40 protein-coding genes are annotated in these 46,917 nt (G+C 64.3%); 14 read left to right on the forward strand and 26 right to left on the reverse strand.

The annotated features are described in order from the left end of the window. Positions 1–130 precede the first annotated feature (130 nt). The gene (gene bla / locus SO180_RS30850; RefSeq protein WP_449382601.1) at positions 131–988 is read left to right on the forward strand and encodes a class A beta-lactamase; all 858 of its coding nucleotides are present in this window, start codon (positions 131–133) and stop codon (positions 986–988) included. A 48-nt stretch (positions 989–1,036) separates the two neighbouring features. Then, positions 1,037–2,644: a Na+/H+ antiporter gene (locus tag SO180_RS30855; RefSeq protein WP_449382602.1), complete on the forward strand. Its 1,608-nt coding sequence runs from the start codon at positions 1,037–1,039 to the stop codon at positions 2,642–2,644. 235 nt (positions 2,645–2,879) lie between these two features. Here SO180_RS30855 and SO180_RS30860 read toward each other — a convergent pair whose 3' ends face one another. From SO180_RS30860 to SO180_RS30880, 5 genes are all read right to left on the reverse strand, one after another. Further along, the gene (locus SO180_RS30860; RefSeq protein ID WP_449382636.1) at positions 2,880–3,629 is read right to left on the reverse strand and encodes an N-acetylmuramoyl-L-alanine amidase; all 750 of its coding nucleotides are present in this window, start codon (positions 3,627–3,629) and stop codon (positions 2,880–2,882) included. A 75-nt stretch (positions 3,630–3,704) separates the two neighbouring features. Further along, on the reverse strand, positions 3,705–4,601 hold the full coding sequence (locus SO180_RS30865) for a TauD/TfdA dioxygenase family protein (RefSeq protein WP_449382603.1): 897 nt from the start codon (positions 4,599–4,601) through the stop codon (positions 3,705–3,707). A 150-nt stretch (positions 4,602–4,751) separates the two neighbouring features. Continuing rightward, positions 4,752–6,035 carry a flavodoxin-dependent (E)-4-hydroxy-3-methylbut-2-enyl-diphosphate synthase gene (gene ispG, locus SO180_RS30870; RefSeq protein ID WP_027524016.1) on the reverse strand — a complete coding sequence of 428 codons (1,284 nt, stop codon included), beginning with the start codon at positions 6,033–6,035 and terminating at the stop codon, positions 4,752–4,754. Positions 6,036–6,047: 12 nt separating this feature from the next. Then, positions 6,048–7,001, reverse strand: a complete 954-nt coding sequence (locus SO180_RS30875; RefSeq protein WP_449382604.1) for a DMT family transporter — start codon at positions 6,999–7,001, stop codon at positions 6,048–6,050. Positions 7,002–7,033: 32 nt separating this feature from the next. Further along, the gene (locus SO180_RS30880; protein ID WP_449382605.1) at positions 7,034–7,525 is read right to left on the reverse strand and encodes a Fur family transcriptional regulator; all 492 of its coding nucleotides are present in this window, start codon (positions 7,523–7,525) and stop codon (positions 7,034–7,036) included. Between the two features lie 157 nt (positions 7,526–7,682). Between SO180_RS30880 and SO180_RS30885 the strand changes: the two genes are divergently transcribed. The 3 genes from SO180_RS30885 to SO180_RS30895 are packed head-to-tail and all read left to right on the forward strand — an operon-like array spanning position 7,683 to position 10,889. Further along, a complete protein-coding gene (locus SO180_RS30885; RefSeq protein WP_449382606.1) occupies positions 7,683–8,165 on the forward strand; it encodes a MarR family winged helix-turn-helix transcriptional regulator in 483 nt (160 codons plus the stop codon). Beyond that, complete coding sequence (locus SO180_RS30890) at positions 8,158–9,327, forward strand: HlyD family secretion protein (protein ID WP_449382607.1); 1,170 nt, start codon at positions 8,158–8,160, stop codon at positions 9,325–9,327. Before SO180_RS30885 ends, SO180_RS30890 begins: the two co-directional genes overlap by 8 nt. Before the next feature lie 5 nt (positions 9,328–9,332). Beyond that, a complete protein-coding gene (locus SO180_RS30895; protein WP_449382608.1) occupies positions 9,333–10,889 on the forward strand; it encodes an MDR family MFS transporter in 1,557 nt (518 codons plus the stop codon). Between the two features lie 135 nt (positions 10,890–11,024). On the opposite strand, the gene SO180_RS30900 is transcribed toward SO180_RS30895, so the two are convergent. From SO180_RS30900 to pcaF, 5 genes are all read right to left on the reverse strand, one after another. Beyond that, positions 11,025–12,089 (reverse strand): phosphotransferase, encoded by a 1,065-nt coding sequence (locus SO180_RS30900; protein WP_449382609.1) that lies wholly within the window; start codon positions 12,087–12,089, stop codon positions 11,025–11,027. 85 nt (positions 12,090–12,174) lie between these two features. Then, a complete protein-coding gene (gene pcaG / locus SO180_RS30905; RefSeq protein ID WP_449382610.1) occupies positions 12,175–12,777 on the reverse strand; it encodes a protocatechuate 3,4-dioxygenase subunit alpha in 603 nt (200 codons plus the stop codon). Then, on the reverse strand, positions 12,778–13,479 hold the full coding sequence (gene pcaH / locus SO180_RS30910; protein ID WP_449382611.1) for a protocatechuate 3,4-dioxygenase subunit beta: 702 nt from the start codon (positions 13,477–13,479) through the stop codon (positions 12,778–12,780). Between the two features lie 126 nt (positions 13,480–13,605). Then, positions 13,606–14,499 (reverse strand): dioxygenase family protein, encoded by an 894-nt coding sequence (locus tag SO180_RS30915; protein ID WP_449382612.1) that lies wholly within the window; start codon positions 14,497–14,499, stop codon positions 13,606–13,608. A gap of 150 nt (positions 14,500–14,649) precedes the next feature. Further along, positions 14,650–15,858, reverse strand: coding sequence for a 3-oxoadipyl-CoA thiolase (pcaF, locus tag SO180_RS30920; RefSeq protein ID WP_449382613.1), 1,209 nt, complete (start codon positions 15,856–15,858; stop codon positions 14,650–14,652). Between the two features lie 216 nt (positions 15,859–16,074). Here pcaF and mutS point away from each other — a divergent pair, with 216 nt between their 5' ends. After that, positions 16,075–18,813 carry a DNA mismatch repair protein MutS gene (mutS, locus tag SO180_RS30925; RefSeq protein WP_449382614.1) on the forward strand — a complete coding sequence of 913 codons (2,739 nt, stop codon included), beginning with the start codon at positions 16,075–16,077 and terminating at the stop codon, positions 18,811–18,813. A gap of 146 nt (positions 18,814–18,959) precedes the next feature. On the opposite strand, the gene SO180_RS30930 is transcribed toward mutS, so the two are convergent. The 6 genes from SO180_RS30930 to SO180_RS30955 all read right to left on the reverse strand — a co-directional run bounded on the left by SO180_RS30930 (position 18,960) and on the right by SO180_RS30955 (position 25,249). Next, on the reverse strand, positions 18,960–20,636 hold the full coding sequence (locus tag SO180_RS30930) for a methyl-accepting chemotaxis protein (RefSeq protein WP_449382615.1): 1,677 nt from the start codon (positions 20,634–20,636) through the stop codon (positions 18,960–18,962). Between the two features lie 271 nt (positions 20,637–20,907). Then, positions 20,908–21,702 (reverse strand): hypothetical protein, encoded by a 795-nt coding sequence (locus SO180_RS30935; protein WP_449382616.1) that lies wholly within the window; start codon positions 21,700–21,702, stop codon positions 20,908–20,910. A 172-nt stretch (positions 21,703–21,874) separates the two neighbouring features. Then, a complete protein-coding gene (locus SO180_RS30940) occupies positions 21,875–22,384 on the reverse strand; it encodes an OsmC family protein (protein WP_449382617.1) in 510 nt (169 codons plus the stop codon). A gap of 54 nt (positions 22,385–22,438) precedes the next feature. Next, positions 22,439–23,224, reverse strand: coding sequence for an ABC transporter ATP-binding protein (locus tag SO180_RS30945; protein WP_449382618.1), 786 nt, complete (start codon positions 23,222–23,224; stop codon positions 22,439–22,441). Continuing rightward, a complete protein-coding gene (locus SO180_RS30950; protein WP_449382619.1) occupies positions 23,224–24,069 on the reverse strand; it encodes an ABC transporter permease in 846 nt (281 codons plus the stop codon). The genes SO180_RS30945 and SO180_RS30950 overlap by 1 nt, the downstream gene beginning before the upstream one ends. A gap of 205 nt (positions 24,070–24,274) precedes the next feature. After that, a complete protein-coding gene (locus SO180_RS30955) occupies positions 24,275–25,249 on the reverse strand; it encodes an aliphatic sulfonate ABC transporter substrate-binding protein (RefSeq protein ID WP_449382620.1) in 975 nt (324 codons plus the stop codon). A 189-nt stretch (positions 25,250–25,438) separates the two neighbouring features. Here SO180_RS30955 and SO180_RS30960 point away from each other — a divergent pair, with 189 nt between their 5' ends. Further along, on the forward strand, positions 25,439–28,228 hold the full coding sequence (locus SO180_RS30960; RefSeq protein ID WP_449382621.1) for a [protein-PII] uridylyltransferase: 2,790 nt from the start codon (positions 25,439–25,441) through the stop codon (positions 28,226–28,228). Between the two features lie 91 nt (positions 28,229–28,319). Here the strand turns inward: SO180_RS30960 and SO180_RS30965 are convergent, their stop codons facing one another. Next, the gene (locus SO180_RS30965) at positions 28,320–28,847 is read right to left on the reverse strand and encodes a methylated-DNA--[protein]-cysteine S-methyltransferase (RefSeq protein ID WP_449382637.1); all 528 of its coding nucleotides are present in this window, start codon (positions 28,845–28,847) and stop codon (positions 28,320–28,322) included. Positions 28,848–29,030: 183 nt separating this feature from the next. On the opposite strand from SO180_RS30965, the gene SO180_RS30970 reads away from it, so the two are divergent. After that, positions 29,031–30,257 carry an ABC transporter substrate-binding protein gene (locus tag SO180_RS30970; protein WP_449382622.1) on the forward strand — a complete coding sequence of 409 codons (1,227 nt, stop codon included), beginning with the start codon at positions 29,031–29,033 and terminating at the stop codon, positions 30,255–30,257. 144 nt (positions 30,258–30,401) lie between these two features. Here the strand turns inward: SO180_RS30970 and SO180_RS30975 are convergent, their stop codons facing one another. Then, a complete protein-coding gene (locus SO180_RS30975; RefSeq protein WP_449382623.1) occupies positions 30,402–30,827 on the reverse strand; it encodes a DUF1330 domain-containing protein in 426 nt (141 codons plus the stop codon). Between the two features lie 166 nt (positions 30,828–30,993). Here SO180_RS30975 and SO180_RS30980 point away from each other — a divergent pair, with 166 nt between their 5' ends. Next, positions 30,994–33,192 carry a transglycosylase domain-containing protein gene (locus tag SO180_RS30980; protein ID WP_449382624.1) on the forward strand — a complete coding sequence of 733 codons (2,199 nt, stop codon included), beginning with the start codon at positions 30,994–30,996 and terminating at the stop codon, positions 33,190–33,192. A 349-nt stretch (positions 33,193–33,541) separates the two neighbouring features. On the opposite strand, the gene SO180_RS30985 is transcribed toward SO180_RS30980, so the two are convergent. From SO180_RS30985 to SO180_RS31000, 4 genes are all read right to left on the reverse strand, one after another. Continuing rightward, positions 33,542–34,381, reverse strand: a complete 840-nt coding sequence (locus SO180_RS30985; protein WP_449382625.1) for a M48 family metallopeptidase — start codon at positions 34,379–34,381, stop codon at positions 33,542–33,544. 206 nt (positions 34,382–34,587) lie between these two features. Beyond that, the gene (locus SO180_RS30990; RefSeq protein ID WP_449382626.1) at positions 34,588–35,916 is read right to left on the reverse strand and encodes a polyhydroxyalkanoate depolymerase; all 1,329 of its coding nucleotides are present in this window, start codon (positions 35,914–35,916) and stop codon (positions 34,588–34,590) included. 121 nt (positions 35,917–36,037) lie between these two features. Continuing rightward, complete coding sequence (locus tag SO180_RS30995; protein ID WP_449382627.1) at positions 36,038–36,856, reverse strand: ABC transporter permease; 819 nt, start codon at positions 36,854–36,856, stop codon at positions 36,038–36,040. Further along, positions 36,853–37,659, reverse strand: a complete 807-nt coding sequence (locus tag SO180_RS31000; RefSeq protein WP_449382628.1) for an ABC transporter ATP-binding protein — start codon at positions 37,657–37,659, stop codon at positions 36,853–36,855. Before SO180_RS31000 ends, SO180_RS30995 begins: the two co-directional genes overlap by 4 nt. 109 nt (positions 37,660–37,768) lie before the next feature. On the opposite strand from SO180_RS31000, the gene SO180_RS31005 reads away from it, so the two are divergent. Both SO180_RS31005 and SO180_RS31010 read left to right on the forward strand, forming a co-directional pair. Further along, the gene (locus SO180_RS31005) at positions 37,769–39,091 is read left to right on the forward strand and encodes an ActS/PrrB/RegB family redox-sensitive histidine kinase (protein WP_449382638.1); all 1,323 of its coding nucleotides are present in this window, start codon (positions 37,769–37,771) and stop codon (positions 39,089–39,091) included. 103 nt (positions 39,092–39,194) lie between these two features. Continuing rightward, positions 39,195–39,749, forward strand: coding sequence for an ActR/PrrA/RegA family redox response regulator transcription factor (locus tag SO180_RS31010; protein WP_254101122.1), 555 nt, complete (start codon positions 39,195–39,197; stop codon positions 39,747–39,749). 119 nt (positions 39,750–39,868) lie between these two features. On the opposite strand, the gene SO180_RS31015 is transcribed toward SO180_RS31010, so the two are convergent. After that, positions 39,869–40,360 carry an MmcB family DNA repair protein gene (locus tag SO180_RS31015; protein WP_449382629.1) on the reverse strand — a complete coding sequence of 164 codons (492 nt, stop codon included), beginning with the start codon at positions 40,358–40,360 and terminating at the stop codon, positions 39,869–39,871. Between the two features lie 185 nt (positions 40,361–40,545). Between SO180_RS31015 and SO180_RS31020 the strand changes: the two genes are divergently transcribed. Further along, positions 40,546–42,246 (forward strand): alpha-amylase family protein, encoded by a 1,701-nt coding sequence (locus SO180_RS31020; RefSeq protein WP_449382630.1) that lies wholly within the window; start codon positions 40,546–40,548, stop codon positions 42,244–42,246. Positions 42,247–42,300: 54 nt separating this feature from the next. Here SO180_RS31020 and SO180_RS31025 read toward each other — a convergent pair whose 3' ends face one another. Then, a complete protein-coding gene (locus tag SO180_RS31025; protein ID WP_449382631.1) occupies positions 42,301–43,905 on the reverse strand; it encodes an alpha-amylase family glycosyl hydrolase in 1,605 nt (534 codons plus the stop codon). Positions 43,906–44,078: 173 nt separating this feature from the next. On the opposite strand from SO180_RS31025, the gene SO180_RS31030 reads away from it, so the two are divergent. Continuing rightward, positions 44,079–44,753 carry an MBL fold metallo-hydrolase gene (locus SO180_RS31030; RefSeq protein ID WP_449382632.1) on the forward strand — a complete coding sequence of 225 codons (675 nt, stop codon included), beginning with the start codon at positions 44,079–44,081 and terminating at the stop codon, positions 44,751–44,753. 161 nt (positions 44,754–44,914) lie between these two features. Here SO180_RS31030 and SO180_RS31035 read toward each other — a convergent pair whose 3' ends face one another. Beyond that, on the reverse strand, positions 44,915–45,286 hold the full coding sequence (locus SO180_RS31035) for a winged helix-turn-helix transcriptional regulator (RefSeq protein WP_449382633.1): 372 nt from the start codon (positions 45,284–45,286) through the stop codon (positions 44,915–44,917). Between the two features lie 130 nt (positions 45,287–45,416). Between SO180_RS31035 and SO180_RS31040 the strand changes: the two genes are divergently transcribed. Then, positions 45,417–45,719, forward strand: a complete 303-nt coding sequence (locus SO180_RS31040; RefSeq protein WP_449382634.1) for a hypothetical protein — start codon at positions 45,417–45,419, stop codon at positions 45,717–45,719. An 84-nt stretch (positions 45,720–45,803) separates the two neighbouring features. On the opposite strand, the gene SO180_RS31045 is transcribed toward SO180_RS31040, so the two are convergent. Then, positions 45,804–46,917 (reverse strand): extracellular catalytic domain type 1 short-chain-length polyhydroxyalkanoate depolymerase (locus SO180_RS31045; protein WP_449382635.1); only part of this gene is annotated, 1,114 nt, incomplete at its 5' end.

Here is a 46,917-nt window from a genome sequence, read left to right on the forward strand (position 1 = left end):
GGGTAGCGGAGTTCGCGGCGCCACTGTGCGTCACAAATTTGTCCGAGCTATCGATGAAACCCGTCGCGGATGCATCGTGATTGCGCTCACGGGCATCTCCGCAATGCCCACACTCGCCTGAAAGATTCCCATGCTGCTCAATCGTCGTTTGCTGGTCGCCTCGCTGTGTGCGCTGGCCACACGTCCCGTCTTTGCCGAGGAGGCGCCGCCGGCGCTTCAAACCTATGAACGCGAGAGCGGCGGCAAGGTTGGCTTCTATGCCGAGAACCTCAGCTCCGGCAAAAAGCTCGCCTGGCGCGCCGACGAGCGGTTTGTCATGTGCTCGACGTTCAAGGCTTCGCTTGCAGCCTGCGTGCTGGCGCGGGTCGATCGCGGCGAGGACCAGCTTGCGGCCATGATCGGCTATCGGCAGGCCGACCTGCTCGACTATGCGCCGGTGGCGAAGGAGAACCTGTCGAAGGGCGCGATGTCGGTCGCCGACATGTGCAAGGCCAGCGTCGAGCTCAGCGACAACACCTGCGCCAACCTCCTGCTGGCGCGGATCGGGGGACCGGCGGCACTCACCGCGTTCTGGCGCTCGCTCGGCGACACCACCTCGCGGCTCGATCACAACGAGCCTGAGCTCAACCGTTCGCCGCCGGGCGACCCGCACGACACGACCACGCCCGCTGCCATGGCCGGCAATTTCCGCCGTCTCGTGCTGGGCGAAGCCCTGTCCGCAGCCTCGCGCGCAGAGCTCACCGACTGGATGGTGAACTGCAAGACCGGTGCAAAACGGCTGCGCGCCGGCTTGCCGGGAACCTGGAGGATTGGCGACAAGACCGGCAACAACGGCAAGGACGCTTCCGGCGACATCGTGGTGGCCTGGCCGAAGCCCGATACCCCCGTCGTGATTGCGGCGTACACCCAGGGCGGCACGCCGAACGCCGCGCAGATCGATACGGTGTTCGCCGCCATCGGGCGAATGGTCACTGAACGTCTGGGATGATCCGGCTGCATTGACCTCGCGCGTGCTTCCAGGCCAAGTGAAAGAATGGTGGAAGCGCGGTTTCAGATCTTTCTCATCCTGCTCGGCGTGCTCGCAGGCACCGCGCTGGTGGCGCGGCGCCTCAACATCGCACCCGCCATCCTGTTGATGCTGGCCGGTGTGGGTCTGGCTTTCGTGCCGGGCATGCCGCGGGTCGAGCTGCCGCCGGAACTCGTACTGCTGCTGGTGTTGCCGCCGCTGATCTATTCGGCGAGCGTCGCGATGAGCTGGCGCGAGTTCAAAATGAACTTGCGCCCGATCGTGCTGCTCGCGGTCGGCTGCGTGATCTTCACCGCGGCGATGGTGGCAACCGCCGCGCATTTCCTGATCGGCATGCCCTGGACCACCGGCTTTCTGTTAGGTGCCATCGTCGCGCCGCCCGACGTGGTGGCGCCGCTCGCGATCGCGCGCAAGCTGCACATGCCGCGCCGCATCCTGGTCGTGCTCGAAGGCGAAGGGCTTGCCAACGATGCCACCGCGCTGATCCTCTATCGCTTCGCGCTCGCCGCGATCATGACCGGTAGCTTCTCGTTGCCGCTTGCGACCGGCGAGTTTGTCCTCATCATTGCCGGCGAGGTCGCCTACGGCATCGGGGTCGGCTGGCTCTCCCTGCGCGCCCGCAAATGGGCCCGCGACCCGCAGGTCGAGATCACGCTGTCGCTGATCACGCCCTACCTCGCCTACTGGCTGCCCGAGCATGTCGGCGGAAGCGGCGTGATCGCCACCGTCGCCTGCGGGCTCTATGTGAGCTGGAACGGACCGTTGTGGATTTCCTCGGCGACGCGCCTGCAGGGCATCTTCTTCTGGGATCTCGTGATCTACCTGATCGAGGGCATCCTGTTCCTGCTCACCGGCTTCCAGATGCGCGCACTCTACGAGCAGTCGAAGGCGTTTCCGCTCGACGAGATCCTGATCGCGACCGGCGTGGTCGTGGCCATCGTGGTCATCGCGCGCTTTGCCTGGCTCTATCCCGCGACCTACCTGCCACGGATATTGAGCCCGAGCCTGCGCCGGCGCGATCCCTCGCCGCCCTGGCAATGGGTGTTCACGCTGGCCTTCACCGGCGTGCGCGGTGCGGTGTCGCTCGCCGCCGCGCTGGCGCTGCCCTTCGTGCTGCCGGGCGGCGAGGCCTTTCCCTATCGCGACCTGATCCTGTTCGTCGCCTTCGGCGTCATCTTCGTCACGCTGGTCGGCGTCGGCCTCGGCCTGCCCAAGGTGGTGCGATGGCTCGGCGTGGCCGAAGCCGGCCGCTCCGAACACGTCGCCGAGCATGAGGCCGAGATCGCCGCACGGCGCCAGGCGCTCGATGCAGCCCTGAGGTCGCTCGATACGCTCGCCGAAGAGAAGGAGCTGTCCGACGAGGTGGTGCACCTGCTGCGCGCCCGGCACGAAATCCGCGCCAGCCAGCTTCCCGAGTCGCTAGACCCGAGCCGCGATGACGTCTCGGCCGCCGGCACCACGCTGACGCGTAAGCTGATCACCGCAGAGCGCAGGTTCATCCACGAGCTCTTGCGCGAGGGCAAAATCACCGACGAAGCAAGGCGGCGGATCGAGCGCGATCTCGATCTCGAGGAAGCGAGTCTCGCGAACCGGGAGTTTCAGCGGGTGCCGCTGTAGCGACAATCTCCGTTGTCGTCCCGGACAAGGCCGCCACCCATATCTGAGGGATTAGCTGTGGCGGGACGCGCTTCAGCGTCAACGCTGTCATTCCCCGCGAAAGCGGGGAATCCAGTGCGCCGCAGCTCATCGATTCATAACGGACCTCTCGGAGTACTGGATCGCCCGATCAAGTCGGGCGATGACGGCTGAGAGTGTGGCAAGCAGTTCCCACCATCTCGTCATTGCGAGCAATCTACCGCCGCTCGCAAAATTGCTTCGTCGCCGCCACCACAGCCGCTGCAATCGTCTGCTGCCGCTCCGGCGAGTTCATCGCCATTTCCTCGTCGCGATTGATGATGGAACCGGCCTCCAGCAGCACCGCGGCGCTTCTCGTGCGTGAGAGCACGACGAGCTGATCAAAGCGATAGACGCCGACATCCTTGTCCAGCAACTCGTGGCGATAGCGCCCCATCAGCGGCAGGGTGTACTGGTGCGCGTACGTCAGGTCCTGGGCCTTCAACTCCCTGCCGAGAAGGCGGGCGAACGCCAGGCTCGCAGCGTATCGCGGGTTCTGCCGCGAGACGAACAGCGAATGGCCGGAAAAGCGGTCACTGAAATGGCTTCTTGCGCCTTCGAACTCCCATTCCTCCAGAAATTTGTCCGGCACGGCGTCATGGTGAATCGACAGGAAGAGATCGGCGCGCCAGTCGTTGGCGACGTTGACGCGCTTGAAGAGGCTCGGCCTCGCCCTGCCGTCCGTCACGAGCAGACGCGTCGTGGCAAAACCTTCCGACTTCAGTCTCTCCGCGATGAGCCTGGCAAGCCGTAAGTTGAACGCGAACTCGGGGTCGTTGCGCGCGCTGTCCGCGCCGAGCGATTCGGCGGTGTGACCGACGTCCACGACGATGCGGAATTTGGCCGGCTCGCATTTTTCGGGCGCTGGCTTGGGATTGGGCGTAGGCTTCGCCCGTACGATCTTCCGCGCCGACGCGGCATGGCTCATATCGACCGGCGCGCGCAACAGCGGAAGAAGCAACGCAACGACCGCTGCAATGATGGCCCTCACGAACGGCAAGCGCTACACCGGCCGCTCGCCCCTCACCGTCACGCGCGTTCCCGACCGCGTGTGGGGCCAGTAGTCCCACATCGCGCGATGCTGGGTGCAGCGGTTGTCCCAGAAGGCGATGGCGTTCTCGGTCCAGCGGAATCGGCACTGGAACAGCGGGTTCTCGGCGTGCTGGTAGAGATAGGCGAGCATCGCGTCGCTCTCGTCGCGGGGAATGCCGTTGATGGAGCGGGTGAAGCCGCGGTTGACGTAGAGGGCCTTCTTGCCCGTCACCGGATGCGTGCGCACAACCGGGTGCTCGGCATGCGGATAGGTTTGCTTGTCGGCAACGCCGTAGTTCGCATAGAGCCCGCGATAGATCGGCTCGCCGTCATGCAGCGCAGTGAGGCCGTCGAGATAGGCCTTCATGCGGTCCGACAGCGCCTCATAGGCTGCATACATGTTGGCGAACAGCGTGTCGCCGCCGCGCGGCGGACATTGCTTGATGTAGAGGATCGAGCCCATCGGCGGCTCGAGATCGCAGGACACGTCGGAATGCCAACCCTCGCCATTGGCGCGCGGCGAGTTCTTGTCGGCATAGATCTTCATCAGTGCCGGGTCTTCGTCCTCATGCGGCGCGGCGGGATGAAAATGCAGCTCGCCGAACTTGCGGCCGAAGGCGAGATGCTGCTTTGGGGTAATGTGTTGGTCGCGGAAGAAGATGACGAGGTTTTCGGCCAATGCACGATGGATCTCGTCCATCTGCCGGTTGGAGCGCGCATCGTCGGACATGAGCTTGCCGATGTCGACGCCTGATATTTCCGCGCCGATGATCGGCGTGAGTTTTTCGACGGCGATGGTCTCATAAGGCGCGCCTTCATCGGCCATGTGGCGATAGCGCGGACCCTGCTTGCCAGTAAGCGAACTCATGGGTGTTGCTCCCAATCATTGTTGATTGAGGGCATCGTAGCCCGGATGGAGCGAAGCGCAATCCGGGAGCAGTGTGTCAGCTTGCGAGAGGCCCCGGATTTCGCTGCGCTCCATCCGGGCTAGATACGCGCCACAAACAGCGGAGCAAGATTACTCCGCCGCAGTCTCCGGCACCTTGGCGCCCTGTCCGTAACGCTGGTCGATGTAGTCGATCACAAGCGCCTTGAAGTCGGCGGCGATGCCGGGGCCGCGCAATGTGCGGAACTTCTTGCCGTCGACGAAGACGGGGGCGGCCGGCGCTTCGCCGGTGCCGGGCAAGGAGATGCCGATATTGGCATGCTTGGATTCGCCGGGGCCGTTGACGATGCAGCCCATGACCGCGACGTTGAGCTCTTCGACACCGGGGTACTTGGTCTTCCAGGTCGGCATCTCGTCGCGGATGAAATCCTGGATCGAGCGCGCCAGCTCCTGGAACGTGGTCGAGGTGGTGCGGCCGCAACCCGGGCACGCCGCAACCAGCGGCACGAAGGTGCGAAAGCCCATGGTCTGTAAGAGCTCCTGTGCAACCTGCACCTCACGGGTGCGGTCGCCGCCCGGCTCCGGCGTCAGGGAGATGCGGATGGTGTCGCCGATGCCCTGCTGCAGCAGGATGCCGAGCGCAGCGGACGAGGCGACGATGCCCTTGGTGCCCATGCCGGCCTCGGTGAGGCCGAGATGGATGGCATAGTCGGAACGGCTCGCCAGGACCTCATAGACCGCGATCAGATCCTGCACCGCCGACACCTTGGCCGACAGGATGATGCGGTTCTTGGGCATGCCGAGCTCTTCGGCGCGCGCCGCCGAGAGCAGCGCGGACTGCACCATGGCTTCGCGCATCACGGCGCGGGCATCGCGCGGATTGGCCGAGGCCGCGTTCTCGTCCATCAGCTTGGACAGGAGCTCCTGGTCGAGCGAGCCCCAATTGGCGCCGATGCGCACCGGCTTGTCGTGCTTGTTGGCGATCTCGATGATGTCGGCGAACTGGGTGTCGCGCTTGTCCTTGAAGCCGACATTGCCGGGATTGATGCGGTACTTGTCGAGCGCTTCCGCGCAGGCCGGATAGTCGGCGAGCAGCTTGTGGCCGATATAGTGGAAGTCGCCGATCAGGGGCGTCGTGATGCCGCGCTTGCGCAGGCCGTCGCGGATGTGCGGAACGGCGGCGGCGGCCTCCTCGCGGTCCACGGTGATGCGGACCATCTCGGAACCGGCGCGCGACAGCGCTGCGACCTGGGCGATGGTGCCGTCGATATCGGCCGTGTCGGTGTTGGTCATCGACTGCACGACGATCGGCGCGCCGCCGCCGACGGCGACGTCGCCGACCTTGACCTGAGTGGTGTTGTGGCGCGGCGCGGGCCCCGCGATGTCGGAATCGATGGTGTTTTCGGGCTTGTTCATGGGGTCCAAATATCAGGTTTTGGTGACATTCAGCAATGCATCGCGCGGGGCCACAGCGTCTCGGCTGGGACGGTTAACTAGAAAAAGCCCAGCAATTACAAGGATAGCAGCTGCCCCGAACGTGAGGCTGAGGGTGTCATGCAGGATGAAATAGCTAGCGACGACGCCAAACAAAGGGGTGATGAAGGTAAAAGCCGACAATTTGCTGGCCGAATAGGTCTTCACCAGCGCGAACCAAAGCGTGAACGTGGTTCCGACCACCCAGACCGCCTGGAACACCATCAGCGTGATCGAGAGCGGGCCCGGGGCATGGGGAATGGTCTCGCCCAGGAGATACGCGGCCAGGCCCAGAATCGGGATCGACACCGCGACCTGGTAACCGATAGCCTTCTCCGGCGGGGCGAAGCGCAGCCGTGTCGACTTGGCGACCAGGGTTGTTCCGGCCCATAGCGCGGCGCCGCCGACGATCATGAGGTCGCCGAGCAGGACCTGTGAATCCACGTTGGGCTGCGGCACGCCGATCGCAAGCGCCACTCCGGCAAAGCTGACGGCGAGCCCGAGCCACTGCGTACCACTGAGCCGCTCGCCCAGCACCTGGTAGGAGCCGAGCGCAACGAAGAACGGCGCGGTGTAGAGGAAAACCACGGCGCGGGAAGCCGGGGTGAAGCGCAGGCCTTCATAGATCAGCACGAACTCGGCGCCGAACATCAACCCGGCGATGAGGCCTGCGGCCAGCGTGCCGTCGCGCTCGAAGAATTTTGCGCCGCGCAAGGTGCCGATGATGAACACCACCGGTAGCGCGCCCATCGAGCGGATGGTCGCCTGGAGCACTGGCGGGATATCCGGGATGACCAGCTTCACCGCGATCTGGTTGAACCCCCAGGTCAGGCACAGCATGAGCATCAGGGCGATGGCGCCGCCGCTCAAGGGGCGGCCGGCGGACGTGCTTGTTGGTTCTATCGACATGTCTTCCCGGGACCGGCTTGGCGCCGTTGTTATCAAGAAGCTTTCTGACAATGGGTGCAGGTGCCCGTGATCTCGACCACAGACAGTTTGGGGGCAAAACCGGAGGCGCGGGCAGCCTGGTTGAGACCCTGTGCGACGGATGCCGCCGGAATCTCGCCGACGAGGCCACAGCGCTCGCAGATCAGGAACGCGACCGCCGAGGTCGCGTCATGGTCGTGAGCGCAGGCGAGATAGGCATTGCGACTCTCGATCCGGTGCACAAGGCTATTGGCCATCAGGAACTCGAGCGCACGATAGACCGTGATCGGCGCCGGCCGCGGCATCGATTTGGCCAGCTCGTCGATCACCTCATAGGCGCCGAGCGGTCGATGGCTGGAGAGCAGCGCCTTGAGCACCTCGCGGCGGATCGGCGTGAATTTCTGCGCGCGCTGCTCGCAAACGGCTTCCGCATGCGTCAAGGCATCCGCGGTGCAGCGGCCGTGATCGTGGTCAGGCGCGGGAAAGGCCGGCTTTGCAAGGCTCATGGCGCAGACCTTTAGCATTTCCGGAACGGGAACCCAAAGAGCGCGGTCTCGAATGGCTGCCAGCCATGCTTTTCCGGCGGAGCAGCGCCGCGTTACGTTGCCATGAAATAATCATAAGCTTGCTTATTATATGCCAAGCTTATTGGAGACCAAGCTTATGAGCCGCACGTCGGTTGATCAGAACTTCCTGTTCACGCTCGGCGAACTGTATCGCCTGTTGCGGGTCTATGCCGACAAGGAGGCATCCCGCTACGGCATCACCCGCGCGCAATGGGCGGTGCTGGCCAAGGTCGAGCGCAGCGAGGGCATGAAGCAGTCCGAGCTTGCCGAGCTGCTGGAGATGCAGCCGATCACCCTGACGCGGCTGATCGACAAGCTCTGCGACAATGACTGGATCGAGCGTCGCAGCGACGCTTCCGACCGCCGCGTCAACCGCCTCTATCTGAAGAAGGCCGGCCGCTCGCTGCTCGGCAGGATGAGCGGCCTGAAGTCCGAACTCACGGCCAATGCGCTCGACGGCATCAACCCGGCGGACGCCCACCGTCTCCTCACCCAACTCGAAACAATCAAGGAAAACGTGCGCAACGCCATCCAGACCAGCGGAGCGGAACAAGCGCGCAGGGAGCAGCGCTATGGCTGATCAGGTCCTGAAATTCGTCCCCGAGCAGAAGGGCGGCCAGAGCGGCAAGCCAACCAAGAAGGTCGCGGCCGAGCCGCGTCGCCGGCTGCTGGCCGGCCTGCGCCGCTATCGTCGCTTCCTCCTGATGGTGGTGCTGCCCACGGCGGCCGCGATCGGCGGCATCACCTTCTATCTGCATGGCGGCCGCTACGTCGGCACCGATGATGCCTATGTCGGCGCACAGAAGGTTTTGGTGACGCCCGACATCTCCGGCAAGATTGACAAGGTCGTCGTGAAGGAAGGCCAGCTCGTCAAGCAGGGCGATGAGCTGTTCGAGATCGATCCGGTCCCGTTCCGTCTTGCGGTGCAGGAGGCCAAAGCGCAGCTCGCGCAAGCCAGGACCACCTACGACAACCTCGTCGCCAACGTCAAAATCTACGGCCAGATGCTCGATCTCGCCCAGCAGGGCATGGATCTGAAGCAGCGCGACGTCGAGCGCAAGCAGGCGCTGGTGAAGAACAATTATGGCTCCCAGCTCGACCTCGACAACGCCTCGAACGCATTGGTCACGGCCGGCGCGCAGGCGCAGTTCGTCAAGCAGCAGCTCTCCAATGCGAAGACGCAGCTGCTCGGCAATCCCGACCTGCCGCTGGAAGAGTTCCCGCCCTATGTGCAGGCCAAGGCCAAGCTGGATGACGCCCAGCGCAATCTCGACCATGCCGTGCTGCGCGCGCCGATGAGCGGCGTGGCGACGCAAGTCGACCAGATCCAGCTCGGCCGCTTCGTCGCCGCCGGCACGCCGGTGTTCTCCATCGTCGACATCGCGCATCCCTGGGTCGATGCCAATCCGAAGGAGAGCGACCTCACCCATGTCGCAGTCGGGCAATCAGTCACGCTCGAGGTCGATGCGTTCCCCAACCATGTGTTCAAGGGCAAGATCGGCTCGCTGTCGCCGGGCACCGGCGCGCAGTTCGCGATCCTGCCGCCGCAGAACGCTACCGGCAATTTCGTCAAGGTCGTGCAGCGCGTACCGGTGCGGATCTATTTCGACGACAGCGACAAGTTCGTGAAGAAGCTGAAGGCCGGCATGAGTGTCTATGCCACCATCGACACCGGCCATCAGCGCTCGCTCGCCGGCCTGTTCGGCCTGTCGGCGAACGCCAACCAGGACAAGGAAGACTGACGTCGATGTCCGGTTCCGCCAGTACAGCGATGGTCCCCGGCCTGCGCCGGAACATGGTGACGATCTGCGCCATGACCGCGACCATCATGCAGGCGCTGGACACGACGATCGCCAACGTCGCCTTGCCCTACATGCAGGGCACGCTGTCGGCCTCACAGGACCAGATCAACTGGGTCCTGACCTCCTATATCGTCGCCGCCGCGATCATGACCGCCCCAGTCGGCTGGATCGCCAACCGCTACGGCCGCAAGCGCATCTTCATCATCTGCTCGGCCGGCTTCACGCTCGCCTCCGTGCTGTGCGGGCTCGCGCAGGACATCAACCAGATGGTGCTGTTCCGCCTGCTTCAGGGCGTATTCGGCGCCGCGCTGGTGCCGCTGTCGCAGGCGGTGATGCTGGATTCCTACACGCTCCAGGAACGCGCCAAAGCGATGTCGATCTGGGGCATGGGCGTGATGATGGGCCCGATCATGGGTCCCTCGCTCGGGGCCTGGCTGACCGAGACCTATTCCTGGCATTGGGTCTTCTTCGTCAATTTGCCGTTCGGCGCTATCACCGTGCTCGGCCTGATGGTCTTCATGGACGAGACCAAGAAGGATCTCAGCCTCAAATTCGACTGGTTCGGCTTCACGGCGCTGGCCGTCGCCATCGGCGCGCTCCAGCTCGCGCTCGACCGCGGCGAGCAGCTCGACTGGTTCGAGTCGGCCGAGATCGTGACCGAGTTCGTCGTCTCGGCCGTCGCTTTCTATTATTTCTTCGCCCACTCCTTCACGACCTCGCGGCCGTTCATCCGCTTCGCGCTGTTCAAAGACCGCAACTTCCTCACCGGCTGCATCTTCATGACGGTGATGGGGCTCGTGCTGTACTCGACCATGGCGCTGGCCTCGCCTTACTTACAAAACGTCATCGGCTATCCCATCATCACCGCGGGCGAACTGCTCGCAACGCGCGGCTTCGGCACCTTCCTCGCCATGATGGCGGTCGGGCGCATGATGCGCTATTTCGAGGCGCGCACGCTGATCATTGCCGGGCTCACGCTGACCGCCGGCTCGCTGTTCCAGATGACCGGATGGACCGACCAGACCCAGGCGCTCGAGATCATCACGGTCAGCATCTTTCAGGGTTTTGGCTTCGGCCTCGTGTTCGTGCCGCTCTCCACCGTGTCGTTCCTGACGCTGCCCAATGACCTGCGCACCGACGGCACCTCGATGCTGACGCTGCTCCGCAACGTCGCAAGCTCGGTCGGCATCTCCATCGTCATCGCCGAGCTGACCCAGGGCTCGCGCAAGACCTATGCGATCCTCTCCGAGCACATCAACCCGTTCAACCACGCGCTTCAGATGCCTGATGTCGCCGGCATGATCAACCTTTCCACCGACGCCGGCCGCGCCATGGCCGACAAGATCGTCGCCATCCAGGCGCAGATCATCGCCTTCGCGCACGACTACCAGCTCGTGATGATCTTCATCCTCTGCACCATCCCGCTGGCCCTGATGATCGGCTCAACCAAGGCCGCACTGCGCAAGCAGGCGGCCGGGCCGGAGCATGCGGTGATGGAGTAGGGGCCGCTCGTGCCCCGGACGCAGCGCAGCACGCAGTGATGCGCTGCTGAGCCGGGGCCCAGGCCGAGTGGCAACATAGGTCACGGTTCTGCGGCGCATCGCTACGCGCTGCACCGCGCCCGGGACACGAGCAAATCACTCCAAAAACTCCTCGCAGCCGAGCTCGTCGACGGCGAGCAGCACCCGCTGGAGGTTGTTCCACCAGATCACCGGCGGGATGTTGACGCTCCATTGCCAGACCGGGTTGGTGATGTGCCAGAGCACCGACTGGCGATAGTCGCGATCAAGCGCCTCGCGGCTGTAGCCGGTTACGCCGTGCGCGATCAACGTGCCGTAGTAGCTGTCCAGCAGCGGCCGTTCGAGCGCCCGCCGGGTCTCGGGATACCATTGCAACGCCATCATGTAGGCGAGGTCGCCGGTCGGCACGTTGATGCGCCATTGGTCGAAGTCGAAGATGCGCACGGTATCGGCGACGGCGGCGCGCGGCAGCAGGAAATTCCAGGTGTGGGCATCGCCGTGGATGATGGTCACGTGGCGGCGCGAATGGTAGCGCTGGAACAGCCGGTCCCATTGCGCGAGCAAGCGATGGAAGAGATCGCGCCGCTCCTCACCGAGGCGATCGCCGAGCATGTCGGCAAAGCGGTCGTAATGACCGGTGAACGTCTCCAGCAGATTTGTCGTCTCGGCGGCGCTCATCCAGACGCCAACCGTCTCGCCGAGACTTGGGTGATCCCACCACGCTGCGTGCATGCGTGCGAGCGTGGTGACGATGCCCATCGCCTGTCCGTGTGATGGCGGCAACGGCCACGCCGTCGCGATCTCGTGGCTGTCAGTCAAATCTTCCAGTGTCAGATGCCAGGCAAGGCTCTCCTCGTCGAAATGTCCGTCGAAGCAGCGCGGCACGAGCCGCAAGGGCATCCTGGGTGCAAGCTGCGTGTAAAAGGCCACTTCGCGCCGGCCGGCATTCGGCAGCGACTTGGCGAACGACGCGTGGGCCGTCTTCAGGATCAGGGACTGCGGCGCGCCATTGGACTCGCCGACATAGCGCAGACCAAGGCGCGTGATATGCGACAGGATCGTGTCGCGCGATGACAGGACCTTGACCTCGCGCACCGCGCCGCGGTCCAGCGCGCCGGCCTTGCGCAGCGCGGCGGTGAGATACGCGGCGTCAGCGACCGCCGGTAGTTGTGGAGTTGTCATGAAGCGCGCCCCGTGTGCCGCGCTCATCCTGCACGATCACACGGGGAAGCGCCAGCCGCGCCGTCGGAAAAGCGGCGCTCCGATCTCACACGTCGAAGAACACCGTCTCCTCGCCGCCCTGGAGCCGCAGGTCGAGGCGATAGACCGGCTTGGCCGCATCGCGCTTCGCAATCAGCGTCGCGCGGCGATCGGCGGGCACCAGCGCCAGCACGGGATCGTTGGCGAGGTCAGCATCGTCGCTGAAATAGATGCGGGTGTAGAGATGCCTGAGCATGCCGCGCGCGAACACCGCGACCAGGAGATGCGGCGCCTGCGGCTTGCCGTCAGGATCGGGCACCACGCCCGGCTTGATCGTATCGAAGGAATAGTTGCCGTCCTTGTCGGTGCCGCAGCGAGCGAAGCCGCGGAAGCTGGCGTTCGGCAGGGCGCGCTTGTCCTGCGGGTCGGCAAACCGTCCCTGCGCATCCGCCTGCCAGATCTCCAGCATGCAGTCCGGCACGGCGACGCCGTCGCCGTCGAACACCTTGCCCTCGATGCGGAGGCGGTCGCCGGTGACGTCGGGCGTAAGCGTCGAGTTGGTGAACGCGTCGTTCCACTCATAGTCGCCGGTCGGCGTCAGGCCGTATTTGAAGAACGGACCGACGGTTTGCGATGGCGTGATCCCGTTGGGCTTCACAGAATCCTGCACTTAAGTGTTCTCCATTGGCGTGGCGTTCTTGCCGCGCAGCACGACGTCAAAGCGATAGCACAGCGCCCATTCGGGCTTGGTGTTCTCGAGATCGAAGGATGAGACCATCCGCATGCGCGCCTTCTCGTCCGGCACCGAGTTGAAGATCGGATCGAACGGGAACAGGGGATCGCCGGGGAAATACATCTGCGTCACCAGGCGCGTGACGAAAGAATGGCCAAACACCGAGAGATGGATGTGCGCGGGCCGCCAGGCATTGTGATGATTGCCCCAGGGGTAGGCGCCGGGCTTGATGGTGACGAAGCGGTAGTAGCCCGACGCATCGCTCTGGGTGCGGCCGGCGCCGGTGAAGTTCGGATCGAGCGGCGCAGGATGCTGGTCACGCACATGCACGTAGCGGCCGCAGGCATTGGCCTGCCAGATCTCGACCAGCGAATTGGGTACGCCGCGGCCATCCTCGTCGAGCACATGGCCGTGCACGATGATGCGCTCGCCGAGCGGCTCGCCCTTGTGCATGCGGGTGAGATCGTTGTCGCCCTCGCGGACGGTTTCGTGGCCGTAGACCGGGCCGGTCAGCTCCGCGAGCGTGTGGCGCATCGGGATCAGGGGCTTGTGCGGCGCCCGCTTGATCGAACTCTTGTAGTCGGGCGACAGCGGCAAGGGATGCGCCTTGTTGCTGTCGACGGGATAGATGAATGTCATGGCCAAACTCCTCCCCGGCCATTTTAGTCCGGCCGGTCAACGCTTCCGCCAATCATTATAGGATATAACTAATTGGGGGAAGCGGTTTGGCGATCCTCCTACGCCGGCAGCTGACATATGGGCGCACTATTTGATCGGCGGACGCGGCAGCACGGCCTCACCGGCCTCGAGCCGGTAGGTGTGGTCGAGTGAATACCAGGGCGTCGCGACGTCGCGCTCAGTCGGATGCGACGCATCATGGCGCTGGAACTTGCCAATCAGCGCTTGAGTCACGCCGAACTGCACGTCGCTGTCGATGTGCGGATCCGTGGGGTCGTAGACCTGCGAGATCAGCACCTTGAATCCGGGCTTGAAGATTAGGGCGTGCAGATGCGCGGGACGGTAGGGGTGCCGACCCTGCGCCTTCAGGAGGCGGCCGACCACGCCGTTGGTCGGAATGGGGTAACCGACCATCATCATCGAGCGGAACGAGAAGCGTCCGTCCTGGTCGGTCGTGAACTTGCCGCGCAGGTTCATGTCCGCCTGCTCCGGATCCTGGTTCTCGTAGAGGCCAACCGGCGAGGCGTGCCAGACATCGACTTCTGCGCCGGCGACGGGGCGGCCTTTCCTGTCGACGACGCGGCCGCTGACGAACAGCGGCGCACCCGGCGTCTCGGAGCGGACGATCGATCCGCCATTCTCCACCCGCGGCGAGTTCAAGCGCCAGAACGGTCCGAGCAGCGACTGGTCGGTTTCGGTGTTGCCCTGATCGCCATTGTTGAGCAGGCACACCAGGGGCGAGACGCCAAGCGAGCCGGCCATCAGCACGACTTCGTTGTGCGTGTCTGTGGTCAGCTTGCCGAGTTCCGCGATGATCGCCGTAGCGTCGCGAAACTCCTTCTCGGTTAGTCGAACGTCACGGACGAAGCCATGCAGATGCTTGACTAGCGAGATCATGATCTGCCGCATCCGCGGATCGGACGTCCGCTCCATCACCGCCAGAGCGGCGGCCGTGACGTCCTGTTCGCGCTCGATGATCATGGCACGGCCCTCTCACTTGGCGTCATGGCCGGGCTTCTCCCGGCTATCCACGACCTTCTCCCGGCACCAAGAGCGTGGATGCCCGGGACAAGCCCGGGCATGACGAATCTTTGGCACCCGCCCCGGGATGCCGAGACGCTGCGCCTTTCGTCAGTTCAGTTTCTCGATCGCGACCGCGACGCCCTGGCCGACGCCGACACACATGGTGGCGAGCGCGAGCTTGCCGCCGCGCTTCTCCATGCCGTGCACGGCGGTAAGCGCAAGGCGCGCGCCGCTCATGCCGAGGGGATGGCCGAGCGCGATCGCGCCGCCATGCGGATTGACGAAGTCGGCATCGTCGGCGACGCCAAGCTGGCGCAGGCAGGCGATGCCTTGAGAGGCGAAGGCTTCGTTGAGCTCGATCAGGTCGAAATCGCTGATCTTCTTGCCCAGACGCTCCATCAGCTTGCGGGTCGCCGGCACGGGGCCAATGCCCATGATGCGCGGCGGCACGCCGGCCGAAGCGAGGCCGAGGATGCGCGCGCGCGGCGTGAGGCCATGCTTCTTCACGGCCGCTTCGGACGCGAGGATCATCGCTGCGGCGCCGTCATTGACGCCGGAGGCGTTGCCGGCCGTCACCGTACCGGGATTGCGCACGATCGGCTTCAGCTTGGCGAGACCCTCGCGAGTCGTCTCGGGCCGCGGATGCTCGTCCTTGTCGACGGTGATGGGGCCGGCCTTGCCGCCGGGAATCGTGATCGGCGTGATCTCCTCGGCGAAATAGCCGGCGGCGATCGCCGCACCCGCGCGCTGCTGCGAGCGGATGGCGAAAGCGTCCTGATCGGCGCGCGAGACCTGGAATTCCTCGGCGACGTTCTCGCCGGTCTCCGGCATGGCGTCGACGCCGTATTGCGCCTTGAGCAGCGGATTGATGAAGCGCCAGCCGATGGTGGTGTCAAAGATCTCCGCCGAGCGCGAGAAGGCTTCCTGCGCCTTGCCCATCACGAAGGGCGCGCGGGTCATGGATTCGACGCCACCGGCAATTGCGAATTCGATCTCGCCGGAGCGGATGGCGCGGCCCGCCGCACCGACCGCGTCGAGGCCGGAGGCGCAGAGGCGGTTCAGCGTCTGGCCGGGAACCGAATCCGGGAGCCCTGCGAGCAGCAGCGCCATGCGCGCCACGTTGCGGTTGTCTTCGCCGGCCTGGTTGGCGCAGCCGAAGAACACTTCGTCCACCTGCGACCAGTCGAGCTTGGGGTGCTTGGCCATCAGCGCCTTGATCGGGGCGGCGGCGAGATCATCGGCGCGCACCTTGGCGAGCGAGCCGCCGAAACGGCCGATCGGGGTCCGGACGGCATCGCAGATAAACACATCACGCATCGTTGTTCTCCCTGAGTGCCGCGGTCCGGCCAAAATTCTTCAATGACGGCGGAGTTTTAGGAGGGCGCCCGCGGCAGGTCAATTGACGGTTTCGCGCGCGATTCGCAGGGGGCTGACGCCGGCAACGCATGCCGCGCTGCGGACAGCGTGGAAAACCCGCCTCCCCCGGCCAAAGCGATAGGACCACGGGACGAAATTTTGTAGGTTGCGCCGCCCATGACGATGCAACAGCCCATTCCCGCACCAGAACCTGAATCCGCGCCCGCGCCGCAAGCAGAAGCTGCTGCCCGTGTCACGCCGATGATGGAACAGTATCTGGAGATCAAGGCGGCACATCAGGGCCTGCTGCTGTTCTACAGGATGGGCGATTTCTACGAATTGTTCTTCGAGGACGCCGAGATCGCCTCCAAGACGCTCGGCATCGTGCTGACCAAGCGCGGCAAGCATCAGGGCGCCGATATTCCGATGTGCGGCGTGCCGGTCGAGCGCTCCGAGGATTATCTGCACCGCTTGATCAGCGCCGGCCACCGGGTCGCGGTGTGCGAGCAGACCGAAGATCCCGCCGCCGCCAAGGCGCGCGGCAACAAGAGCGTCGTACGCCGCGGTGTGGTGCGGCTGGTCACGCCGGGCACGCTGACCGAGGACACGCTGCTCGATGCGCGCGCCAACAATTATCTGCTGGCGATCGCGCGCGCCCGCTCCTCCTCGGGCGGCGATCGCTTTGGTCTCGCCTGGATCGATATTTCGACCGCCGAGTTCATGGTGACGGAATGCGCAGGCGGGGAGCTAGCCGCAACGCTGGCGCGCATCAATCCGAACGAGGCTGTTGTCACCGACGCGCTCTACAGCGACAACGAACTGGGACCGGTCTTGCGCGAGTTGCCGGCGGTGACGCCGCTGACCCGCGACGTCTTCGACGGCGCCACCGCCGAGAAACGCCTATGTGATTATTTTGCGGTTGCGACCATGGACGGGCTCGCACAGCTCACGCGGCTCGAGGCCACGGCCGCGGCCGCCGCCGTCACCTATGTCGACCGCACCCAGGTCGGAAAACATCCACCGCTGTCACCACCCGCGCGCGAGGCCTCCGGCGCGACCATGGCGATCGATCCGGCCACTCGCGCCAATCTCGAGCTGACGCGGACGCTGGCCGGCGAACGCCGCGGCTCGCTGCTCGACGCGATCGACTGCACGGTGACATCGGCGGGCTCGCGCCTGCTCGCACAGCGCCTCGCGGCACCGCTGACGGACGCAGCAGGCATCGCGCGGCGGCTCGATGCGGTCAGCGCCTTCGTCGCGGACTCCGCCGCGCGCGAGGACATCCGCAGCATTTTGCGCGGTGCGCCCGACATGTCGCGCGCGCTGGCGCGGCTCTCGGTTGGCCGCGGCGGACCGCGCGATCTCGCCGGGATCCGCGACGGCATTTTGGCGGCCGACCAGGCGCTGGCACGGCTCAATGAAATCGTCCAGCCGCCGCAGGAAATCGCCGCGGTGATGGCAGCATTGCAGCGGCCCTCGCGCGAGCTCGCGGCGGAGTTTGCGGCCGCGCTCGCCGAGCAATTGCCGCTGATCAAGCGCGACGGTGGTTTCGTCCGCGAAGGTTATGAGCCCGCGCTCGACGAGGCGAGAAACCTGCGCGACGCCTCGCGCCTGGTAGTCGCCTCGATGCAGGCGCGCTACGCCGACGCGACCTCTGTGAAGGGCCTGAAGATCCGGCACAACAACGTGCTCGGCTATTTCGTCGAGGTGACCGCGCAGCATGGCGACAAGCTGATGTCAGCGCCGCTGAACGCGACCTTCATCCACCGCCAGACACTGGCTGGACAGGTGCGCTTCACCACATCCGAGCTCGGGGAGATCGAGGCCAAGATCGCCAATGCCGGCGACCGCGCGCTCGGGCTCGAGCTGGAAATCTTCGAGCGGCTCTGCGCCAAGGCGCTTGATATCAGCGAGGATCTGCGCGCCGCGGCGCATGGCTTCGCGCTGCTCGATGTCGCGACCTCGCTGGCAAAGCTCGCGGTCGACGAGAACTATGTGCGGCCCGAGGTCGACGGCTCCTTGGGCTTTGCCATCGAAGCCGGGCGCCATCCGGTGGTCGAGCAGGCCTTGAAGCGCAATGGCGAGCCGTTCATTGCCAATGCCTGCGACCTGTCGCCGGCGCCAGCACAGAAATCCGGCCAGCTCTGGCTGCTCACCGGCCCCAACATGGCCGGCAAGTCGACCTTCCTGCGCCAGAACGCGCTGATTGCTTTGATGGCGCAGATCGGCAGCTTCGTGCCGGCCTCGCGCGCGCGGATCGGCATCATCGACCGGCTATTCTCGCGCGTCGGCGCCGCCGACGATCTCGCGCGCGGCCGCTCGACCTTCATGGTGGAAATGGTCGAGACCGCGGCGATCCTCAATCAGGCCGGCGAGCGCTCGCTCGTGATCCTGGATGAAATCGGCCGCGGCACCGCGACCTTCGACGGCCTCTCGATCGCCTGGGCCGCGATCGAGCATCTGCACGAGAGCAACCGCTGCCGCACGCTGTTCGCCACGCACTACCACGAGCTCACTGCACTTTCAGCAAAGCTGCCGCGGATGTTCAACGCCACGGTCCGGGTCAAGGAGTGGCAGGGCAACGTCGTGTTCCTGCATGAGGTGCTGCCGGGCTCGGCCGACCGCTCCTACGGCATCCAGGTCGCAAAGCTCGCCGGCCTGCCGCCGGCCGTGATCACGCGCGCCAAATCCGTGCTGGCGAAACTCGAAGCACAAGACCGCGGCCAGACCGCGCGTGCGCTGGTCGATGATCTCCCGCTGTTCGCGGTGCCCTCACGCGCCGCCGCGGACGCAGCACCGCCGAGTGAGGCCGAGCTGCTCGTAGAAGCGCTAAAGGCGCTGCACCCCGACGAGATGACGCCGCGCGAGGCGCTGGATGCGCTCTATTCGCTGAAGGCCAAGCTGCCGAAGCAGTGAAGGTGCGTAGGGTGGGCAAAGGCGCGAAGCGCCGTGCCCACCATCTCTCCGCAACCTCGACATCAGCGGTGGGCACGCTTCCGCCTTCGCTCTTCGAGCTGCGGCGGAAAAGTCGCTTTGCCTACCCTACACTTCCGAGCGCTTGGCTACGCCCTCGCCGCGATCGCGGCGGCTTCGGCGGCGGCGCGCTGCATGCTGGTCGACATCTCGTTCGTCACCGTGCTCTGCTCCTCGATGGCTGCTGCGGTCGAAGTCACGTATTCGCTGACGTTGTTGATCGCCTGCTTGATCGACGAGAGCGCGCTGACGACATCGCCGGAGATGCCGTTGAGGCTGCCGATCTCCTGGCCGATCTTGTCGGTCGCCTGCTTGGCTTGGTTGGCAAGGCTCTTCACCTCGGAGGCGACCACTGCGAAGCCGCGGCCGGCTTCACCCGCGCGCGCCGATTCGATGGTGGCATTGAGCGCGAGCAGGTTGATCTGCCCGGTGATGCTGTTGATCATCTCGACGATGCCGCTCATCGCCTGCGCGGCTTCGGTCAGACGCTGGGCCTGCGCGTCGGCGGAGGCGACCTGTTCCACCGCGCCCAATGCGGTCTCGCGCGATTTGGTCATCGCTTCCGAAATCTCCCGCACCGAGGCGTTGAGCTCCTCGGATCCGGCGGCAACCGATTCCATCATGCCGCGGACGCGTTCATTGCCCATGCGGACCAGCACCTGCTTGGTGGTATCGGTCGCATATTTCACCACCTTGAACGGCTTGCCGTTGAGATCGAGGATCGGATTGTAGGAGGCCTGGATGTAGACCTCCCTGCCGCCCTTGCCGATGCGCCTGTATTCAGCCGCCTGGTACTGGCCGCGGTTGAGCGCGGCCCAGAACTCGCGATAGGCGGCGCCGTCGCGCTCCGACGGGTCGACAAACATGCTGTGGTGCTTGCCCTTGACCTCGGCGAGCGCGTAGCCGAGCGTGGCGAGGAAGTTACGGTTGGCTGTGATGATCGTGCCGTCCATGTTGAACTCGATCACAGCCTGTGCCTTGTCGATCGCTGCGATCTGGCCGGCAATGTCGACGTTCTTCAGCTTCTCGGCGGTGACGTCGGTTGCGAACTTGACGACGCCAAATGGCCTGCCGGCCTCGTCGAGCAGCGGATTGTAGGAGGCGAGGATCCAGACCTCGCGGCCGCCCTTGCCGATACGCTTGAACTCGCCCGAACGGTATTCTCCGCGGTTGAGTGCGGCCCAGAATTCGCGATAGGCCGCGCCGTCGCGCTCGGCCTGCGGCACGAACAGGCTGTGATGCTTGCCCTGGATCTCGCCGAGCGAATAGCCAAGCGCATTGCAGAAATTCTCGTTGGCCGTGACGATGCTGCCATCGAGGCGGAACTCGATGACGGCCTGCGCGCGGCCGATGGCGGAGATCTTCGACGCATCCGCCATGCTGTGGATCTTCTTGGCGGTGATGTCGGTCGCGATCTTGACGATCTTGACCGGCTTGCCGTCATCGCCGAGCACCGGATTGTAGGACGCTTCGATCCAGATCTCGCGGCCGCCCTTGGCGATCCGCTTGAACTCGGCCGCCTGGAACTCGCCGCGGCGGAGCCGTTCCCAGAACGTCCTGTAGGCGGCGCTATCGCGATGGTCGGCCGGCACGAACATGGAATGGTGCTTGCCCTGGATCTCGTCCAGCCGGTAACCGAGCGCGTCGAGGAAGTTCTTGTTGGCCGCGATGATCGTCCCGTCCGGCCTGAACTCGATCACGGCCTGCGAATGGCTGATGGCGTCGAGCTGCGCCTGGGCATTTCCAATGGACTTGCGACCAAACATCGTAATTTCTCCAGATTAAGGCATAGGTCCTCGTTGGGCGCGAACACATGCGCGCGCCCTTAATGGCACTTTGAGCTTTCGGCGGACCGATCGCTCATACTGGACTGCTAAATTGCGGCGCGCCCGCTGACGCGAACATGAAAACGCAAGCACGCTTTGATGTCGTCTCCGCCCAACGCAGGGACGACAAGAAGGGTACTATTACGTACAAGGCCCAAAGATTAAATTAATGATCGTATCGAAAACAGGCAGCGAAGCTGCTGCTTGCTCTTTAATGCGTCACTTTCCTGCGCGCGTTCCACCACAGCGTAAGATTCCAGGTCACGCAGGTTGCAAGCGCAAGGCTCAAGCCGATCGCCGAGTCGAATCGCACCACCACAACGTGCATCACTGCGATCGCCGCGCCGAATCCGAGCAAGCCCCAGGCAGAGTTCGCGATCACCGCTGCGGTCGGCGGGCCGCCGATGCGCGGATGCAGGATCACCATCATGCTGGTGAAAACGATCGGATAGAGCGCGATGACGCCGCTGACGCGCGGTCCGACCCAGCCAGAGGTCGAAACCACGATCGCAACCAGCGTTGCGACCAGCGCGGCGCGGAAGGGGATGTCGTACCAGCGGCGCGTAACCAGCGGCATCTTCACATGGCGGTATTGCGCGAGAAGTGGAATGCAGATGCCGAACGCGAACAGGTTGGCGGCAAGCCCCGCAGTCAGGGTCCAGTCGAACATGCGGATGATGGACGCAAGCACGATCCAGACCGCAACTGCGCTTCCGACACTCACCAGAAAGCTGTGCCGCTGCGCGAGCACGACATAGGTGAGCCCGAGGAAGATCGTCGCGGCGTTGACGGGAAGGCTCGCCAGCGCACCCTGCGCGATGAAGGCGGCATCGTGATCGAGTGCGAGAAAGACATAGGAAGGGCCGGCCGAGATCGGCAGCGTCGCGACCAGCGCGCCGATCACCGGACCGGAGCGCTCGGTAATGATTGACGCCGTCACGACAAACGCCGCAGCGATCGCCATGCGCAAGAGGAGGAAGAGTATGAAGGTGAGTTCGGGAGGCATTTGGCGCGGGTTGATTATTGTTGGATCGATTTATCCGCGGGCGCTTTCACCCCTGCCGTAGGGAGAGGTCGATTTGCGTAGCAAATCGGGGGAGGGCTTCAGGTCCCACGAGAGAGCGCTGCCCCTCACCCGCGCTTTCGGCGCGACCTCTCCCTCCGTGAGAGGTGGGCAGCTACATCCTCTGCATCGACACCGAAACCTTCGGGCCGTTCTTGATGGTCTGGTAGACCACGCAATAGCGCTCGGTGAGTTTCAGCAGCAGATCGAGCTTGTCTTGGGGTGCGTCGGTGTCGACCTCAAAGCGCAGGCGGATCTCGGCGAAGCCGACCGGGGTCTCCTTGTCGACGCCGAGCGTGCCGCGGAAATCGAGATCACCCTCGGCGTAAACGTTGCCGGTCTTCAAGGGCACATCAATCGCGGTCGCGACCGATTTCAGCGTGACGCCGGCGCAGGCAACCAGCGCCTCGAGCAGCATGTCGCCCGAGCAAAGCTCCAGCCCGGAGCCGCCCGTCGCCGGATGGAGGCCGGCGATGGCGAGCGCGCGACCGGTCTCGACCTTGCAGGCGATGCCACCGTTGTCGGTCGAGCCCTTGGCCTTTAGCGTGATCAGCGCCGCCTTCGGATCAGTCTTGTAGCGTTCCTTGATCGGGGCCTGCATCTGGCGAAGTTCTGCGGCATCCATTTTTGTTCTCTCCCGGAAGATCGCCCCTCGATGTACCGGCTGGGAGCAAGATTGTCACCACCACATCGCCTGGCCGGGACCCTGGGTTGCGTCACGGTCAGGCACATTGCGATCGAGCGAGCGGTCGAGCGACGTCAGGACATTGCGCTTGAAGCTGTCGAACAGCGGCGAGTTGCGGTCGCGCGGGCGTGCCAGATTGATCTCGATCTGGTCGAACAGCCGGCCCGGCCGCGGCCGCATCACGAGCACGCGATCAGCCAGCACCACGGCCTCGTCGACGTCATGGGTCACCAGGATCAGCGTCGGGCGCGTGTCGGCCCAGAGGTCGAGCAGGTGATCCTGGAGATCCCTGCGCGTGAAGGCATCGAGCGCCGAGAACGGCTCGTCGAGCAGGAGCACTTCGGGCTGCGGCACCAGCGCACGCGCGATCGCGACGCGCTGCGCCTGTCCGCCCGAAAGCTCGCGCGGCCAGGCATCGGCCTTGTCGGCAAGTCCGACGCGATCGAGCGCCCGTGCGACTCTTTCGCGCCGCTCGCCTGCGGGAAGATCGGCGATGCCAAAGCCGATATTGTCGGCCACGCTGAGCCAGGGCAGCAGCCGCGGCTCCTGGAAGATGATGCCGATCTTGGCGTGCGGCGACGTTATCGCCTCATCATCGAGCGTCACCGCGCCGGAGCTGGCGCGATCGAGGCCGGCGATGGCGCGCAGCAGCGTTGACTTGCCGCAGCCGGAACCGCCGATGATGGCGACGATCTCACCCTGCTTGATCGCAGCCGAGAAGCGCGCCAGCGCCTCGACGCCATTGGGGTAGGTCTTGCTCACCCGTTCGAGCGCCAGCATCACGCCCCTCCCCGCTCGCGGCCGAAGGCATCCTGCCAGCGGAGCAGCGGCGCCGTCGCGATCTCGATCATCCAGTCGGTGAGCTTGCCGAGGATGGCGAAGATGACGATCGCGGCCACGATCTGCGCGGGCTTGCCGAGCTGCTGGCCGTCGATCAGCAGATAGCCGAGGCCTTCGGAGGCCCCCATGAATTCGGCGGCAACGACGAACATCCAGCCAAGGCCAAGCCCGACACGGAGCGACACGACGTAAGCCGGGAGCACGGCGGGCAGCAGGATGCGGCGGATCATGGCTGGGCCCGACAGGCGGAAGATGCGGCCGACCTCGACGATCTTGCGATCGACGATGAGAATCGCGCCCATCACGCCGAGATAGACCGGAAAGAAAACGCCGACCGCGATCAGTGCGATCTTGGAGGTCTCGAAGATGCCCAGCCAGAGGATGAACAGCGGCACCCAGGCAATCGAGGGAATTGCACGCAGCGCCTGCACGGTCGGATCGAGCAGCCGGCGCGCCAACGACCAATAGCCGGCGATGGCGCCTAACAGCGTGCCCGCGACGACGCCGAGCACGAAGCCGAGACCGACACGCCACAAGGTCGCGGCGATGTGCCGCGTCAACTCACCCGAGCGGGCAAGATCGAGAATGGTCGCCAGGACTCGCGAGGGCGGTGGCACCAGCCGGCCGTTGGAATAGCCGAGCCAGACCACGAGCTCCCAGCCAAGCGCGAGCGTCAGCGGCAGCACGAGCCCGAGCAGCGGCCGCGCGTAGCGTGCAATGCGCGGCGCACGCGTTAGGCCGCTCTCGGACTGTTCCACCGCTGGGGCTTCGAAGGTCATAGCCATAGCAAGCGCGTCTCTGGCGGGAATGCAAGGGAGCGCAACATTCTCGACCGCCGTCCTGGGCTCGCTTCGCGCCCCGGGACGACGGCGGAGTTGGTTGCGCCCGCCTCTCCACTTGCGTAGCCCGGAGCGCAGTGCAATCCGGGATAGCGCCGCGGGAGGAAAAGTCCCGGATTGCGCTGCGCTCCATCCGGGCTGCAGGCCAGCATCAATTCGTCGGCAGCGGGACCTGGTCGTCGATCAGTGCATCGAGCGTGGCCTTCACATCCACCTTGGCGTCGACGACGCCGGCCTGCTGGAGCGCGAGGCCGGCGGCGAGGATCGAGTCGCGCTGCGCGGCGCCGATGCGGCTGTGGGTCAGTTCGGTGCGCTCCTTGAGCTGCTTGTCGACAACGGCATCGGGCAGCTTCGTCACCGCGATGAAGGTCTTCTTCAGCTCGTCGTAATTCGCCAGCGAGAACTTTCGCGCGTCCTCGTACACCGCGAGCACGCGGCGGACGATGTCGGGATAGTCCTTCAAGAACTGCTCGCGCACATTGAGGATGCCCCAGGTGTTGGCGTCGGCCTTGCGATAGAACAGCTTTGCGCCCTCCTCGACCTCGGCCTGCGCCATCATCGGATCGAGGCCGGCCCAGGCATCGACGTCGCCGCGGATCAGCGCGGTCTTGCCGTCGGCATGCTGAAGCAGCACCGGCGTGATGTCCTTTTCCGAGAGGCCCGCCCCAAGCAGCGCACGCACGAGGAAGATGTGCGGATCGGTGCCGCGGGTCACCGCGACGCGTTTGCCCTTCAGATCAGCCACGTCGGTTATCTTGGAATCCTTGGTCGTGACCAGCGCAGTCCATTCGGGGCGCGAATAGACGTAGATCGACTTGATCGGGTTGCCGTTGATCCTTGCGACCAGCGCCGCCGAGCCCGCAGTCGAGCCGAAATCGATCGAGCCGGCATTGAGGAATTCAAGCGCCTTGTTGGAGCCGGCCGACTGCACCCAGGTGATGCTGATGCCGTCCTTGGCGAACTCCTTCTCGAGAAGCCCCTTTTGCTTCAGGACCAGCGACACCGGATTGTAAGTCGCCCAGTCGATGCGAAGCTCCTTCAGCGGCTCGGCTGCGCGCGCCAGACCAGTGGTCAGCGCGAGCGCCACACCGCCCGCCAGCAGAATGCGTCGTGAAAATCTGGTCATGTCCGGCCTCCTTGCGAAACTTCATTGTTTTTCAATGAGTTATACCTAGAGGTCAACGAGAAAATCCCTATCTTGAAACCGGCCCGGCCGAGAACAAGTTTGTCGAAGGCCAGCCTTTCCAAGCATGGAACGACTATTGCGAGAGAATGGCGGGTGACAGCGCCGGTCAGCTCTTATATCCGGTGAAGCATGGACAGTGTCGCGCCCCAGCACAAGCAGGAGATGGATGATCGTTTCGACAGCGCGCGGGCAACCGCCGCGATCGATGCGCTTGCCGCAAAGCATGAGGGGCGCGAGGACGCGTTCCGCACGGCGATGGCGCAACTGCTCAAGGCCGAGCTGATCGCGGCGCGCGCGGAAGCGCAGAAGATCCTGCTGAAAGACCGCCACGGCCGGCGCTGCGCAGAGCGGCTGTGCCACGTGCAGGACGAGATCATCCGCATCCTCTACTCGGCCGCGACCCGCCATCTCTACCGCTCGCCGATCCCGACCGGCGCCGAGCGCATGGCAGTGGTTGCGACCGGAGGCTATGGCCGCGGCTTGATGGCACCGGAATCCGACATCGATCTCTTGTTCATCCTGCCCTACAAGCAGACCGCCTGGGGCGAGCAGGTCGCCGAAGCCATCCTCTATTGCCTGTGGGACATGGGCCTGAAGGTCGGTCACGCCACGCGCTCCGTCGATGAATCGATCCGGCAGGCGCGCGGCGACATGACCATCCGCACCGCCATCCTGGAGACGCGCTTCCTGACCGGCGACCAGCCGCTCTATGACGAGCTGGTCGCGCGGTTCGACAAGGAAGTGGTCCAGGGCACCGCATCCGAATTCGTTACCGCAAAGCTCGCCGAGCGCGAGGAGCGGCATCGCCGCGGCGGCCAGTCGCGTTATCTGGTCGAGCCCAACGTCAAGGACGGCAAGGGCGGCTTGCGCGACCTGCACACGCTGTTCTGGATCGCGAAATACGTCTATCGCGTGCGCGACACCGACGAGCTCGCCGAGCGCGGCGTGTTCGACGCGCAGGAGTACCGCACCTTCCGCCGCTGCGCCGACTTCCTCTGGTCGGTACGCTGCAACCTGCATTTCTACTGCGGCCGCGCCGAGGAGCGTCTCTCCTTCGACCTCCAGCGCGAGATCGCGGTGCGCCTCGGCTATACCTCGCATCCCGGCATGCAGGACGTCGAGCGTTTCATGAAACACTACTTCCTGGTCGCCAAGGAAGTCGGCAATCTCACCGCCATCCTGTGCGCGAAGCTCGAAGACCAGCAGGCCAAGCCCGCGCCGGTGCTGAGCCGGATGATGGCGCGCCTGAGGCCCAGCACCGTGAAGCGGCGCGTCCCTGACAGCGACGACTTCATCGTCGACAACAACCGCATCAACCTGGCTGCACCCGACGTGTTCAAGCACGATCCGGTCAACCTGATCCGCATCTTCCGCCTGGCACAGAAGAACAACCTCGCCTTCCACCCCGACGCGATGCGTAACGTGACGCGCTCGCTGGGCCTGATCAACGCGCAGCTTCGCGAGAATCCCGAAGCCAACCGGCTGTTCATGGAGATTTTGACCTCCAACGACGCCGAGACCGTGCTGCGACGGATGAACGAGACCGGCGTGCTCGGCCATTTCATCCGCGCCTTCGGCAAGATCGTCTCGATGATGCAGTTCAACATGTATCATCACTATACCGTCGACGAGCATCTGATCCGCTGCATCGGCTTCCTGCAGGACATCGAGCGCGGCGGCATCGAGGAGTTCACGCTCGCCAGCGACCTCATGCGCAAGACGCGGCCCGAGCACCGGCCGGTGATCTATATCGCGACGCTCTTGCACGACATCGCCAAGGGGCGGCCCGAGGATCATTCCATCGCGGGCGCCAAGGTGGCGCGCCGGCTCTGTCCGCGGCTCGGCTTCAGCCCGGCCGATACAGAGCTCGTGGCCTGGCTGATCGAGGAGCATCTGACCATGTCGACGGTCGCGCAGTCGCGCGATCTGTCGGACCGCAAGACGATCGAGAACTTTGCCGCCGTAGTGCAGTCGGTCGAGCAGATGAAGCTGCTCACGATCCTCACCACCGCCGACATCCGCGGCGTCGGGCCCGGGGTGTGGAACGGCTGGAAGGCGCAGCTCTTGCGATCGCTTTACTACGAGACCGAGCCGGTGCTGACCGGCGGCTTCTCGGAAGTAGACCGGGGCAAGCGCCTCGCCGCCGCGCACGCCGAGTTTCGCAACGCCTTCGCCGAATGGCCGAAGGAGGAGCTGGATGCCTATGTCGGCCGGCACTATCCGGCCTACTGGCTCAAGGTCGAGCTGCCGCGCAAGATGCGCCACGCGCGCTTCGTGCGCGCGAGCGAGCAGGCCGGCCACAAGCTCGCGATCAATGTCGGCTTCGACGAGGTCCGCGGCGTCACCGAACTCACGATCTTCGCCGCCGACCATCCCTGGCTGCTGTCGATCATCGCGGGCGCCTGCGCGTCCGCCGGCGCCAACATCGTCGACGCCCAGATCTACACCACGACCGACGGCCGTGCGCTCGACACCATCTCGATCTCGCGCGAATACGACCGCGACGAGGACGAGGGCCGTCGCGCCACCCGCATCGGCGAGATGATCGAGGACGTGCTGGAAGGCAAGCTGCGGCTGCCCGAGGTGGTGGCGCGGCGCACCGTGCGCAGCAAGGCGAGGCCCTTCGTGATCGAGCCGGAAGTGATCATCAACAACCAGTGGTCCGATCGCTACACCGTGATCGAGGTCTCCGGTCTCGACCGTCCCGGCCTGCTCTACGAATTGACCACCGCGATCTCCAAGCTCAACCTCAACATCGCCTCCGCGCATGTTGCGACCTTCGGCGAGCGCGCGCGTGACGTCTTCTACGTCACCGACCTCCTTGGCGCGCAGATCAACGCGCCGACGCGGCAGGCCGCGATCAAGAGCGCGTTGACGCATGTGATGGCGGGCGAGAAGGCGGTCCAGCCGGCGGCGTGAAGGTCGCGCCTGTTCTCTCCACGTGCCATTCCGGGCTCGCCGCTTGTGCGCCGCCCCGGAATGACGAGCGAAGAAAGAGGCGCCTCGCCAACTACACCCCCACCCCCTCATGCCTCAGCAGCCAGCGTTTGCGCTCGAGGCCACCGCCGTATTTCACCAGCGAACCGTCAGCGCCGATCAGGCGGTGACAGGGCAGCACGACGCTGATCGGATTGGAACCGTTGGCGTGACCGACGGCGCGCACCGCCTTGGGCATGTCGAGCCTAGCGGCCAGCGCGCCATAGCTCAGCGTCGTGCCGACAGGAATTGTCGCAAGCGCTGTCCACACCTTGCGCTGGAACGGCGTGCCGGCGACGCGCCATTTGATCGATTTCAGCCGGACGAGATCACCGCCGAAATAAGCCGACAGGGCCGATCGCATCTCGACAGGCGCGCGCCGCGCACGCAGATCGACCGCACCATGATGCAGGCGCAGCAGCTCGTGCATTCGGTGCTCGTAATCGTCCCAGTCGAGCGCGCGCAGCGTGCCTTCTGCATCCGTGACGAGCAGAGCGACCCCGATCGGCGTCTTCAGGCGATCGAAGCCAAACGATTCCGGGTTTTGCGACGCAGCCGTCATGATTAGCTCGGCGAAGAATGGACCGACACAGACTGTCGCGACACGCCCGCGAACGCCACCCGAAAGCTGACACGCCTTGCGCCCTGGCGAGGCTTCCTCCACAATTCCAGGCAGCGATGGCGGCCGCTCGAACAGGCGGAAACAGACCATCGACAGATAATTCCGTGAGGAGGAAGATTCCGGATGAACAATCGCCCAGCCCATTTGGCCGCCACCGCGGCCTTCGCCCTTGCGCTCGCGGCCTCGCCGGCGCTCGCGCAGAAGAAATACGATCCCGGTGCGAGCGACAGCGAGATCAAGATCGGTCAGACCAACCCTTTCAGCGGGCCAGCCTCCGCCTATGCCACGATCGGCAAGACTCAGGCGGCCTATATGAAGATGATCAACGATCAGGGCGGCGTGAACGGCCGCAAGATCAATCTGATCCAGTATGACGACGCCTATAGCCCGCCGAAGGCGGTCGAGCAGGTCCGCAAGCTGGTCGAGAGCGACGAGGTGCTGCTCACCTTCCAGCTTCTCGGGACGCCCTCGAATGCGGCCGTGCAGAAATATCTCAATTCCAAGAAGGTGCCGCAGCTCTTTGCCGCCACTGGCGCGTCGCGGTTCACCGATCCCAAGAACTTCCCGTGGACGATGGGATACAATCCCAACTACTTCGTCGAAGGCCGCATCTACGGCCAATACATCATCAAGAACCATCCGAACGCCAAGATCGGCATCCTCTATCAGAACGACGATCTCGGCAAAGACTATCTGAACGGCATCAAGGCCGGCCTCGGCGACAAGGCCGCAAAGATGATCGTGGCGGAAGCGTCTTACGAAGTCTCGGATCCGACCATCGATTCGCAGATCCTCAAGATCAAGGACGCGGGCGCGGATCTCTTTTTCAGTGCGACGACGCCCAAGCAGGCGGCGCAGGCGATCAAGAAGATCGCCGAGCTCGACTGGCATCCGGTTCACATCCTCGACATCAACTCCGTATCGGTCGGCGCGGTGATGAAGCCGGCGGGGCTCGAAGCTTCCAAGGGCGTGATCAGCGTGAATTACGGCAAGGATCCGCTCGATCCGACCTGGAAGGACGATCCAGGCATGAAGAAGTATTTCGAGTTCATGGCAAAGTACTATCCCGAAGGCGACAAGGACTCGCTCTTCAACGCCTACGGCTACTCGACGTCTCAATTGATGGTCTACGTGCTGCAGAAGTGCGGCGACGACCTGACGCGTGAGAACGTCATGAAGCAGGCGACCAGCCTGAAGGACGTCAAGCTCGACCTTGCACTGCCAGGCATTGTCGCCAACACCTCGCCGACCGACTACCGCGTCAACAAGCAGCTTCAGATGATGAAGTTCAACGGCGAGCGCTGGGAGCTGTTCGGCCCGATCCTGGAGGATGCAGGCCCGGCGGGTTAGTCAGGAAAAGACCGGACGAAAAAGGTCATGCCCGGGCAGAAGCGCGTCTTCGCGCTGGATGTCCCGGGCATCCACGTTCCTGAGCCGAGAAAAGACGTGGATGGCCGGGGCAAGCCCGGCCATGACGCCATGAGAGACCGAGTGTCACTCCGGCACCTCGCCGAAATTCTTTCCGATCGGCAGCACGGCATGGCGGATCAGGCGGGAGTCCTCGACCGCCGCTTGCCGGTGTTTCACCGCTTCGCGATAGACGGGGTCGCGGATCATCTCGACGAAGGCGGCGACGCTTGGATATTCGGCGATGAAGCAGTGGTCCCAGCGTTCCTGCTGCGGACCGATCAGCATTATCTCGAACCTGCCCTGCCAGACGATGCGGCCACCGAGGCGCGTGAACACCGGGCCGCTTTCGCGACCATAGGCCGCATAGGCCTCGGCGCCGGTCGCTTTGCGGCCGTCGGGATAGGCCGCCTCCTTGCGCAAGCGAACCAGATTGAGCATGTGGATCGGACCCGGGCGGTCGTTCTCCCGGAATTGCGCGAAAACCTCCTTGGTCGGATCGATATGGCCCATGGGTGCTCCCTTTCGTTGATGGCTCGATCCTAGCTTTGCCGCGCCTCTCGCGGAACCACCGGCACGCGGCCGCCGCACCTCCTAATCCCGCGTTAAGCTTTGCGTAACCGGGCCTTAAACAGCCACAGCTAGCGTGCGGTGGGACGGACTGACCGGGCGTTTGTGGATGGCGTGGGGAAAGAAAAAAGGCGGGCGCAAGGAGCCACTGTTTGGCTTGCCCGCAGCGCTGGCCGATTTGCGCCTGACGCCTGCCGATCGCATCCCGAACGCCTCGGACGACAAGCCGAAAAAGGACAAGGCCAAGCGCAAGAGCGACGATGCCGATGACGAGCCCCCGCGCGAAAGGAAGGCGCCCGTGAGCCGCAGTGGCGCAAAACGAAGGTCGAAGTCGAAGATCGGCTTTGGCATCGGCCGTCTGTTCTACTGGGGCGCGGTGCTCGGCCTGTGGGGCGTGATCGCCGTGATCGGCGTCGTGATCTGGGTCGGCGCCCATCTGCCGCCGATTCAATCGCTGGAAATTCCAAAGCGCCCTCCGACGATCCAGATCGTCGGCATGGACGGCAGCGTGCTGGCGCAACGCGGCGAGATGGCCGGCGCCAATGTGGCGCTGAAGGATCTGCCGCCGTATTTGCCGAAGGCCTTCATCGCCATCGAGGACCGCCGCTTCTATTCGCATTTCGGCATCGACCCGGTCGGCATCCTGCGCGCCCTGGTCACCAACGTGGTTCATCGCGGCGTATCGCAGGGCGGCTCGACGTTGACGCAGCAGCTTGCCAAGAACCTGTTCCTGACGCAGGAGCGCACCATGCAGCGCAAGCTGCAGGAGGCCGAGCTTGCGATCTGGCTGGAGCGCAAGCACTCCAAGAACGAGATTCTGGAACTCTACCTCAACCGCGTCTATTTCGGCTCCGGCGCCTATGGTGTCGAGGCCGCCGCGCAGAAATATTTCGGCAAGTCGGCCAGGAACGTGACGGTTGCGGAGGCCGCGATGCTCGCGGGCCTCGTCAAATCGCCCTCGCGCCTCGCGCCCAACCGCAATCCCGAAGGCGCGGAAGCGCGCGCGCAGGTCGTGCTCGCCGCCATGGCGGAGGCCAAATTCATCACCGAAGCGCAGGCGCAGGCCTCGATCGGCCATCCCTCCTACAACGTGAAGCCGGCCGGCGCCGGCACCGTGAACTACGTCGCCGACTGGATCGGCGAGGTCCTGGACGATCTCGTCGGCCAGATCGACCAGAGCATCACGGTCGAGACCACGATCGATCCAAAGCTGCAGAGCGTCGCGGAAGCCGCCATCATCGACGAGCTCGCGGCGAAAAGCGTGAAGTTCAACGTCAGCCAGGGCGCGCTGGTCGCGATGACGCCTGACGGCGCCGTGCGTGCCTTGGTCGGCGGGCGGAACTATTCCGAGAGTCAATACAATCGCGCAGTGACCGCCAAGCGCCAGCCGGGCTCCTCGTTCAAGCCGTTCGTCTACCTGACCGCGCTGGAGCAGGGGCTGACGCCCGACACGATCCGCCAGGACGCGCCGATCGAGGTCAAGGGCTGGAAGCCTGAGAACTACACCCACGAGTATTTCGGGGCGGTGACGCTGACCCAGGCGCTCGCGATGTCGCTCAACACGGTCGCAATTCGCCTCGGCCTCGAAGTCGGGCCGAAGAACGTGGTGCGCACCGCGCACCGGCTCGGCATCTCCTCGAAGCTTGAGCCCAACGCCTCGATCGCACTCGGCACCTCCGAAGTCTCGGTCGTCGAGCTGGTCGGCGCCTATGCGCCGTTCGCCAATGGCGGCCTCGCTGTGTCGCCGCATGTGGTGACGAAGATCAAGACGATAGAAGGCGGCAAGTTGCTCTACATGCGCCAGCCCGACGAGCGCAACCAGGTGATCGAGCCGCGCTACGTGGCGATGATGAACACGATGATGCGGGAAACGCTGATCTCCGGCACCGCCAAGAAGGCGGAGATCCCGGGCTGGATGGCCGCCGGCAAGACCGGCACCAGCCAGGATTACCGCGACGCCTGGTTCATCGGCTACACCGCCAACCTCGTCACCGGTGTCTGGCTCGGCAATGACGACAGCTCGCCGACCAAGAAGGCGACCGGTGGTGGCCTGCCGGTGGAAGTCTGGTCGCGCTTCATGCGCACCGCGCACGAAGGCGTGCCGGTAGCGGCCTTGCCGAATTCGCAAGCCGGCTGGGGCCTGTCGAACCTCGCGCAGGCGGCCTCGCAGGTCTCCGCACCGACGCCGTCCGCTGTTGTCAACAATAGCGGTACTCGCCCGCCAGCCACGCGCGCCAATGTGCGACCGGAGCCGGCCGCGGGGCTCGACGGCTGGCTGATGGACCGATTGTTTGGCGGGAACAGGTAGCCGCTAAAAGCGCTGTCAGGTTCGGCCTGAACAAAAAGCTCGAAAACAACCCCATGCACAGTAGCCGGTGAGAGCCGGCGCGACGCGCGGTGGATTTTGCGAGGTCATTGATGCGGCGGACGAAGCAGACGTCGCGACGCGACTTCACTTGCCATTCCCCGCGTAGGCCGTCGCCTCATTCGGGTCATTGCCCGCGAAAGCGGCAATCCAGTACGCCGCGGCTTCTCCGTATTCTTCACCGCCTCTGGAATACTTGATCGTCCACTCCAGTGCGCAATTGCGCACAAGGCGGGCGATGACGGCTTCGGATACGGCCGACGGCTTACAGCCTGGCTAGCAAGAGAGGGCCTTAATCCTCGATCCCGTAGCGATGCAGGTCGTTGCCGTGCGTATCGAGCCACTTCTTGGCGCGCTCGACCGAGGGGCAGATCTTCGCGCAGACGCGCCAGAACCGCGGCGAGTGGTTCATCTCGACGAGATGGGCGACCTCGTGGGCTGCGAGATAGTCCAGCACGTAAGGCGGCGCGAGGATCAGACGCCAGGAGAACGATAGCGAGCCGGCGGAGGTGCAGGAGCCCCAGCGGCTCGACTGATCGCGGATCGAGAGCCGCCTGACGCGAACGCCGAGTTCGGCGGCATAGGCTTCCGCCGAGCGTTGCAAATCGTGGCGCGCCTCGCGCTTGAGGAAGTCGTGGACACGGCGATCGACGTGATCGACACCGCCGGCAACGCAGATGATGCGCTCGCCGCTATCGCGCGTCTCGGTCCACACCGTGCCGCGTACGCCGGCGCGATGCACGATCCGGTGCGGGAGGCCACGAAGCGGTATCACAGTGCCCGCCTGGAACGGTGCGGCCTTCGGCAAGCGGCCAAGGCGCGCGGCAATCCATGCACCGTGACGCTGCGCAAAGTCTTTTGCCTCTGCGAGCGTGCCGCGCGGCGGCATGGTGAGGATCGCTTCGCGATCACTCGGATGAATGCGAAGCGTATAGCGCCGCGCGCGACGGTGTCGGCGCAGCCTTATCGCGAAAAATTGCGATCCGTGGTGGATCACAAAGGTCTTGGGTTCGTGAGGCCGCCGATAAAGGAGCGCGCGAGTGGCCATGTCTGTCAGTCCGGGGAGCAGGAGTTCGCCCGGATTCTGCCATAACCGCCGCCACGGAAAGCGCTCGGCGCAAAAACAAATCATTTGCCCAATATACAGGGGTTGGCAGCCCGGGAGCCCCTACAGACTGGGGTTGGAACCGGTTTTTTTCGCCCCCGCCAGGTGCATGATGGGGCCCCAAAGTCTGAGGCCCCGCTCACTCCTACAAAACTACCTAATTACCGCGAATCTGGCGGGAACCCGGCCCCTTCGAAGCGCCGTACCATGCGCGGGAAACCCGAAAAAGCGGCCTATTCGGCCGCCAACGCCAGTGAAGCCTTCGGATTCGCCGCCGAAATCATGAAATCGTGGATGCGTGGCACGATTTCCGACTTGAAGCGCGATCCATTGAACACGCCGTAATGTCCGACGCCCTTCTGCACGTAGTGCACGCGGCGATGATCGGGGATCGAGCTGCACAAACCGTGAGTCGCTTCGGTCTGACCGAGACCGGAGATGTCGTCGTTCTCGCCTTCCACCGTCATCAGCGCAACGCGCGTGATCTTGGTGGGGTCAACCCGCGTACCGCGGTGGGTCATCTCACCCTTCGGCAGCGCATGCTTGACGAACACGGTGTCGACCGTCTGCAGATAATACTCCGCGGTCAGGTCCATGACCGCGAGGTATTCGTCGTAGAAGTCACGGTGCTTGTCGACGAGATCGCCGTCGCCCTTCACCAGATTGGCAAACAGCTGCTTGTGCGCATCCATGTGCCGGTCGAGATTCATGCTGATGAAGCCGTTGAGCTGCAAAAAGCCCGGATAGACGTCGCGCATCATGCCCGGATGCGGGAACGGCACCTTGGTGATGACGTGGTTGCGGAACCAGTCGATGCCGCGCTCCTCGGCAACCTTGTTCACCGCGGTCGGATTGCGGCGGGTGTCGATCGGGCCGCCCATCAGCGTCATCGAGGTCGGCACGAACGGGTCGCGCCGCGCTTCCATGATCGAGACGGCCGCGACGACGGGCACCGAAGGCTGGCACACCGCCATCACATGGGTGTTGCCGCCGAGCACATGCAGCATCTCGATGACGTAGTCGATGTAGTCGTCGAGATCGAAGCGGCCTTCGCTCAATGGGACCATGCGCGCGTCGGCCCAATCGGTGATGTAGACCTCATGCGCCGGCAGCAGGGCCTCGACCGTGCCACGAAGCAGCGTCGCGTAGTGGCCGGACATCGGCGCCACGATCAGCACGCGCGGCTGCGGGCTGCGCAGCGGACGGGTGAACTTGCGATCGAAATAGAGCAGCCGGCAAAACGGTTTTTCCCAGACCGGGCGGACCTCGACGGGGACGCGGATGCCGTTGACCTCGGTGTCGTCGAGGCCCCATTCCGGCTTGCCGTAGCGGCGCGTCGTGCGCTCGAACAATTCGCAGGCCGCGGCCAGCGACTTGCCGACATCGGTGTGCGACCACGGATTCAGGGGATTCTGAAACAAGATCTTGGTGGCGTCGGTGACTGCGCGCGCTGGATTGAGAGAGGCGTGCGCCATCTCATACATCCAGTACATCGGCGTCGTTAAGACCGGACTGCCTTCGGCCACCAGGGGCGGTGCGCCGCCAAACTCACCAATAGGCATATCGTATATCCTCTCGCATCGCAGCATACTGCCGAATGCGTAATATTGCGTCAATGCATGGTTCCGTACATGTACGGGCTCTCCGTCGCAAAAACGAGCCTGAATCCACGGGAAAGTGAAGCTACTCGCCGCTGGACAGCAGCGAGCCGTGCTTCTTGGCGCTGCGCAAAAGGGCAAGGAATGCCCAGAAAGATGCCGCCAGAAGGCCAGCATTGATGGCGAGCGCATATAGCATCAGGTCGGCCCGGAAGCTGTGGTCGATCAGCAGCGCCCGCATGCCCTCGAATACGTAGGTCGGCGGCAGCGTCCAGGCGACGACTTGCAGCCAGGGCGGCAGCACGCTGACCGGATAGTAGATGCAGGCGAGCGGCATGATCGCGAACATCAAGGTCCAGACGATGCTTTCGGCCCCGAGCCCGTTCCGCAACACCAGGCCGGAAACGAAGATGCCGACCGCCCAGCTCGTGAAGATCAGATTGCAGAAGAAGGCGATCAGCGGCAGGCCGAGGCTGTAGACGTTGAAGTGAAACAGAAACAGCGCGAGCAGCGTCATCGGGATGACGCCGATCGCGAGGCGAATCAGGCTCATGACCATAAGTGCGAGCAGGAACTCGATCGGCTTGAGCGGGCTCATCATGAGATTGCCGATGTTGCGCGCCCACATCTCCTCCAGGAACGAGATGGAGAAGCCGAGCTGGCCCCGGAACAGGATGTCCCAGAGGATGACGGCACCGATCAGCGTGCCGCCGGCCCGCGCGAAGAAATTGGCGTTTTGCGCGACATAGAGCTGGATGAAGCCCCAGGTGATGACCTGGAGCGCCGGCCAGTAGAGCAGCTCCAGAAGCCGCGGCCAGGACGACATCAACAGGTACCAGTAGCGCAGGATCATCGCATTGATGCGATGCATCGCCAGGCCGCGATGGAGCGCGAGCTCGCTCATCGCACCGTCTCCCGCGCCGCTCCGTTGCTACGGCCGCGCGCGACGTCCAGAAACACATCTTCCAGAGTGTCGCGGTTGTAGCGGGCCATGATGGCGTCGGGCGTATCGTCGTCCTCGATGCGACCGCGCTTCATGATGATGACGCGGTCGCAGAGCCGCTCGACCTCGAGCATGTTGTGCGAGGCGAGCAGGATGGTGGCATTGTGGGCCTTGCGGTAGGCCTCGAGATGCGACCGCACCCAATCGGCCGTGTCAGGGTCGAGCGAGGCCGTCGGCTCGTCCAGCAGCAGCAGCTCGGGCTGGTTGATCAGAGCCTTCGCAAGCGCAACGCGGGTTTTCTGCCCGGCCGAGAGCTTGCCGTTGGCCCGGTCGATGAATTCGTTGAGATCGAGATCGTCGGCAAGCTGCGCGATGCGACCGGACAGATCCTTCACCGCATAGAGCTTGCCGAAAATCGTCAGATTCTGCCGCACCGTGAGCCGCATCGGCATGTCGACATAGGGGCTTTCGAAATTCATCCGCCCGAGCACATCGGCGCTCTGCTCGGGCATCCGATGCCCGAGCACCCGCACACGGCCGGAGGTCGCCAGCACCAGGCCCATGATGATCGCGATCGTCGTGGTCTTGCCGGCGCCGTTGCCGCCGAGCAGACCCGTGATGCTGCCGCGCGGAAGCGTAAAGGAAATGTCGTCGACCGCACGGGTCTGCTTGTAGACCTTGACGAGATGGTCGACCTCGATCGCCGCGGACAGGGTGCCGTCCGCGACAGTCGGCCGACTTGAAGCCTTGTCATTCTCGGTCATGCTGGGCGTTCTTCTGCTATTGCGGCGGCAAGCGCAAGACTTGTAACCAGACGGATTGTGTGAGCCACCCGCGTTTGTGACCTGAGAAGGCAGTGCCCAATTGGCCGATATAACTGAAATTGCCGCTTCCGAGTTTCGCCATTCGCGGCGGCATATCCGCCTGGATACGATCCTGCGGCTGCGCTGGCTTGCGGTGCTCGGCCAGCTCGCCGCCATCTTCATCGTGGCGCAGGGGCTGGAATTCAACGTTCCGATCATCCCCTGCGTCACCATCATCGGGCTGGCGGCGGCGCTCAACCTCGCCCTGCAAATGGCGGTCAATCCGATGCAGCGGCTGGAGGGCGTCCATGCGGCCGCACTGCTGGCGCTGAACATCGTGGAATTGGCTGGCCTCTTGTTCTTCACCGGCGGATTGGAGAACCCGTTCTCATTCCTGTTCCTGGCCCCAGTCCTGATCTCCGCGACCGCGCTGCCGGCCAGGCTCACCTTCGGCCTCGGCCTGCTGGCGGTCGCCTGCGCCTCGATATTGGTCTTCTTTCATCTGCCGCTGCCCTGGGACAGCGACGATCCCCTGGTGCTGCCGCCGATCTATCTGGTCGGCGTCTGGCTTTCGATCGTGCTCGCGATCGGCGTCACCAGCCTCTACTCCTTCCAGGTGACGGAAGAGGCGCGCAAGCTCGCCGACGCGCTCGCCGCGACCGAGCTGGTGCTGACGCGCGAGCAACATCTGACCCAGCTCGACGGGCTTGCGGCCGCGGCCGCGCATGAGCTCGGCACACCGCTGGCAACCATCTTCCTGATCTCGCGCGAATTGGAGAAGACGGTGAAGGACGCAAGCTTCGCCGCCGATCTGAAAACCCTGCGCGAGCAGACGCAGCGTTGCCGCGACATCCTGAGCAAGATCACCCAGCTCTCCTCCACCGGCGCGCCGTTCGACCGCATGAAGCTGTCGGAGCTGATCGAGGAGGTCGTGGCGCCACACCGCGATTTCGGTGTTGCCATCAAGGTGCGGATCGCGGTGGCGGCGGCCACGGAACCGGTCGGCTCGCGCAATCCTGCGATTCTCTATGGCGTCGGCAATATTGTCGAAAATGCCGTCGATTTCGCTCATACGACCGTCGAGGTCAATGCGTGGTGGAACAACGATACCATCGAGATCTTGATCTCCGACGACGGCCCCGGCATTCCGCCCGATCTCTTGAACCGGATCGGCGAGCCCTATCTGTCGCGGCGGCGCTTGCAGGACGACGGCGGAGGCGAGCGTCGCGGCCTGGGGCTTGGGGTGTTCATCGCACGCACGCTCCTGGAGCGCACGGGTGCCAAGGTCTCGTTTACCAATCGGACGTTCCCCGAGCATGGCGCCGTGGTGCAGATCGTGTGGCCGCGCGAGCGTTTTGAGGCTACCGAGACGGCCGAAGAAACAATAGGATAGACCGCGACGTTGGGTCGCACTGCGCACGCCATCGACTTTCGACGACCTTGGCAGCGGCCGATTGCAACGCCATATCTTCCAGCGTTGGAGAGAGGACAAAACCTTGAACGCCATCGCCGAACTGAATGAACAGGCCGACCGCTCGCTCTTGATCGTCGAGGACGACAAGCCGTTCCTGGAGCGGCTGTCGCGCGCCATGGAGACGCGCGGCTTCACGGTAACCTCCTGCGATACCGTCTCGGATGGATTGGCAGAGATCGGCAAGGCCGCGCCAGCGTTCGCGGTGGTCGACTTGCGGCTCGGCGACGGCAACGGCCTCGACGTGGTCTCGGCGCTGAAGAAGAAGCGCCCCGATGCGCGCGCCATCGTGCTCACCGGCTATGGCAACATCGCCACCGCGGTGACGGCCGTGAAGATGGGCGCGATCGACTATCTCTCGAAACCGGCCGACGCCGACGACGTCGTCGCTGCCCTGCTGTCGACCGGCACTGAAAAGTCCGAGCTGCCGGCGAACCCGATGTCGGCCGACCGCGTGCGCTGGGAGCACATCCAGCGCATCTACGAGATGTGCAACCGCAACGTCTCGGAAACCGCGCGCCGCCTCAACATGCATCGACGCACATTGCAGCGAATTCTGGCCAAGCGCGCGCCGCGGTAGGTCCGCATGTTGTAGGGTGGGCAAAGGCGCAGAGCGCCGTGCCCACCTCTTCTGCTTCATCTTCGGTGGCATGAGCGGTGGGCACGCTTCGCTTTGCCCACCCTACAAATCGCCGCGCCCTACTCCCAAAACTCCGCGTGGCCCTGCGGATCGACCAGACGGTTGATCCGGAGCGCGGCGGCCATGGCAAAGCGCACCGTCATCTGCTTGCGGGTGGGGGCCGGCAGCTTGTGCTCGGGCGCATCGCAGTGGAGATGCGCGCCATAGGCGTCCGCGATGATCAGGCCGGTGCCTTCCGGAAAGATCTCGCAAGGCAACTCCTGCGTGAAGGCGAAGAACAGCCGGTCGCAATGGGCGCGGTACTCGTGCCATTTCTGATCGCTGCGCAGATCCTCAACCGACGATTTGATCTCGACGATCCAGATCTCGCCGCGCTCGTTCAGCGCGACGAGATCGGCACGGCGGCCCGACGGCAGCGGCAGTTCGCTGATGCAGGAGAAGCGGAGCGATCGCAACAGCCGTGCCGTGCCGCGCGCGACTGCAAGCGCGGTCTCGGACTGGCGGCCGTCAGGCGGCGGCACGAGCGCGATGTGGCGGGCGGTGTTGTCCATGGGGTGAGTTTAGCCGATTCCGCTCGCTGCGCACACCATTCGATGGAAACGAGCTGCATCCCATTCTCAACCGTCGTCCCGGCGAAGGCCGGGACGACACTGAGTGTGAGGCGGGAACCTCGCCTCTCGCCGACACTTATCACGCAGCCACTCACCGCCGTGCGGACCAGCGAGGCTGCCCCGACATGATCGACGACCTCTGGTACAAGAACGGCGTCATCTACTGCCTGTCTGTCGCCACCTACATGGATGCCAATGGCGACGGCGTCGGCGACTTCAAGGGGCTGTTGCGGCGGCTTGACTACCTGCACGGCCTCGGCATTACCGCGATCTGGCTGATGCCGTTTCAGCCGTCGCCCGGCCTCGATGCCGGCTACGACATATCGGACTATTACGGCGTCGATCCGCGCTACGGCACGCTCGGCGACTTCGTCGAATTCGCTCATGGCTGCAAGCAGCGCGGCATCCGCATCATCATCGACCTCGTCGTCAACCACACTTCGGACCAGCATCCCTGGTTCAAGGACGCGCGCCGCTCGAAGGACTCGCCCCATCGCGACTGGTATGTGTGGTCCGACAAAAAGCCCGCGAACGCCGGCAAGGGCGTCGTGTTTCCCGGCGTGCAGAAATCGACCTGGACGCGCGACAAGGAAGCCGGCGCCTGGTACTTCCATCGCTTCTACGATTTCCAGCCCGATCTCAACACCTCGAACCCGCGCGTGCAGGCCGAGCTTCTGAAGATCATGGGCTTCTGGATCCAGCTCGGCGTCTCCGGTTTCCGGATGGATGCCGTGCCGTTCGTGATCGCCACCAAGGGGCCGAAGGTCAAGACGCCGACGGAGCAGTACGACATGCTGCGATCGTTCCGCGAATTCCTGCAATGGCGCGAGGGCGACGCGATCATCCTCGCCGAAGCCAATGTGCTTCCCAAGACCGACATGGAGTATTTCGGCCGTGATGGCGACCGCATGCACATGATGTTCAACTTCCACGTCAACCAGCACCTGTTCTATGCGCTGGCCTCGGCCGACTCGCGCGCACTCGCCGAGTCGCTGAAGGCGACCAAGCCGCGGCCGGCCTCCGCCCAATGGGGCATGTTCTTGCGGAATCATGACGAGCTCGATCTCGGACGGCTAACCAAAGCGCAGCGGGACCTCGTGTTCAAATGCTTCGGGCCGGACAAGGACATGCAGCTCTACGATCGCGGCATCCGCCGGCGGCTGGCGCCGATGCTCGGCGGCGACCGCCGCAGGCTCGAGCTTGCCTACAGCCTGATGTGCACGCTGCCGGGAACGCCAGTGATCCGCTATGGCGACGAGATCGCAATGGGCGACGACCTGGCGCTGCCCGAACGCAATTGCGCACGCACGCCGATGCAATGGTCGACCGAGCCGCACGGCGGCTTCACCGACAGCGACAAGCCGGTCTCGCCGGTCATCGACAAGGGACCGTATGGCTTCGGGCACGTCAACGTCGCCAAGCAGCGGCGCGATCCGAACTCGATGCTGAACTGGACCGAGCGCATCATCCGCATGCGGAAGGAAGTGCCGGAGGTCGGCTGGGGCGACTTCGAGATCATCGCCGTGCAGGACCCGGCGATCTTCATCATCCGCTATGACTGGCGCAACAATTCGGTGCTGTTCGTGCACAATCTCGACGAAAAGCCACGCGAGATCGCGTTCTCGACGAAGCTGCCCGAAGGCCATGGAACGCTGCTGATCAATCTCCTGGCGGAAGATCACAGCCGCGCCGACAAGCGCGGCCAGCACCGCGTCGTGCTCGAACCCTACGGCTATCGCTGGTACCGCGTCGGCGGGCTCGATTACCTCTTGAAGCGCAGCGATATCGACACCAAGGCGATGCGGAAGAATGCGCGGGGGAAGTGACGCCCCTTCCCCCACGTCGGCCCGATGAAGGCCAGGCGAAGGCCGGGACGACGATCAGGATCGCCCCGGCAAGATCACCACGCCTTCATTGCCGCGCAAGTCGAGCACGCCCTCGAGCTCTTCGCCCTCGCGGTCGAGAAAGGTGGAGAGCAGGATCTCGCTGCCGAAGCGGATGGCGCTGGTGGTGACGGCGACGGGGTCGGGGCCGAGATTGAGCACGACGACCAGCGCCTCGCCGCCCGCCTGCCGGCGATAGATCAAGAGGTCGCCTTGCGCGGCGATCGGATGATAATCGCCGGCGACCAGTTGCGGGTGCGCCTTCCGCAAGATGATCAGGCGCTTGTAGAGATTGAGGATCGATAACCTGTCGGCTTCGAGATTGGCCACGTTCTCATGAACGTGGATCTCCGGCAGCGGCAGCCACGGCGCAACTTGAGAGAAACCGCCGAAGCTCGAGGAATCCCATTGCATCGGGGTGCGGCAGCCGTCGCGGCCGACGCCGATGCCGGGCACGTTCTTCTCGAAGGGATCGCGGACGTCCTCGGGTGCGATCGCGACCTGGCTCATTCCGATCTCGTCGCCGTAATAGAGCGTCGGCGTACCGCGCAGCGTCAGCAGCAGCATGGCGGCGACCCGCGCCTGCTCCGGCCCGACGCGGCTTGCGACGCGCGGCCGGTCGTGATTGCCGAGCACCCAGTTCGGCCAGGCACCCTTCGGCAGCGCCTTCTCGTAGTCCTCGATGATCTTTTCGATCGAGCGTGCGCTCCAGAAGGTCGAGAGCAGCGCGAAATTGAACGGCATCTGCGCGCCGGTGAGATCGTTGCCGTAATAGGCCATCAGACGATGCAGCGGCAGATAGATTTCGCCGATCAAGACGCGCGCGCCAAAGGCGTCCGTGACGCGCCGCATCTCGGCGATCACATCGTGCACCTCGGGCTGGTCGGTCGAATATTGCGTGAGGATTTTTTCATTCGGCGGCCGGCCCTCGACATAGTACGGGTTCGGCGGGTTGTCGCGGAAGTCCGCGTCCTTGATCAGGTGCCAGATGACGTCGACGCGAAAGCCGTCGACGCCCGTCTCCAGCCAGAACCGCATCACGCCATACATCGCCTCGCGGACGTCAGGGTTGCGCCAGTTGAGGTCCGGCTGCTGGGCGAGGAAGGCATGGTAGTAATATTGACCGCTCGCCTCGTCATATTGCCACGCGCTGCCACCGAACTCGGACAGCCAGTTGTTCGGCGGCCCGCCGCCCGCGCCCGGATCGCGCCAGATGAACCAGTCGCGCTTGGGGTTATCGCGCGAGGAGCGGCTGGCGATGAACCAGGGATGCTGGTCGGAGGTGTGGTTCGGCACGAGATCCAGGATCAGCTTCAACCCGCTCTCATGCGTGGCCTTAAGCAGCGCATCGAAATCCTCCATGGTGCCGAACAGGGGATCGATGCCGGTGTAATCGGAAATGTCGTAGCCGAAATCGGCCATCGGCGAGCGGTAGACCGGCGACAGCCAGATGGCATCGACGCCAAGCGATTTCACGTAAGGAAGGCGCTTGAGGATGCCGGCGAGATCGCCGACCCCGTCGCCGTCAGTGTCCTGAAACGAGCGCGGGTAGATCTGATAAAAGATGCCGTCGCGCCACCAGTTTTCGTCGTTCTCGGCCATGCTGGAATCGCCACCTTCGAAATCTGCCTCGCGCCAAGCAACGCGCTGGCAACGCTGGGGTTCAGACCAGCAGGCCTTTGAGACCGCCGTGTGACGGCGGAAGCGCCTGTTCCCGCATCCGGAATGCCGAATCTTTTGCTTGGCGGGCCGCCAAAAATCGGCAATGTGAGGCCATGACCGAGCAAACCGAACAATCCCAGGCGGCGAAAGCGGGCGCAATCATCGTTCCCGTGACGCTGTTCGAGCAGAACTGCACCATCATCTGGGACGAGCCCAGCAAGAAGGCCGTGGTGATCGATCCCGGCGGGGACGTTCCAAAAATCCTGGACGCGATCAGCCAGACCGGCGTGACCGTGGAGAAGATCTGGCTGACGCACGGCCATATCGATCACGTCGGCGGTGCCGCCGACCTGCGCGACGCACTGAAGGTGCCGATCGAAGGGCCGCACGTCGCCGACAAGTTCCTGCTCGACAATGTGGTCGAGAGCGGCGCGCGCTTCGGCATGAGCGGCGTGCGCAATTTCGCGCCGGACCGCTGGCTGGAGGAAGGCGACACCGTCTCGATCGGCGATCTCTCCTTCGACATCCTGCACTGCCCGGGCCACTCACCCGGCAGCGTCGTCTTCTTCAACAAGGAGCTGCGCTTTGCCCATGTCGGCGACGTCCTGTTCGCAGGTTCGGTCGGCCGCACCGACCTGCCCGGCGGCAGTCACGCGACGCTGATCAACTCGATCAAGACGAAACTCCTGCCGCTCGGCGACGACGTCGGCTTCATCTGCGGCCATGGCGCGGGCTCGCGCATCGGCCATGAGCGGATGACGAACCCGTTCATCACCGGGGAGATGTAGCTTTACTGCGTCACGAGCACACGCCCTCATCCTGAGGAGCCCGCGATAAGCGGGCGTCTCGAACGATAGCCGCGCGTGAGAGACGGGCCTTCATGGTTCGAGACGCGCGTTCCGCGCTCCTCACCATGAAGGTCCTGCGACGCAGCGAGTTTTAGGCTGCCCTACTCCGCGGCATCTGCGAGCGCCGCCGGCTCGCTCAAATGCCGCTCGCCCCAATCGCGGATCGCCGCAATCACGGGCACGAAGCTCTTGCCCTTGCGGGTGAGGCGGTATTCGACCTTCGGCGGCACCACGCCAAAATCGCGGCGGTCGATCAGCCCGCTCTCGGTGAGCGCCTTCAATTCGCGGCTGAGCACCCGCGGGGTGATCTCGGCGCTGCCCGCGGCACCTCGGAGCAGGCCGCTCCTGATCTCGCCATAGCGGCGCGGGCCGTCCTTCAGGTCCCAGACAATCCGCAGCTTGTACTTGCCTGCGATCATCTTCTGGAAGGCTGCGACCGGGCAGCTCCGCAGGGCCGATCTCGCTTTCGCCATCTCGTCACCTCTCTGCGCTCACAGGAGGATAGGAGGGATGCCGAAAAAGTCCATACTATCAATTTTGTCCATACTTGCAGAACTGCTCACGAGGCGCAGATGATGACGCACACGACGAAGGGAGCGTCACATGAAGCACTTCATGATCACGTATCAGTTCAGGAACGGCACGACGGAGGCCTGGCACCAGGAGATCGGCCGCTTCATCAAGGCGATCAACGAGGATGCGGAGCTGAAGGGACGGATCGGCTATCGCTGCATGAAGAACCGCGACGACAACAGCTATCTCCACCTTGCCAGCGTCACCGACGATGCCGCGCAGAAGACCCTGCAATCGCGCGACTTCTTCAAGCACTATACCGAGATGACGCGAAAGGTCGCCGACGGCGAGGTGACGGTGACGCCGATCGAGCTGATCGATCAGACGGCGTAGCGCTGGTCGGATTGCTGCGCCAAAAACGCAAACATCGTCCCGGATCCGCGCTGCGCTTGTCCGGGACGACAGTTGGGATTGGTTCTACTTCATCAGGCCAGCGGCCGTCAGCGCGCGCGTGATGACGGCGCTGAGGTCGAGGCGACGCCTGGCCTTCTTGCCGGGCTTGGCCTTGAGCTTTGCATTTCCTTGCGGCTCGGCAACGGCGGTACGGATCGACCTTGCAAGATGCGGCGCGGGCGACAGGGCCGGCGCCGGCTTCGCCGCCGCGGTCGGCTTCTTCTCGGGCGCGGCGCTGCGGATCCATTCCGTCAGGCCGAAGAATTTTGCGATGTGATACGACGAAGAAATGCCCGCCTCGATCAGGAAGGCGCCTTCGATGCCGTAGCGATGATCGTTGTCGGCGACGCCGAGCGGCGTGCCGTGCGCCATGTCGGTGATGGCGAAGGATTCGACGATGGTCTCGCCGTCCGCATTCCACCAGGCCTGGCGTGGATAGCCGTCGACGACGGTTTCCGACATCGGCGTCAGCGGCAGGTCATGCAGGTCAAGCCACTGCTTGACGATCTCATCGGCATTGCCGGGATTGACGGTGCGGTCGGCGCTGCCGTGCCAAACCGAAATCTTGGGCCAGGGACCGCGATGGTCGGACGCCTTGCGCACGAGATCGCCGAGCTCGCGCGCAGGGCGCTCCGGCGAATGAAACATACCATCGAGAGCCTGACGCAGATTCGATGCCACACCGTAGGGCAGGCCCGCAATGATGGCGCCAGCCGCGAAAACCTCCGGATAGGTCGCAAGCATCACCGAGGTCATGCCGCCGCCGGCCGACAGGCCGGTGATGAAGATGCGCCGCGCGTCGATGCCGTGCGTCGAGACCATGTGCGCGATCATCTCGCGAATCGAGCGCGCCTCGCCGCTGTCGCGCGCAGTGTCTTCCGGACTGAACCAGTTGAAGCAGGTGTTGGCATTGTTGGCGAGCTGCTGCTGCGGCATCAACAGCGCGAAGCCGTAATGCTTTGCAAGCGTCGACCATCCGGCGCCGAGATCGTAACCAGCCGCGGTCTGGCCGCAACCATGCAGCACGACGACGAGTGCACGCACCTGCTGCAATTGCGCCGGTACGTACGCGAACATGCGCAGGTTTCCGGGATTAGAGCCGAATCCGGTGATCTCCGTCAGCGGACTGTGCTGGCCC

It is taken from the genome of Bradyrhizobium sp. UFLA05-112 (assembly GCF_053572325.1).

Bases quoted from the DNA above. Each gene is read 5' to 3' on its own strand.
- bla (WP_449382601.1), top strand. From the start codon at position 131: ATGCTGCTCAATCGTCGTTTGCTGGTCGCCTCGCTGTGTGCGCTGGCC.
- SO180_RS30860 (WP_449382636.1), bottom strand. From the start codon at position 3,629: ATGAGCCATGCCGCGTCGGCGCGGAAGATCGTACGGGCGAAGCCTACG.
- SO180_RS30865 (WP_449382603.1), bottom strand. From the start codon at position 4,601: ATGAGTTCGCTTACTGGCAAGCAGGGTCCGCGCTATCGCCACATGGCC.
- ispG (WP_027524016.1), bottom strand. From the start codon at position 6,035: ATGAACAAGCCCGAAAACACCATCGATTCCGACATCGCGGGGCCCGCG.
- SO180_RS30875 (WP_449382604.1), bottom strand. From the start codon at position 7,001: ATGTCGATAGAACCAACAAGCACGTCCGCCGGCCGCCCCTTGAGCGGC.
- SO180_RS30880 (WP_449382605.1), bottom strand. From the start codon at position 7,525: ATGAGCCTTGCAAAGCCGGCCTTTCCCGCGCCTGACCACGATCACGGC.
- SO180_RS30885 (WP_449382606.1), top strand. From the start codon at position 7,683: ATGAGCCGCACGTCGGTTGATCAGAACTTCCTGTTCACGCTCGGCGAA.
- SO180_RS30890 (WP_449382607.1), top strand. From the start codon at position 8,158: ATGGCTGATCAGGTCCTGAAATTCGTCCCCGAGCAGAAGGGCGGCCAG.
- SO180_RS30895 (WP_449382608.1), top strand. From the start codon at position 9,333: ATGTCCGGTTCCGCCAGTACAGCGATGGTCCCCGGCCTGCGCCGGAAC.
- SO180_RS30900 (WP_449382609.1), bottom strand. From the start codon at position 12,089: ATGACAACTCCACAACTACCGGCGGTCGCTGACGCCGCGTATCTCACC.
- pcaH (WP_449382611.1), bottom strand. From the start codon at position 13,479: ATGACATTCATCTATCCCGTCGACAGCAACAAGGCGCATCCCTTGCCG.
- SO180_RS30915 (WP_449382612.1), bottom strand. From the start codon at position 14,499: ATGATCATCGAGCGCGAACAGGACGTCACGGCCGCCGCTCTGGCGGTG.
- pcaF (WP_449382613.1), bottom strand. From the start codon at position 15,858: ATGCGTGATGTGTTTATCTGCGATGCCGTCCGGACCCCGATCGGCCGT.
- mutS (WP_449382614.1), top strand. From the start codon at position 16,075: ATGACGATGCAACAGCCCATTCCCGCACCAGAACCTGAATCCGCGCCC.
- SO180_RS30930 (WP_449382615.1), bottom strand. From the start codon at position 20,636: ATGTTTGGTCGCAAGTCCATTGGAAATGCCCAGGCGCAGCTCGACGCC.
- SO180_RS30935 (WP_449382616.1), bottom strand. From the start codon at position 21,702: ATGCCTCCCGAACTCACCTTCATACTCTTCCTCCTCTTGCGCATGGCG.
- SO180_RS30940 (WP_449382617.1), bottom strand. From the start codon at position 22,384: ATGGATGCCGCAGAACTTCGCCAGATGCAGGCCCCGATCAAGGAACGC.
- SO180_RS30945 (WP_449382618.1), bottom strand. From the start codon at position 23,224: ATGCTGGCGCTCGAACGGGTGAGCAAGACCTACCCCAATGGCGTCGAG.
- SO180_RS30950 (WP_449382619.1), bottom strand. From the start codon at position 24,069: ATGGCTATGACCTTCGAAGCCCCAGCGGTGGAACAGTCCGAGAGCGGC.
- SO180_RS30955 (WP_449382620.1), bottom strand. From the start codon at position 25,249: ATGACCAGATTTTCACGACGCATTCTGCTGGCGGGCGGTGTGGCGCTC.
- SO180_RS30960 (WP_449382621.1), top strand. From the start codon at position 25,439: ATGGACAGTGTCGCGCCCCAGCACAAGCAGGAGATGGATGATCGTTTC.
- SO180_RS30965 (WP_449382637.1), bottom strand. From the start codon at position 28,847: ATGACGGCTGCGTCGCAAAACCCGGAATCGTTTGGCTTCGATCGCCTG.
- SO180_RS30970 (WP_449382622.1), top strand. From the start codon at position 29,031: ATGAACAATCGCCCAGCCCATTTGGCCGCCACCGCGGCCTTCGCCCTT.
- SO180_RS30975 (WP_449382623.1), bottom strand. From the start codon at position 30,827: ATGGGCCATATCGATCCGACCAAGGAGGTTTTCGCGCAATTCCGGGAG.
- SO180_RS30980 (WP_449382624.1), top strand. From the start codon at position 30,994: ATGGCGTGGGGAAAGAAAAAAGGCGGGCGCAAGGAGCCACTGTTTGGC.
- SO180_RS30985 (WP_449382625.1), bottom strand. From the start codon at position 34,381: ATGATTTGTTTTTGCGCCGAGCGCTTTCCGTGGCGGCGGTTATGGCAG.
- SO180_RS30990 (WP_449382626.1), bottom strand. From the start codon at position 35,916: ATGCCTATTGGTGAGTTTGGCGGCGCACCGCCCCTGGTGGCCGAAGGC.
- SO180_RS30995 (WP_449382627.1), bottom strand. From the start codon at position 36,856: ATGAGCGAGCTCGCGCTCCATCGCGGCCTGGCGATGCATCGCATCAAT.
- SO180_RS31000 (WP_449382628.1), bottom strand. From the start codon at position 37,659: ATGACCGAGAATGACAAGGCTTCAAGTCGGCCGACTGTCGCGGACGGC.
- SO180_RS31015 (WP_449382629.1), bottom strand. From the start codon at position 40,360: ATGGACAACACCGCCCGCCACATCGCGCTCGTGCCGCCGCCTGACGGC.
- SO180_RS31020 (WP_449382630.1), top strand. From the start codon at position 40,546: ATGATCGACGACCTCTGGTACAAGAACGGCGTCATCTACTGCCTGTCT.
- SO180_RS31025 (WP_449382631.1), bottom strand. From the start codon at position 43,905: ATGGCCGAGAACGACGAAAACTGGTGGCGCGACGGCATCTTTTATCAG.
- SO180_RS31030 (WP_449382632.1), top strand. From the start codon at position 44,079: ATGACCGAGCAAACCGAACAATCCCAGGCGGCGAAAGCGGGCGCAATC.
- SO180_RS31035 (WP_449382633.1), bottom strand. From the start codon at position 45,286: ATGGCGAAAGCGAGATCGGCCCTGCGGAGCTGCCCGGTCGCAGCCTTC.
- SO180_RS31040 (WP_449382634.1), top strand. From the start codon at position 45,417: ATGAAGCACTTCATGATCACGTATCAGTTCAGGAACGGCACGACGGAG.